This is a genomic window from Brumimicrobium aurantiacum (assembly GCF_003402975.1).
In the GTDB taxonomy this organism is placed as follows: Bacteria; Bacteroidota; Bacteroidia; order Flavobacteriales_D; family Crocinitomicaceae; genus Brumimicrobium; species Brumimicrobium aurantiacum.
In genome coordinates, this window is the sequence record NZ_QURB01000007.1 from 115,343 (window position 1) to 173,013 (window position 57,671).

57 protein-coding genes (1 of these 57 cut by a window edge) are annotated in these 57,671 nt (G+C 33.9%); 38 read left to right on the plus strand and 19 right to left on the minus strand.

The window, feature by feature from the left end; all coding sequences use genetic code 11:
* The first annotated feature begins 35 nt into the window (after positions 1 to 35).
* The 5 genes from DXU93_RS11485 (at position 36) to fabF (ending at position 4,844) form a co-directional block, all read left to right on the plus strand.
* Complete coding sequence (locus DXU93_RS11485) at positions 36 to 386, plus strand: heavy-metal-associated domain-containing protein (RefSeq protein WP_123776121.1); 351 nt, start codon at positions 36 to 38, stop codon at positions 384 to 386.
* 184 nt (positions 387 to 570) lie between these two features.
* The gene (locus tag DXU93_RS11490; protein WP_116881437.1) at positions 571 to 1,512 is read left to right on the plus strand and encodes an RDD family protein; all 942 of its coding nucleotides are present in this window, start codon (positions 571 to 573) and stop codon (positions 1,510 to 1,512) included.
* The gene (locus DXU93_RS11495) at positions 1,502 to 2,089 is read left to right on the plus strand and encodes a hypothetical protein (protein WP_116881438.1); all 588 of its coding nucleotides are present in this window, start codon (positions 1,502 to 1,504) and stop codon (positions 2,087 to 2,089) included. Before DXU93_RS11490 ends, DXU93_RS11495 begins: the two co-directional genes overlap by 11 nt.
* Before the next feature lie 312 nt (positions 2,090 to 2,401).
* Positions 2,402 to 3,466, plus strand: a complete 1,065-nt coding sequence (locus DXU93_RS11500; RefSeq protein WP_116881439.1) for an AMP-binding protein — start codon at positions 2,402 to 2,404, stop codon at positions 3,464 to 3,466.
* Between the two features lie 133 nt (positions 3,467 to 3,599).
* Positions 3,600 to 4,844 carry a beta-ketoacyl-ACP synthase II gene (gene fabF / locus DXU93_RS11505; protein ID WP_116881440.1) on the plus strand — a complete coding sequence of 415 codons (1,245 nt, stop codon included), beginning with the start codon at positions 3,600 to 3,602 and terminating at the stop codon, positions 4,842 to 4,844.
* Between the two features lie 365 nt (positions 4,845 to 5,209).
* Here the strand turns inward: fabF and DXU93_RS11510 are convergent, their stop codons facing one another.
* From DXU93_RS11510 to DXU93_RS11560, 11 genes are all read right to left on the minus strand, one after another.
* On the minus strand, positions 5,210 to 6,109 hold the full coding sequence (locus DXU93_RS11510; protein ID WP_116881441.1) for a DUF2279 domain-containing protein: 900 nt from the start codon (positions 6,107 to 6,109) through the stop codon (positions 5,210 to 5,212).
* Positions 6,110 to 6,211: 102 nt separating this feature from the next.
* The gene (locus DXU93_RS11515; protein ID WP_116881442.1) at positions 6,212 to 7,876 is read right to left on the minus strand and encodes a YceI family protein; all 1,665 of its coding nucleotides are present in this window, start codon (positions 7,874 to 7,876) and stop codon (positions 6,212 to 6,214) included.
* Positions 7,877 to 8,010: 134 nt separating this feature from the next.
* Entirely contained in the window at positions 8,011 to 9,786 is a 1,776-nt protein-coding gene (gene rpsA / locus DXU93_RS11520; protein WP_116881443.1) for a 30S ribosomal protein S1, read from the minus strand.
* A 233-nt stretch (positions 9,787 to 10,019) separates the two neighbouring features.
* Entirely contained in the window at positions 10,020 to 10,652 is a 633-nt protein-coding gene (locus tag DXU93_RS11525; RefSeq protein WP_116881444.1) for a hypothetical protein, read from the minus strand.
* Between the two features lie 62 nt (positions 10,653 to 10,714).
* The gene (gene miaA / locus DXU93_RS11530; protein WP_205679264.1) at positions 10,715 to 11,611 is read right to left on the minus strand and encodes a tRNA (adenosine(37)-N6)-dimethylallyltransferase MiaA; all 897 of its coding nucleotides are present in this window, start codon (positions 11,609 to 11,611) and stop codon (positions 10,715 to 10,717) included.
* Between the two features lie 33 nt (positions 11,612 to 11,644).
* A complete protein-coding gene (locus DXU93_RS11535; RefSeq protein ID WP_116881446.1) occupies positions 11,645 to 13,699 on the minus strand; it encodes a M13 family metallopeptidase in 2,055 nt (684 codons plus the stop codon).
* Between the two features lie 13 nt (positions 13,700 to 13,712).
* Positions 13,713 to 14,165 (minus strand): GNAT family N-acetyltransferase, encoded by a 453-nt coding sequence (locus DXU93_RS11540; protein ID WP_116881447.1) that lies wholly within the window; start codon positions 14,163 to 14,165, stop codon positions 13,713 to 13,715.
* 10 nt (positions 14,166 to 14,175) lie between these two features.
* Complete coding sequence (locus DXU93_RS11545; RefSeq protein ID WP_116881448.1) at positions 14,176 to 15,819, minus strand: acyl-CoA carboxylase subunit beta; 1,644 nt, start codon at positions 15,817 to 15,819, stop codon at positions 14,176 to 14,178.
* Positions 15,820 to 15,999: 180 nt separating this feature from the next.
* Complete coding sequence (locus DXU93_RS11550) at positions 16,000 to 16,464, minus strand: DUF4268 domain-containing protein (protein ID WP_116881449.1); 465 nt, start codon at positions 16,462 to 16,464, stop codon at positions 16,000 to 16,002.
* A 3-nt stretch (positions 16,465 to 16,467) separates the two neighbouring features.
* Positions 16,468 to 17,292, minus strand: a complete 825-nt coding sequence (locus DXU93_RS11555) for a hypothetical protein (protein WP_116881450.1) — start codon at positions 17,290 to 17,292, stop codon at positions 16,468 to 16,470.
* Between the two features lie 55 nt (positions 17,293 to 17,347).
* Positions 17,348 to 17,950, minus strand: a complete 603-nt coding sequence (locus DXU93_RS11560) for a hypothetical protein (RefSeq protein WP_123776122.1) — start codon at positions 17,948 to 17,950, stop codon at positions 17,348 to 17,350.
* A gap of 209 nt (positions 17,951 to 18,159) precedes the next feature.
* On the opposite strand from DXU93_RS11560, the gene DXU93_RS11565 reads away from it, so the two are divergent.
* The 17 genes from DXU93_RS11565 (at position 18,160) to DXU93_RS11645 (ending at position 39,344) form a co-directional block, all read left to right on the plus strand.
* Positions 18,160 to 20,916 carry a T9SS type A sorting domain-containing protein gene (locus DXU93_RS11565; protein WP_116881452.1) on the plus strand — a complete coding sequence of 919 codons (2,757 nt, stop codon included), beginning with the start codon at positions 18,160 to 18,162 and terminating at the stop codon, positions 20,914 to 20,916.
* On the plus strand, positions 20,916 to 22,766 hold the full coding sequence (locus DXU93_RS11570) for a T9SS type A sorting domain-containing protein (RefSeq protein WP_116881453.1): 1,851 nt from the start codon (positions 20,916 to 20,918) through the stop codon (positions 22,764 to 22,766). The genes DXU93_RS11565 and DXU93_RS11570 overlap by 1 nt, the downstream gene beginning before the upstream one ends.
* A 348-nt stretch (positions 22,767 to 23,114) precedes the next feature.
* Positions 23,115 to 26,939: a PKD domain-containing protein gene (locus DXU93_RS11575; RefSeq protein ID WP_116881454.1), complete on the plus strand. Its 3,825-nt coding sequence runs from the start codon at positions 23,115 to 23,117 to the stop codon at positions 26,937 to 26,939.
* A 138-nt stretch (positions 26,940 to 27,077) separates the two neighbouring features.
* Complete coding sequence (locus DXU93_RS11580) at positions 27,078 to 29,663, plus strand: PKD domain-containing protein (protein ID WP_116881455.1); 2,586 nt, start codon at positions 27,078 to 27,080, stop codon at positions 29,661 to 29,663.
* A 366-nt stretch (positions 29,664 to 30,029) separates the two neighbouring features.
* Positions 30,030 to 32,153 carry a M3 family metallopeptidase gene (locus tag DXU93_RS11585; RefSeq protein WP_116881456.1) on the plus strand — a complete coding sequence of 708 codons (2,124 nt, stop codon included), beginning with the start codon at positions 30,030 to 30,032 and terminating at the stop codon, positions 32,151 to 32,153.
* Positions 32,154 to 32,300: 147 nt separating this feature from the next.
* The gene (locus DXU93_RS11590; RefSeq protein WP_116881457.1) at positions 32,301 to 33,461 is read left to right on the plus strand and encodes a hypothetical protein; all 1,161 of its coding nucleotides are present in this window, start codon (positions 32,301 to 32,303) and stop codon (positions 33,459 to 33,461) included.
* Positions 33,451 to 34,044 carry an RNA polymerase sigma factor gene (locus tag DXU93_RS11595; RefSeq protein WP_116881458.1) on the plus strand — a complete coding sequence of 198 codons (594 nt, stop codon included), beginning with the start codon at positions 33,451 to 33,453 and terminating at the stop codon, positions 34,042 to 34,044. The genes DXU93_RS11590 and DXU93_RS11595 overlap by 11 nt, the downstream gene beginning before the upstream one ends.
* Before the next feature lie 5 nt (positions 34,045 to 34,049).
* Positions 34,050 to 34,721 (plus strand): hypothetical protein, encoded by a 672-nt coding sequence (locus tag DXU93_RS11600; RefSeq protein WP_116881459.1) that lies wholly within the window; start codon positions 34,050 to 34,052, stop codon positions 34,719 to 34,721.
* 63 nt (positions 34,722 to 34,784) lie between these two features.
* The gene (locus DXU93_RS11605) at positions 34,785 to 35,669 is read left to right on the plus strand and encodes a pirin family protein (protein WP_116881460.1); all 885 of its coding nucleotides are present in this window, start codon (positions 34,785 to 34,787) and stop codon (positions 35,667 to 35,669) included.
* A gap of 82 nt (positions 35,670 to 35,751) precedes the next feature.
* The gene (locus DXU93_RS11610; protein WP_116881461.1) at positions 35,752 to 36,204 is read left to right on the plus strand and encodes a DUF1569 domain-containing protein; all 453 of its coding nucleotides are present in this window, start codon (positions 35,752 to 35,754) and stop codon (positions 36,202 to 36,204) included.
* Between the two features lie 15 nt (positions 36,205 to 36,219).
* Positions 36,220 to 36,588: a DUF2200 domain-containing protein gene (locus DXU93_RS11615; RefSeq protein ID WP_116881462.1), complete on the plus strand. Its 369-nt coding sequence runs from the start codon at positions 36,220 to 36,222 to the stop codon at positions 36,586 to 36,588.
* A gap of 25 nt (positions 36,589 to 36,613) precedes the next feature.
* A complete protein-coding gene (locus DXU93_RS11620; RefSeq protein ID WP_116881463.1) occupies positions 36,614 to 37,072 on the plus strand; it encodes a YciI family protein in 459 nt (152 codons plus the stop codon).
* A gap of 21 nt (positions 37,073 to 37,093) precedes the next feature.
* Positions 37,094 to 37,516, plus strand: a complete 423-nt coding sequence (locus DXU93_RS11625) for a VOC family protein (protein ID WP_116881464.1) — start codon at positions 37,094 to 37,096, stop codon at positions 37,514 to 37,516.
* Between the two features lie 8 nt (positions 37,517 to 37,524).
* Positions 37,525 to 38,070 (plus strand): SRPBCC family protein, encoded by a 546-nt coding sequence (locus DXU93_RS11630; RefSeq protein ID WP_116881465.1) that lies wholly within the window; start codon positions 37,525 to 37,527, stop codon positions 38,068 to 38,070.
* 11 nt (positions 38,071 to 38,081) lie between these two features.
* On the plus strand, positions 38,082 to 38,453 hold the full coding sequence (locus DXU93_RS11635) for a VOC family protein (RefSeq protein WP_116881536.1): 372 nt from the start codon (positions 38,082 to 38,084) through the stop codon (positions 38,451 to 38,453).
* 2 nt (positions 38,454 to 38,455) lie between these two features.
* Positions 38,456 to 38,875 (plus strand): DUF1801 domain-containing protein, encoded by a 420-nt coding sequence (locus DXU93_RS11640; RefSeq protein ID WP_116881466.1) that lies wholly within the window; start codon positions 38,456 to 38,458, stop codon positions 38,873 to 38,875.
* Complete coding sequence (locus DXU93_RS11645; RefSeq protein ID WP_116881467.1) at positions 38,868 to 39,344, plus strand: DUF4199 domain-containing protein; 477 nt, start codon at positions 38,868 to 38,870, stop codon at positions 39,342 to 39,344. Before DXU93_RS11640 ends, DXU93_RS11645 begins: the two co-directional genes overlap by 8 nt.
* A gap of 543 nt (positions 39,345 to 39,887) precedes the next feature.
* On the opposite strand, the gene DXU93_RS11650 is transcribed toward DXU93_RS11645, so the two are convergent.
* From DXU93_RS11650 to DXU93_RS11660, 3 genes are all read right to left on the minus strand, one after another.
* On the minus strand, positions 39,888 to 41,207 hold the full coding sequence (locus DXU93_RS11650) for a DEAD/DEAH box helicase (protein ID WP_116881468.1): 1,320 nt from the start codon (positions 41,205 to 41,207) through the stop codon (positions 39,888 to 39,890).
* Positions 41,208 to 41,209: 2 nt separating this feature from the next.
* Positions 41,210 to 41,773, minus strand: a complete 564-nt coding sequence (locus tag DXU93_RS11655) for an L-threonylcarbamoyladenylate synthase (RefSeq protein ID WP_116881469.1) — start codon at positions 41,771 to 41,773, stop codon at positions 41,210 to 41,212.
* Between the two features lie 105 nt (positions 41,774 to 41,878).
* The gene (locus DXU93_RS11660) at positions 41,879 to 42,364 is read right to left on the minus strand and encodes a hypothetical protein (RefSeq protein ID WP_116881470.1); all 486 of its coding nucleotides are present in this window, start codon (positions 42,362 to 42,364) and stop codon (positions 41,879 to 41,881) included.
* Positions 42,365 to 42,468: 104 nt separating this feature from the next.
* On the opposite strand from DXU93_RS11660, the gene DXU93_RS11665 reads away from it, so the two are divergent.
* Positions 42,469 to 42,912 (plus strand): PaaI family thioesterase, encoded by a 444-nt coding sequence (locus DXU93_RS11665; protein ID WP_116881471.1) that lies wholly within the window; start codon positions 42,469 to 42,471, stop codon positions 42,910 to 42,912.
* Between the two features lie 81 nt (positions 42,913 to 42,993).
* Here DXU93_RS11665 and DXU93_RS11670 read toward each other — a convergent pair whose 3' ends face one another.
* The gene (locus DXU93_RS11670; RefSeq protein ID WP_116881472.1) at positions 42,994 to 43,596 is read right to left on the minus strand and encodes an acyltransferase; all 603 of its coding nucleotides are present in this window, start codon (positions 43,594 to 43,596) and stop codon (positions 42,994 to 42,996) included.
* A 51-nt stretch (positions 43,597 to 43,647) separates the two neighbouring features.
* Between DXU93_RS11670 and DXU93_RS11675 the strand changes: the two genes are divergently transcribed.
* The 4 genes from DXU93_RS11675 (at position 43,648) to DXU93_RS11690 (ending at position 46,203) form a co-directional block, all read left to right on the plus strand.
* On the plus strand, positions 43,648 to 44,190 hold the full coding sequence (locus tag DXU93_RS11675; RefSeq protein WP_116881473.1) for a DNA-3-methyladenine glycosylase I: 543 nt from the start codon (positions 43,648 to 43,650) through the stop codon (positions 44,188 to 44,190).
* Positions 44,175 to 44,858, plus strand: a complete 684-nt coding sequence (locus tag DXU93_RS11680; RefSeq protein ID WP_116881474.1) for a hypothetical protein — start codon at positions 44,175 to 44,177, stop codon at positions 44,856 to 44,858. The genes DXU93_RS11675 and DXU93_RS11680 overlap by 16 nt, the downstream gene beginning before the upstream one ends.
* Entirely contained in the window at positions 44,776 to 45,690 is a 915-nt protein-coding gene (locus tag DXU93_RS11685; protein WP_123776123.1) for a hypothetical protein, read from the plus strand. The genes DXU93_RS11680 and DXU93_RS11685 overlap by 83 nt, the downstream gene beginning before the upstream one ends.
* A 111-nt stretch (positions 45,691 to 45,801) precedes the next feature.
* Complete coding sequence (locus DXU93_RS11690; protein WP_116881476.1) at positions 45,802 to 46,203, plus strand: DUF1987 domain-containing protein; 402 nt, start codon at positions 45,802 to 45,804, stop codon at positions 46,201 to 46,203.
* Between the two features lies 1 nt (position 46,204).
* Here the strand turns inward: DXU93_RS11690 and DXU93_RS11695 are convergent, their stop codons facing one another.
* Positions 46,205 to 47,050, minus strand: coding sequence for a DUF1853 family protein (locus tag DXU93_RS11695; RefSeq protein WP_116881477.1), 846 nt, complete (start codon positions 47,048 to 47,050; stop codon positions 46,205 to 46,207).
* 147 nt (positions 47,051 to 47,197) lie between these two features.
* Between DXU93_RS11695 and DXU93_RS11700 the strand changes: the two genes are divergently transcribed.
* From DXU93_RS11700 to DXU93_RS11710, 3 genes are read left to right on the plus strand one after another with little or no spacing between them, the layout of a single operon-like run.
* Entirely contained in the window at positions 47,198 to 47,458 is a 261-nt protein-coding gene (locus DXU93_RS11700) for a hypothetical protein (RefSeq protein WP_116881478.1), read from the plus strand.
* Positions 47,459 to 47,461: 3 nt separating this feature from the next.
* Positions 47,462 to 48,124, plus strand: a complete 663-nt coding sequence (locus DXU93_RS11705) for an OmpH family outer membrane protein (RefSeq protein ID WP_116881479.1) — start codon at positions 47,462 to 47,464, stop codon at positions 48,122 to 48,124.
* Positions 48,125 to 48,153: 29 nt separating this feature from the next.
* Positions 48,154 to 48,711, plus strand: a complete 558-nt coding sequence (locus DXU93_RS11710; protein ID WP_116881480.1) for a DUF4924 family protein — start codon at positions 48,154 to 48,156, stop codon at positions 48,709 to 48,711.
* 49 nt (positions 48,712 to 48,760) lie between these two features.
* Here DXU93_RS11710 and DXU93_RS11715 read toward each other — a convergent pair whose 3' ends face one another.
* The gene (locus DXU93_RS11715) at positions 48,761 to 49,684 is read right to left on the minus strand and encodes a lysophospholipid acyltransferase family protein (protein ID WP_116881481.1); all 924 of its coding nucleotides are present in this window, start codon (positions 49,682 to 49,684) and stop codon (positions 48,761 to 48,763) included.
* Positions 49,685 to 49,790: 106 nt separating this feature from the next.
* Here DXU93_RS11715 and DXU93_RS11720 point away from each other — a divergent pair, with 106 nt between their 5' ends.
* The 4 genes from DXU93_RS11720 to DXU93_RS11740 all read left to right on the plus strand — a co-directional run bounded on the left by DXU93_RS11720 (position 49,791) and on the right by DXU93_RS11740 (position 53,937).
* The gene (locus tag DXU93_RS11720; protein WP_116881482.1) at positions 49,791 to 50,855 is read left to right on the plus strand and encodes a VOC family protein; all 1,065 of its coding nucleotides are present in this window, start codon (positions 49,791 to 49,793) and stop codon (positions 50,853 to 50,855) included.
* Positions 50,856 to 50,945: 90 nt separating this feature from the next.
* Positions 50,946 to 52,025 carry a DUF4249 family protein gene (locus DXU93_RS11725; protein ID WP_116881483.1) on the plus strand — a complete coding sequence of 360 codons (1,080 nt, stop codon included), beginning with the start codon at positions 50,946 to 50,948 and terminating at the stop codon, positions 52,023 to 52,025.
* 208 nt (positions 52,026 to 52,233) lie between these two features.
* Positions 52,234 to 52,815 carry an RNA polymerase sigma factor gene (locus DXU93_RS11730; RefSeq protein ID WP_116881484.1) on the plus strand — a complete coding sequence of 194 codons (582 nt, stop codon included), beginning with the start codon at positions 52,234 to 52,236 and terminating at the stop codon, positions 52,813 to 52,815.
* Between the two features lie 312 nt (positions 52,816 to 53,127).
* Positions 53,128 to 53,937 carry a T9SS-dependent choice-of-anchor J family protein gene (locus tag DXU93_RS11740; protein ID WP_116881486.1) on the plus strand — a complete coding sequence of 270 codons (810 nt, stop codon included), beginning with the start codon at positions 53,128 to 53,130 and terminating at the stop codon, positions 53,935 to 53,937.
* Between the two features lie 11 nt (positions 53,938 to 53,948).
* On the opposite strand, the gene DXU93_RS11745 is transcribed toward DXU93_RS11740, so the two are convergent.
* On the minus strand, positions 53,949 to 54,206 hold the full coding sequence (locus DXU93_RS11745) for a hypothetical protein (RefSeq protein WP_116881487.1): 258 nt from the start codon (positions 54,204 to 54,206) through the stop codon (positions 53,949 to 53,951).
* Between the two features lie 63 nt (positions 54,207 to 54,269).
* Here DXU93_RS11745 and DXU93_RS11750 point away from each other — a divergent pair, with 63 nt between their 5' ends.
* From DXU93_RS11750 to DXU93_RS11760, 3 genes are read left to right on the plus strand one after another with little or no spacing between them, the layout of a single operon-like run.
* Positions 54,270 to 55,379: a hypothetical protein gene (locus DXU93_RS11750; protein WP_123776124.1), complete on the plus strand. Its 1,110-nt coding sequence runs from the start codon at positions 54,270 to 54,272 to the stop codon at positions 55,377 to 55,379.
* Positions 55,380 to 55,383: 4 nt separating this feature from the next.
* Positions 55,384 to 55,974 (plus strand): RNA polymerase sigma factor, encoded by a 591-nt coding sequence (locus tag DXU93_RS11755; RefSeq protein WP_116881489.1) that lies wholly within the window; start codon positions 55,384 to 55,386, stop codon positions 55,972 to 55,974.
* Position 55,975: 1 nt separating this feature from the next.
* Complete coding sequence (locus tag DXU93_RS11760) at positions 55,976 to 56,734, plus strand: hypothetical protein (protein WP_116881490.1); 759 nt, start codon at positions 55,976 to 55,978, stop codon at positions 56,732 to 56,734.
* A 12-nt stretch (positions 56,735 to 56,746) separates the two neighbouring features.
* Here the strand turns inward: DXU93_RS11760 and DXU93_RS11765 are convergent, their stop codons facing one another.
* Complete coding sequence (locus DXU93_RS11765) at positions 56,747 to 57,328, minus strand: YqgE/AlgH family protein (RefSeq protein ID WP_165851396.1); 582 nt, start codon at positions 57,326 to 57,328, stop codon at positions 56,747 to 56,749.
* Positions 57,329 to 57,630: 302 nt separating this feature from the next.
* Here DXU93_RS11765 and DXU93_RS11770 point away from each other — a divergent pair, with 302 nt between their 5' ends.
* Positions 57,631 to 57,671 carry the beginning of an XRE family transcriptional regulator gene (locus tag DXU93_RS11770; RefSeq protein WP_116881492.1) on the plus strand. Its footprint extends 772 nt past the window's final position, so 41 of the gene's 813 nt are visible here — the first part of the coding sequence; its start codon is at positions 57,631 to 57,633; its stop codon lies beyond the right edge, outside the window.

Genomic DNA, 57,671 nt, shown 5'->3' on the forward strand with positions numbered 1-57,671 from the left:
ACGGACTGTTGAACCATTAAATTTAAATGACATTTATGAAAAACGTATTATTCATTCTATTTTTTAGTCTCTCATTAAACTTTGCTTATAGCCAAGAAGGAAAAATAAGAACAGCTGAGATTAAAACAGATATTGCTTGTGATCATTGTGCCGTATGTTCATCTTGTGACCAGAATATTTACATCAAAGTTAAAGACAATACTAAAGGTGTCCGAAAAGTAGAAATAGACGCTGAGAAAAATATTATTAAGGTGAAATACAACTCAAAAAGAACAAACTTAGAGGAAATTGAAAAAGCAATAGTTCTTTCTGGTTTTAAAGCTAATCAAGTAGAGCCTACAGAAGAAGCATATAATAGCTTAGATCCTTGTTGTAAGAAGAAATAAAATTAGATTAATTCACTGATTATATAACGCAACAGATTTTCTGTTGCGTTTTTTATTGGCAAAAATTCACTATCTCAATTAAATAGAAAGTTAGAAAGCGATAAGTTGATTTAAATAAGATTCAAAAAGCGCCTAATCATTATTTGATTTCTTATTTTTACGACAATCATGTAACATTTAACTTATGAATGAAGAAAGCCTCTCTATTAGTAACAAAGCTACACGTCCTTCTCTTTTTAAACGGCTCTTAGCTTTAATCGTTGATACCATCATCATCAGTTTGATAGGTTTCGCTACTAGTTTTTTATTTGAGGATTTCTATGTTTCCTTAGGTAATTTGGGGCCTCTTGTTGGTCTTATTTTCATGGTTTTATATTTTTCAATATTTCAAAGTGAAATAGGTAAAGGTCAATCAATAGGTAAAAGAGCCATTGAAGCAAAAGTAACGGATATTAATGGAAATTTACTCACGTTCAAACAAGCTTTCTTAAGGGCTACAATTTTGTTCATTCCGTTCTATCTTGATAGTGTTTTCTTAATTTCTGAAGTTGGATTTTATTTTTCACTTCTCTTAAATTTGGCTGGTCTAGCCATTATTTATTTTATGTTGATCAATATTTCTCGAAGAGGCTTACATGATATTTTGATGAAAACGACTGTTGTGAATGCCGATATTTCTGAAATTACAATAGATGAAGAAAATGATAAATCCAAAAAGAAAACCATAGGAATTACTGTGTTAACAGGTGTCTTGGTTGTTACTTCTGTATTCTTTAATAGTTTTTATAATGGTTTTACTGATTTGAGAGAAGCAAGAACGGAAATAGAAAAAATTGAAGAGGTGAGTTATGTGAATGGACTTTCGATTACAAATTCAACTAGGATTATCAATGATGAAAGTCCATTTAATTTATCGTTGATCTTAGTTAGCGTAAAAGTAAATGACGAATCTTATTTAGACTTTGAGGAATATAGCAATGATCTGTCAGATCAAATTTATTCTGTTGTTCAGCAGGAAGTGCCGGAAGCAAATGATGTAGATGAAGTTAATGTGACTTTAACTTATGGTTATGATATCGGAATTTGGAATCATAAAAGAACCACAACGAAAACCTATGAAAGATAATTCAAAGTTCTTCATCGACACAAAAAGTCAGAAAATTTCAATTCGTGAGTTTATTAATAAGTTAAAATCTCAATCATTTGATTCATCCTCCGATCATATAGTTCAAACGAAAGATTTATCTTCAGAAAGGACGCATAAAATTGAACTCAATAAAGACTTAATAAAGTATGATAACCACAGTTTTTATAAGGATTTGGCCCATCATATTTCGAGTCTAAATCCTAATTATGATTGTAGTTGGTTGATTTCAGCTCAAGAAGTTCATGATTTATATTTTGAATATGAGCAAGAAAATGATTTAGATGATTATGTCTTTGATTTCTACAATAATGTGCGTCAAACCTTAAAAGAAAATCTTATTTCAATTCTAATTAAGCATCCAAAACAACCTGCGAAAAAACATGAGGAACTTTGGCAAGAATCTCATTTTGAAGCCTATTCTGAAAGTGGGTTTTCCGAACTTTCAGAAGACGACGTTATTGAATTAATTCAAGTGATTGGACTTAAAAAACTACTCACCAATTATCCTTGGACTATGATTGTTAAATCCGCAAAGATTTGGTTACAAAAGTCGTAAAACAGTATTCAGGTTTAACTCCAAATTAAAAATGTTTCTAAGATTGATTTCTCCTTCAATTCGGTTTTGAATTGATATTTTATTTTTTAATTTTAAGTATCGGAAAAGGAAGTCAGACTACTACAAGAGTCAACTGTCACAAATTAATCACATCGTTAGAAGTTGATTAGTTATCCCCCCCCCCCCCCTCCCAAATTTGTAACTATTTGTCACTCATAAGGTTGTTTTTAGACGTTCACTACATTTGATACGATATTTTGTGTCATTTCTTCCTTACGTAAAAGTGAATATTAATAAAAATAAAATAATTTTATGTCTAGTAAATCGTACGCAAATGGAACATGCAATACACCGTTGTTAGGAGAAACGATCTCCGATAACTTATTTAAAGCAGTTCAAAAATATCCTAATAAAGAAGCTTTAGTTGTTCCACATCAAAATTATCGTGTTGATTATGCTACCTTTTGGAAGGATATAGAAGAGGTTGCAAAAGGACTAATGGCAATAGGTGTCGAAAAAGGAGACCGCGTTGGAATATGGTCTCCAAATCGTTTCGAATGGGTTTTAATTCAATTTGCAACGGCAAGAATAGGCGCTATTTTGGTGAATGTTAATCCCGCTTATAAAGCACAAGAGCTTTCTTTTGCCATGAAACAATCCGAAATTAGTGTATTGGTAATGTCTAAAGGATTTCGCAAAACAAGTTACATTGAAATTTTAAATAAAGTAAAGAGTGAGTTTGACTTTTTAAGAGAAGTGATTGTCCTTGAAGAAGACTGGGAACAACTGATTAATGATGGTAACTCAATCAGTGATGACGAACTCAATTCACGTGAAAGTAGATTAGAGTTTGATGATCCAATCAATATTCAATATACAAGTGGAACTACGGGATTCCCAAAAGGAGCTACTTTGTCACATCATAATATATTAAACAATGGATTTTTTGTAGGTGAACGTCTCGGCTATACAGGACGAGAAAAAGTATGTATTCCGGTTCCTCTTTATCATTGTTTTGGAATGGTATTAGGAAACATTGCGTGCACTACACACGGAGCTTGTATGATTTTAACAGGTGAAGCTTTTGAAGCAACACGTGTTTTGGAAATCGTTGAAGCAGAAAAAGCAACTTCTTTATACGGTGTTCCTGATGAAAAATATGGAGAACAAGTAATGGCATGGATCGTCTTAAAAGAAAATGCTCAAGTTTCTACTGATGCATTGAAAGCGTATTGTCAAGGTCAGATTGCAACTTACAAAATTCCGTACTATTGGAAGTTTGTCAATGATTTCCCAACTACAGTCACTGGTAAGATTAGAAAAGTTGAAATGAGAGAAATGGCAACGAAGGAATTGGGGCTAAGCGAACTTGTTTAATTAAATACAAAAGAATTAGTGCTATTGCCAGAATTTAATTGGTAATAGCACTTTAAACCACGAAAATTTCTGGTTAAAAATCCCCCTATGTTTATTTTGTTATATTTACCGCGCAATTAATAACAAATAAATTATGCGTAGAGTTGTAATTACTGGAATGGGAGCCTTAACTCCAATAGGAAATTCAGTCGAAACTTTTTGGGAAAATGCAATCGCAGGTAAAAGTGGTGCAGGTCCAATTAAAACTTTTGATGCTTCAAAGTTTAAGACACAATTTGCTTGTGAATTAAAAGACTTTAAAGCCGAGGATCACCTCGATAGAAAAGAAAGAAAGAAATATGATATGTTCACGCAATACGCTTTAGTAGCGGTTGATGAAGCAGTGAAACAAGCAACAATAGATTTTGAATCTTTAGATTTAGATAGAGTAGGAGTCATTTGGGGTTCTGGAAATGGAGGAATCCAAACCTTCGAACAGCAGCTGAAAGAATACAATGAAGGAGACGGAACACCGCGTTTTAATCCTTTCTTTATCCCAAGAATGTTAGTTGATATCGCCGCAGGTGTGATATCAATGAAATATGGATTGAAAGGAGTCAATTTTGCACCCGTTTCTGCTTGTGCAACATCCACAACAGCGATTATTGAAGCATTCAACTATATCCGTTGGAATAAAGCAGATATGATTGTTACTGGAGGTTCAGAATCTCCTATTGGACCAGCTACAATTGGTGGATTCGGATCGTTAAAAGCGTTATCAACTAAAAATGATACACCTGAAACAGCTTCACGTCCTTTTGATGTGAATCGTGATGGATTTGTGATGGGAGAAGGTGCAGGAGCACTTGTTGTTGAAGAATTAGAACATGCTAAGCAACGTGGAGCAAACATTATCGCTGAAATCGTTGGTGGTGGAATGGCTGCTGATGCTTATCACTTAACTGGAACACATCCTGAAGGAGAAGGTGCAATCAAAGGAATGAAATTAGCCCTTGAAGAAGCAGAGATTACGCCAGATCAAGTAGATTATGTAAACATGCACGCAACTTCAACACCAAATGGAGATGTGAGTGAAATTAAAGCTTTAGACGCTGTTTTTGAAAAACGTAGTTCTATGTTGGTAAGTGGAACAAAGTCTATGACGGGACATTTACTAGGTGCTGCTGGAGCAGTGGAAACTATTCTTTCTGCACAAGCAATTAAACACCAAATGGTGCCACCAACAATTAATGTTGAAGATTTTGAAGAAGCTTGTAAAGACAGTTATAACTTCCCTGTAGGAAAAGGAGTTCCAGCCAAAGTTGATTATGCTTTAAGTAATACATTCGGTTTTGGTGGACATATTGCGGCGGTATTACTGAAACGCTACGAGGAATAAGGAAAAATTACGCGGAGTCACGCAGAGTTACACCCATAGATTCGCGGCGGAAGGAAAGAAAGATTACGCTGAGTTCCGCAAAGGTACTCGCATAGATTCGTAAAGAAAAAAGAGGATAAAAAGAGAGGTCAAACCTCCTGCTTATCCTCTTTTTTCTATTGTAGGTGATTGATTCTATTGGGTAAAACCCCTCGCTTTTCGAAACCTTTTTTCTTCTCTGTGCGCCTTCTTTGCGAAAACATAGCGAATCTCAGCGTCATTTTCTGTTCTAGAAGTAAATCTGCTATTCCCTATTTTTTAGGCATTCATTTTTTCTCTGCGGCTTCTTTGCGAAAACTCCGCGAAACTTTGCGTTAGTTTTATTCTTAGAAATAAAGCGGACTCACCTCAAATCTTTCCCCATTAAAAATAACCGCAGGAAACGGAACTTTTACATGATTGATGACCTTAAATAGTGTTTTTACCCATTTTCTTTTCGGGTTAAATTGCTCGAAGTCGATATCTAAAGAAAATAAATATTGACTTTTAGCATTCAATGGTTTTTGATTTGGGGCAAAGAAAAACTGGTTAAAATTTCCATAAATTTTCTCATCTATACTATATCCAAAACTAAAACTCAACCATTTCGGGAAATTCGAACTATTTGATAAAAACTGACTAGGAGTTATAGATAACCAGTAGCTTTGACCATTGTAATCCTTTAATAACCGTTCAGCAACAGTTCCTCCAAGCACATTCGGTCTGTATTTCGCATAAGGAGAAAGATGTGCGCTAAACTTAATTTTCATTCGTTGTTCTTGCCAAAGTAAATCCTGCCAGACATACCAAAATATACCTGCTGTATTGGCACTAATATCGCTCCAAGAAAATCCCCAGTCTTTCGAATAACCATCCAACACTTCTAAACTAGTCAAATAACCGAAGGCAACAGAAGAACCAATTAATAAACTTTGATTGCGGTTTAAACCCGACCACTTATATGTTGAAGTTATGTTTTTTGTAATGAGGTTCCCAGTGTAAAAATGACCTATTTTATCCATTCCTAACCATTGCTTACTATCATCGAAGGTGTGAAATTCATTGGTCCAACTGTCTTTGTACCATACATTCTTCAAAGCTAGGATACTTCCAGTCCATCCACCAGCGATAGCTCCACTTGTCCATGCAGTTCTTGACGCGTTAAAGCTTGTGTCCTTTTCAAAAAATGACTGAGCATGACAATTTAATTTCAATAATAAGATGAAAATTAGGAACAGTTTTTTCACGTGTTAAAAGTAAGGAATTTTGAATATCAAATGAAAATTTTGTTGTTGGGTTGTGTAGGGGCGTAATGCAATACGCACCTACACCAATTCTCCTCAAAAAATCTATTTATTCAATTGAACCTCAAAATGAAAATCAACAATATCACCAACCTTAGCAGAAGAAGGCATTCCATATTGTGTTTTGTCCACTGAAGATTTCCCCCAAAGTACCATGACTTCTTTTCCGTTGTTTGTACCAATACCTACTAATTTCAAAGTTACTTCCAAAGGATTTGAATATCCTAACATATTGAAAGTTCCTTCTAGTAGATATGCGTCATCCTTTTTCGTAAATTGATCCGATTCGAAAGTGATTTCAGGAAATTTCTCTTCATGGAAATACTCTTTGTCCATTAATGATTCATCTCGCATTGAATTATAAGTAGAAATATGTTTAACCGGTATTGTTACTTTGATATTCGCATTTTCATGTGTTTCATTAATTGCAAGCTCTCCTTTAATGTTTGTAAATTCACCTTTTGTTCTTCCATCTTCAGGCCCTAATTCAAAAAATACTTTTGAGCTTTTTTCATCTATTTTCCAGGTACTTTTTTCTTTTGGAAAGACTTTTCCATTGGGCTCGTCTAATTTTTCATGATAGCTTAAGTTTTGTTGCTCACTTTGATTATTTTCTTCTCCAGAAGCTTCAATTCCTAAGGCATTTAAATCAATTCCAGAACTTTGCTGAACCGGTTTTAGATAAGGTGAAAATAGGAGGATGGCACCCAATGATATTAAATGTAAGCCCACTAAATTATCATTGTTTTTCAATGCACTAAAAATCATTGTAATTAATCCTAATCCTATCATATAGCTCGTAAGTGTTAACATTCCGCCTAATCTTTCTAACTGTGTATATGCAAATCCGATAAGGAATAAGATAATAATAGGCGCGAGAATACTTTTGAGCACCGGAAGGAATTGCCAATTCCCTTTTGACTTTTGTCCTAGATTAATGAATAGTGAATAGATTACCGCTAAAAATCCAGCCATGAATAAACCTTCGAGGACTTCACCATTTTTAAGGTCTAAGCTTTGAAACCCATATTTTTCAAGTAAAATATAAGCACTTGAAATCAAGAATAAAGTTGATCCTGAAGTGAGTAATGTACTGCTTTTTAGATTGAATTTATTACGTGTTACGAAAGCGGAAGATAGCATAAATGTTGCTGCAACGAGTAAACTTATCTTTCCAACCAAGAAATTTCCAATAACGGCGATTATACCAATAAAAACTAAAGTGAGTGCATTGTGAAAACTGTGTTTGTTTTCATCGTTCCATTCAAGTGTGGTAATTTTTGTGATTCCAAGGGTAACTACTTTATCACATGTGAATATTATTACTGGAGCCAAGGCACTCACGAAGGCAATTCCTGAAAGAACCAAAACATCATCTATTTTTTGATTGAGAAATGAATGTTCTGCGATTTGAGGGTAAATGTAAAAGACGCCACTTAATGCAATTGGAATAAGGGCAAAAAGTTTTTTTGAACTTTGTTTTGCAAATATGCCCACAGCAAAACTAATTGTGAGTACTGAAATTAAAAGGTAGGCAAGTAAATGATTCGCATTGGATCCATCGAGCATAAAATCTCTCGAAAGGATTAAAGAAAGTAGTCCAAGTATAAAAGCACTGACCATTAGGATTGCTGTACTCTTATTTTTGATTAAACCGATAACGGTAAAACTTCCTGTGATAAGGGCAATCGTTGCTGAAATTGTTTCCATTTTTATATCTTTTGTATAAAATTACATGAAAATTTGTAATTCTATCTTAACATAGGATAAGAACTGAATTTTCTCTAAAAAAAAATCCCGTTTCTAAAAAGAAACGGGATTTAAGATTTATCATGTTTGGAAAATTATTTTCCGTCCATTTTGTCTTTAAGTGCAGCAAGTGCGTCTAAATCACCTAATGTTGATTTTTCAGCTCCTTTGTTTACATCCTTAATTGCTTTAGAATTACCGCCAGACTTACCAGACTTCTTAGTTGTTGGTTTGTCTTCTCCTTCTTCAAAAGTTCTCAAGTGAGAAACAACGATTTTCTTAGCATCTTTGTTGAACTCAATAACTTTAAAGTCAAGTTGCTCTTCTACTTTCGCATTAGAACCATCTTCTTTACGCATGTGCTTAGCAGGACAAATTCCTTCTACACCGTAAGGTAAAGAAACGATACCAGACTTATCTTTTTGTTCAACGATTGTTCCTTGGTGTACTGAACCTTCTCCGAAGATAGTTTCAAATACATCCCATGGATTCTCTTCAAGTTGTTTGTGACCTAGAGAGATTCTTCTGTTTTCTTGGTCGATTTCAAGAACAACAACTTCCATTTCTTCTCCTACTTTGCAGAATTCAGATGGATGTTTGATTTTCTTTTGCCAAGAAAGGTCAGAGATATGAATTAATCCGTCAACACCTTCTTCTAATTCAACGAATACACCGAAGTTAGTGAAGTTACGAACTTTAGCTTTGTGCTTAGATTGTACTGGGTAACGGTTTTCAATTTGCTCCCATGGATCTGGCATCAATTGTTTGATACCTAGAGACATTTTACGCTCTTCGCGGTCTAAAGTTAAAACAACAGCTTCAACTTCATCTCCTACTTTAAGGAAATCTTGTGCAGTTCTCAAGTGTTGAGACCAGCTCATTTCAGATACGTGAATTAATCCTTCAACACCTGGTGCGATTTCAACGAATGCTCCGTAATCAGCAAGTACTACAACTTTACCTTTTACTTTATCACCTACGTTCATACCTTCATCCAATGCATCCCAAGGATGTGCTTGAAGTTGTTTCAATCCAAGTGCGATACGTTTCTTATCGTCATCGAAGTCAAGGATTACAACGTTTAATTTTTGATCAAGCTCTACAATCTCCTCTGGGTGGTTTACACGTCCCCAAGAAAGATCTGTAATGTGAACAAGACCGTCAACACCACCTAAGTCGATGAATACACCGTAAGAAGTAATGTTTTTAACTGTACCTTCAAGAACCTGTCCTTTTTCAAGACCAGAGATAATTTGTTTTTTCTGCTCTTCAAGCTCTGCTTCAATAAGCGCTTTGTGAGAAACAACAACGTTTCTAAATTCTTGGTTGATCTTAACAACACGGAACTCCATGTCTTTACCTACGTACATGTCGTAGTCACGGATAGGCTTAACATCAATTTGAGATCCTGGCAAGAATGCCTCGATTCCAAATACGTCAACGATAAGTCCACCTTTTGTTCTACATTTAACGTGACCAGTGATAACTTCACCAGTTTTCAACACTTCGTTAACTCTATCCCAAGCGTGGTGCATACGTGCAGTCTTGTGAGAAACAACAAGTTGACCATTACGGTCTTCTTGTGACTCAACAAAAACAACAACTTCATCACCTACTGCTAGGTCTGGGTTGTAACGAAATTCGTTAATTGCAATAACTCCTTCTGATTTGTAACCAATGTTTACAACAACCTCACGGTCTGTAATTGCTACAACTTTTCCAAGAATTACTTCTTTCTCAGTAATAGAAGTTAATGTTGCTTCATACGTATCTGCGTATTCAGCGTGTTGTGCTTGAGTATACCCTTCGTTTGCTAGTCCTTCCCAGTCAAAGTCAGCGTTACCCTGTTCAATAATTTTGTTTTCAGCCATTTTGGCGTTTTTAATTGTATTTCAAGCAATCTTATTAACTTGAAAGATGTTTATATTAAATCGTCGATATAAGATTAACGATATCCCAATTTGCTTTAAATTGGAGTGCAAAGATAAAGTATATTTAATTGAAAGACAAAATGAAAAGGGGAAAAGTGTGATTTAATTTAGATTTAATGGATTAAACCTTATCAATCACTTTTTTTATGGAATTAATTTCTAAATGTTAACGTTTAATAGTTAATCGTATAACTTGTAGTATCAAATGCTTCATTGTAAACACTGTCTTCAGCATGAAGGGTCGTATTTCCATACGACCACCAGTAAAACTTCATATAACTCCCGCCACTATTAGGAACGTAAAAAGATGTATCTACAACTCCATTAAAAAACTTATTTCCATTCGACCAACAGTTGTCACAATCATTTTTTCCTGATGCTTTTTGTAGTTTTAATTCATCTCCACCGTCAGAAGGTGAGTTGTTTTTAATGATGAATTTTGTCCATGACTTAGCGTCAATCGTTTTGTTGTACTCATTTGTATTCTCGGTTGATAAATCATCAAACGGAATATTTTGGGACACTTTAAAATAATTGTTCTTTTCAAATGTCATTACAACCTTTTCAAACTTATCTCTTTCTATCGAAGCTTCGTAATTTCCTGAAGCATCAGTTGTTGTAGATGCTGCCAATTTTTCAACACCATTTCCTAGGGAATAAGTGTATATTTTAACTTCAACATTGTCAAGATTTGAAGCATTTACAGAGGATTTAATATTCCCTGAAAATTCAAACCCAATTTCGTCTTTATTACATGATGTAAAGATGAGGAGGAGTAGGGAAATGATGTAAAATAGGTATTTCATGATTCAAATTTCTACCAAATATAGAGAATTAATAGAAATTGTCAAAAGTGAAGGGAGTTGGTTTACTGAATGGTTGAAATAATTGTTTGAACCATGTCTTCGGTATGATTAGGTGTTAACCAAATAGCATTTTTTGTTTTTCGAAACCATGTCAATTGACGCTTGGCGTATCTTCTCGTGTTTTGCTTCACCAATTCAATTGCACGCTCATAAGAAATGTTGTCATTCAAATAATCGAATATTTCTTTGTAACCAACAGTGTTTAAAGATTGAAGTCCTTCATGCGCTTTGTTGTTTTTTACTTCTTCCATTAAACCCGCTTCAATCATCAAATCAACACGGTGATTAATTCTATCGTATAAAACATCTCTTGGATGGTTGATTACAAAATAATGTGTTTTGAAACGTGGTTCTTTTACTTTTTGTTTACGAAGTTCAGAAAAAGGCTGTCCTGTGATTTCAAAAATCTCTAAAGCCCTGATTAATCTAACAGGATTTTTGATGTCTACTTCTTGAAAATAAACTGGGTCGACTTTCTTTACCTTATCCTGGAGGTATTCAATGCCATGTGTTTCTAATTTTTCATTCCAAAATTCACGCACTTTAGCATCGTGTGGTAATTGGTCAGTACCGTAAATTAAAGCATCGATAAACATTCCAGATCCTCCTACGACAATCAATTGTGAATGTTTTTCAAAAAGTGAATTCACTAAAGCAAGTGCTTCTTTTTCGTATTGTCCGGCTGAAAGGGGATTGTGTATACTATGTGAATCAACAAAATAATGAGGAACTCCATCCATTTCATCACGAGTTGGTTTGGCTGTTCCAATGGAAAGTTCTTTGTAAAATTGTCTGCTATCTGCTGAAATTACTGGACAATCTAACTTTTTTGCCAAAGCAACGGCAAGCGATGTTTTTCCGCTTGCCGTTGGTCCAGCTATAACAATTATTTCCTTCAAAATTCTGAATGTTATGCAAACAATAATTTGGGATTACCAAATTTTAGAGATTTCTTCCTCACTTTTGCGCATTGGATCTCCTTCTTCAACATCAAAAGCTTTGAAGAATTCAGGAGAATTCATTAAAGGTCCATTAACTCTGTATTTACCAGGACTATGTGGGTCTGTAGCCAAACGCTTTTTCAATTCAGCATCAGTATAATTGATTTTCCAGAGTTGAGCATAAGCAATGAAGAAACGTTGTGATGGTGTAAACCCTTCTTTCTTTTCTCCACTTTTATATTCATCCGTTAATTTATAAGCGTGATAAGCCATTGTGATTCCACCTAAGTCAGCAATGTTTTCTCCCATTGTTAGATCTGGGTTTACACAGTGACCGTCTATAGGACAAAATCCGCTAAAAGTTTTTCCAAGACGCTCTGTTCTTTCCTCAAAATTTTCTCTGTCTTTTTCTGACCACCAATTTGTAAACGAACCGTCGGCAGCAAATTTACTCCCCATATCATCAAATCCGTGCGTAAACTCATGTCCAATCACCATTCCAATACTTCCATAGTTTACAGCATCTTCGGCATTAATATCGAAAAATGGTGCTTGCATGATTCCAGCTGGAAATGCAATTTCATTTAACAATGGGTGGTAATACGCATTCACCATGTGAGCAGGCATTCCCCATTCTTTTTTGTCTACTGGCTCGCCTAATTTAGACATGTTTCTATAAAACGAGAATTTATTACAAGCATCGATATTTGCAATATAATTATCGTCTACAATTTTTAGTTCATCTAGCTTTTTCCACTCATCTGGGTAACCAAGTTTACGACCAATTGCTTGAAGTTTTTTCAAAGCTTCTTTTTTCGTTTCTTCAGTCATCCACTCTAAGTTGTTGATTCTTTCTTCGTAGACCGCAAGTAGGTTATCAACTAAATTATTGACCTTAATTTTAGCTTCTTCTGAAAAGTGACGTGCTACAAATTCCTTGGCTAAAGCAGTTTTAACAGGCATTCCAGTCATTTGATTGATAGCTCTCTCATTCATAGGTTTCATTTCATTGATTCCTGAAAGCGCTGTACCGTAAAATTCAAAGTTAATAGCAACCATTTTTTCATCCATATAAGGTGCGTAATGATTAATGTATTGCCATGTCAGATATTTTTTAATGATTTTAAAGTCAGTGTCTTCTATGATAGAATTGATGATTTTGATGTGTTCTGGTTGACCTACAATGATTTCTTTTACAGTTGTATTTCTTGCAAATCTAGCAAGGTATAGATCTAAATCAATAAATTTTGTAGATTCATTTACATCATTAATGTCTAATGGATTGTATGTGTTTTCAGGAACTCTTAATTCTGCAGGTCCCATCATACTTTTAGCAAGTTTTGTTTCAAACTTCATTACATCCTCAGCTGTCTTTGACGGATCTTCATAACCATAAACTTCAAAGGCCTTAATCATATAATTAAGATACATGTCTCTAATGAGTTCCTTAGACTCGTCAAAGTAGTAGTCTCTATTTGGTAAACCAATTCCACCTTGTGACAAATTAAGTACATTTTTATCAACGTCCTTCAAATCTTGACCTACATATAGACTAACGAATGGATGCATTCCTTTTTCATTCATGAGGAATGTTGCCTTCGGTAAGTGAGAGTGATCTTTATATCTTTCAAGTTCTTTCTTGATTAACTCTTTCTTTTTTTGTGCATGATCATTTCTGCGATTCATGTCCTTCATTGCAGCATAATAATCTCCAATAATTTGTAGGTCACTTCCTTCCTCTACAGAATCAGCTTGGGCTAAAGCGTCATTTAAAATGGCGGTAAGTTTTTCCTTGTTTCTTTTATCAAGTTCATTAAAACTACCCCAGCGAGATTCTGACGCAGGAACAGGATTGTTTGCTATCCACGTCCCATTTGCAAATTGGAAAAAATCATCTTTTGGAGAAGTTGATTTATCAATATAGCTTGTTTGAATGGTGTATTTTTCTCCAGGTTTAATATCTGTGGTATCTTTTTTTGAGGTACCACAAGCGGCTAGAACTGATGCTCCAGCTGCAATAATCAATGTTTTATTCAGTATTTTCATAATTTATTAAATTTTATTTTGGAATAAATCGCATTTCAACATGCGGAATTCCATCTTCTAAATATTCTTTTCCAGTAGAAACAAATTGGTGATGATTGTAATATTTTTCTAAATGCTTCTGAGCCGATAAAACAATAGGGGAAGGGCCGAACTTTATTTTACAGAACGAAAGTGCTTCCTTCATCATTTGATGACCGCAGCCATTTCCTCTTACCGTTTCATCTAAAACCACTCTTCCAATACTTACTTCATCGTAGGAAATGCCTTTTGGTAAAATTCTTAGTGTACCAACAATTTTTCCGCTAGAATCTCTACCAATAAGATGAAAAGAACATTTGTCTTTTCCATCCACTTCTTGATATGGACAGTTTTGCTCTACCACAAAAACTTTAATCCTTAAAGCCAGCAAGTCATGGAACTCATCTATGGTTAATTCGGAAAAAGGAAGACATTCCCAATTGATCATTTTAAGCTTTTTACGTTTGAATTACTCCAACATTATATGGTTTCTCTGCTGGTTTTAAATTTGCAGCTTCGATTCCTAAAGCAATAACATTTCTTGTTTCCGCAGGGTCAATAATAGCGTCAACCCAAATTCTTGAGGCAGCGTAGTATGGACTAATTTGCTCGTCGTAACGATTTTTAATTTTGTCATACATTTCTTTTTCCTTCTTTTCAGTGATTTTTTCACCTTTTGCTTTTAAAGAAGCTACTTCAATTTGCATTAATGTTTTCGCTGCTGATGCTCCACTCATTACAGCCAATTCTGCAGTTGGCCAAGCCAACATTAATCTTGGGTCATAAGCTTTCCCACACATCGCATAGTTTCCAGCTCCGTATGAATTCCCCAAAACAACGGTAAATTTAGGTACAACCGAATTGGCCATTGCGCTCACCATTTTAGCACCATCTTTTATGATTCCTCCGTGTTCACTTTTTGAACCAACCATAAACCCTGAAACGTCTTGTAAGAATACCAATGGAATGTTCTTCTGGTTACAATTCATAATGAAACGGGCTGCTTTATCTGCAGAGTCAGAATAAATAACTCCACCAAATTGCATTTCTCCTTTCCCGTTTTTAGAAATCAAACGTTGATTAGCCACAATACCTACGCTCCAACCATCAATTCGTGCATAGGCAGTAACGATTGTTTGACCATAGTCCTCTTTGTATTCAGTATATTTTGAATCATCAACGATGCACTCAATAATATTTCTTACATCGTAAGGTTTTGTTCTATCTTTTGGTAGAATACCGTAGATATCGTTAAGATTTTTCTTTGGAAGAGTAGCTTCTTTTCTGTCAAATCCAGCAGATTCAGGTGCACCAATTTGATCCATTAATTCACGAATCGTTTTTAAACACTCTTCGTCGTTTTCTGATTTGTAATCACAAACTCCTGAAATTTCAGTATGCGTTGTTGCTCCACCTAAAGTTTCATTGTCGATACTTTCTCCAATAGCAGCTTTTACAAGGTAAGACCCTGCTAAGAAAATTGTTCCTGTTTTGTTGACAATTAAACTTTCATCAGACATAATTGGAAGATAAGCTCCACCAGCAACACAACTTCCCATAACAGCAGCAATTTGGGTAATTCCCATTGAACTCATTACAGCGTTATTTCTGAAAATACGACCGAAATGTTCTTTGTCTGGGAAAATCTCATCTTGCATTGGTAAATAAACCCCAGCTGAATCCACAAGGTAAATAATAGGAAGGTTGTTTTCCATCGCTATTTCTTGTGCTCTTAAGTTTTTCTTTCCTGTAATTGGAAACCAAGCTCCAGCTTTTACGGTAGCGTCATTGGCTACAACGATACATTGTTTGCCCGAAACATAACCAATTTTAATGACTACACCTCCTGATGGGCATCCACCGTGTTCTTCATACATTCCTTTTCCAGCAAATGCTGCTACTTCAAAACTATAAGTGTCTTTGTCTAAAAGTAAGTCAATACGCTCACGTGCAGTTAACTTTCCTTTTTTATGATGTTTTTCTATTTTAGCTTTTCCTCCACCTTCGTAAATTTTATTCAATTCACGTTCAAGGTTTGAGATCTTAAGACGCATTGCATCTTCATTTTTATTAAAATCTAGTTCTTCTTTTGAAATTGCCATATATTGAAATTATTGTGGGTTAAAAATAGTTAGATTAGATGATTTAGATGAATTTTTGAAGGAAAAATTCAATTTTGAATCGGTTCTAAACAAAAAAAATGTAGCTACCGAGAAATTCTATCTAATGGTCTTACAATTTTTATAAAATTCGTAATTCTTAATTATTCCATTCGTAATTATCTATCTAACCAATCCAATTAAAATTTCATCATAAGTGCTGTAGAAGCGATCAAAACTACGTAATAATGGAATGAAGAAATTAAAAATCTTCTGTTGATCTTCTTTAACAAACATGTTGACGTCTTCTAAGGTCCAAGAAATTCTTGAAATCTCTTGACCAGCCATGTTCTCTGCAGATTCCTCCCATGTTCCAGGAGTAGACATTTCTTCTTCCATCACTTTTTTTAGTTCTGTCAGTTGTTCCCAAATTATGGCGCGAACATCTGCATCTTTGGTTTGGACATCTATAGAGAATCTCGCTATTTTTGTATCGGCATGTAAACGAACATAGAGTTGTTTAATTCTGGTAGGGTAATTCACCCAATTGATTCGTTTACCATTTACACCTTTATTAACTCCCGCTTGTTCTTTGAACCTTGTCCAGAACGCGGTTTTTATTGCTTTTTCTTCTTCTTTTGAAAACATGTATTAATGATTGAGCCAATAAATAAATTTCCCCCATAAAGTTGTTGGTTTCTTTGCTTGAATACGCTTTTTCTTTTGGGCTGTATTATTTGATTTTTTGCTCTTTTTTTGTTTTGATTTTTTAGATGCTTTAACAGCGGAGTTTTCTTTCATTTTCGCCTCGTAATTGGCCTTTTTCTTGGCTTTGGCAATACGCTTTTTCTCCTCGAGTTCAGCTTGACATTTCTTTTCTTCTATCGCACGTTTCTCTTCGTATGTTAAAGTATTCTTGTTCTTTCTTTGTTTCTTTTTATTCGGTTTTTTCTTCGCTGCAGGTCTTGTTTTTGAAACCATTGGTTCTTGTTCACTTGACTCAGTTTCTTCCGTTGTGGTTTCTACTTCTTTGTCGCTTTTAACTTCTGGTAAATCAATTTTACCAACGACTTTTATTCCTTTAACCTCTACTTTTGGCGCTTTAATTACACCGTCTTCAATATTTAACGCTTCAATTTCTTCCTCATTTTCATGTTTAGAAACATCTTCTTTTTCAACCTCAATTTCAACAGTTTCTTCTTCTAAAGCCTCTTCGGATTTTACCTCTTCCTTCTTTTCGGTCTCTGGTGCTTTAATTTCAGATGCTTTAGCGCTTTCTTTTTCCTCTTCCTTTGATTCTTCTATTACCACTGGAGCCTCTTTCTCAGAAAACTGCTCAATTATTTTACTTACAAATTCATCAGGAATTTTTGTATTTGGAGCATTTTCAATTTGCGTTTCAAATTGTTGTTCAATAAAAGCGACAACTTCAGAAGATTTAATCTTTAGTTTTCTAGAAATTTGAGCGAGTCTCATATTGTGTTATTTTGGACAAAGATACATTTTAGAATGAAAAGAGTGTAGGTTAATTTTATTTGGATTTACTTTTCGGACTGATATTTTTTTCAATATCTATTTCTCTGTCGTATTTACTTTTAAAATACCATCGGTAGAGCAAAATAAGTAAAGATTGTTTCACATAAGGTATACGTATTTCCTCATCGCTCAATTTCGTTTTGTAAAGATTGAGAATGTAATGGATAGAAATGTCTTTGTTCTTTTCAATTTTCGCATTGATTTGTTGACCTATTTTTGAGAAATTGAGTTGCGTAACTTTTGTAGAATCAATACCAAATACTTGCGTAGCACATTGAATGATAGAAGCTGGATTTTTGTAAAGTGCCACATTGTTAAAGTCTTCTTTTTTTAATGGCGTTTTAAAATAATCATTTTCAGCCAAAGTATCGATTAGCATTTTGTAAGCCGCCCCTGTAGTATCTGCAATATGTCCTTCATTCAGCAATAAAAGTTCAAATTCATTTAAAAGAGGTGTTATTTCTACATCGTAATTGAGGTAATAATCCTCGAAGCATACTTCCAAATAGGTGTACGTTTCACTTTCTTTCACCTCCTCTGAAGTTTGACAAGCGAAAAGCAATAGAAGCAGTAAGAAAAAGACCTTTTGTTTTAACATTGAAATTTTGTTGTTTTTTTTTGACGAAGATAAATTATTTGATTGTACTTGAATTGAATATCTTTTTGAATTCTTCTGTGTTCGTAAATATTTGTTTAATTTAGAGGTTGTTAAAATGAAAGATGACTTTGTTTTTTGTTTTTTCAATAGCTTTACAATTTGAACTTGAATGTTTTCTGTGAAAGGAGTAGCAGAAAAAAAATAAAAAGATGAAACAACGAATACTACTTTCCTTAATGTTTTTTATATCGATATTAAGTTTTGCTCAAAACGGTGAGAATGATTCTACTTTTAATCCAGGTGATATTGGGTTTGGGAGTGGTATAGGACTTTCTGGTGATATTCCAAGAGATATTGAAGTTCTTGAAGATGGGAAAATAATAGTTGTTGGAGAATTTTTTAGATACAATGATCAACAAGTTCGACATATTGTAAAATTAAACCCTGATGGGTATACAGATACTAGTTTTAATTCTGATGTCGGTTTTGATAATGCCGTTAATTCCATTGCTGTTCAAGATGATGGGAAAATAATAGCCGGTGGAGATTTCATAAGTCATAACTTAGACACTATAGTTTCAAAAGGCATTATGCGTTTAAACAGCGACGGTTCTGTAGACCACACATTTAATACCCAAGGGGGAATAGGAGGAGGTTTAGAGAAGGTGAGAATTGTAGCCATTCAAAGCGATGGAAAAATCCTTATTGGTGGTGATTTTAATAGCTATGGGATATATAGTTCGGTTTCTAGTTTGGCAAGAATTAATACTGATGGATCTTTAGATACTGCTTTTGCATCTAATCTAGGTATAGGCTTTAGATATCTTAATCTAGGTTCAGGTTCTGTGTCTACAGTCCATATTCAAGACGATGGTAAAATCCTTGTTGGGGGATGGTTTACTTCTTTCGATGGAGTTCCAAGAAACAGAATAGCTAGGTTAAATTCAGACGGTACCTTAGATTCTAGTTTTGACCCTGGTACGGGTTTTAATGAAACTGTTTTGACTCTTGATATACAGGTGGATGGAAAAATATTAGTTGGTGGGCATTTCACAACATTTAATGGAACCACAAACAATAGACTGGTGCGGCTTAATCCTGATGGAACTAAGGACGCCTCTTTTAATCTTGGATCCGCATTTAATTATTTGGTTAAAACTATTAAATTACAAAATGACAATAAGATTTTGGTCGGAGGTGAATTTACTTCATATAATGGAATAGCTTCAAAAAGGTTAATACGTTTAAATTCTGACGGATCAATAGACAATACTTTGGATACTGGAACAGGTGTGAATGTCACTGGTCCTGTTTATACTATTGAAATTCAAGATGACCACAAAATTCTACTGGGCGGTCCTTTTAATTCCTATAATGATACTGTTAAGGGGATGTTAGTTAGGGTTCATGAAAATGGTATGATTGATAATCAATTTAATATAGCAACAGGAATCAATGGAATCGTCAACTCGATTGTAGTTCAGCCTGATAAGAAGGTTGTTGTCGCAGGATGGTTTACAACAATAAAAAATGTTTCTTCAAGTCGCATTGCTCGCTTAAATCCTGATGGTGGTCTTGATACTACTTTTGACATAGGTACTGGATTTCAATCGGTAGTTAACACACTTGCTATTCAAAGTGATGGAAAGATAATTGTGGGAGGAAAACTGGTTTCATTTAACGGAGTTACGCAAAACCAAATTTCACGTTTAAATTATGATGGTTCAATTGATCCGACGTTTGATATAGGAATAGGTTTTGATAAATATGTAAAATCAATTGCAGTCCAAGAGGATGGGAAAATCCTTGTTGGAGGTTATTTTAGTTCATTTAATGGGTTCTCAAGCAACAAAATTATAAGATTAAATGCTGACGGTTCACATGATGCTTCTTTCAACATTGGGTCAGGTATTGAGGGGTATTCCGGCAATGTTTTTTCAATTGTTATACAAGATAATGGTAAAATAATACTAGGAGGTGTATTCACTTCGTTCGACGGAATACCATGCAACAATATCGTTAGGTTAAATACAGACGGTTCATTTGACAATTCCTTTAATAGTGGCTCAGGATTTGATGAAGGTGTTAATACAATTAGAGTGCAAAATGATGGGAAAATTTTAGTAGGAGGTTATTTTTCAAACTTTAATGGAAGTCCAGTAAATGGCATTATTCGCTTAAATAGTGATGGAACCCATGATACTTCTTTTGATTCAGGTACAGGTTTAAATAATGCTCATTCAATTGTCATTCAAAATAATGGAAAAATAATTGCTGGTGGTAATTTTGATACTTATGATGGTGAAAATAGAAATAACATTGTACGTTTACATGCGGATGGAAGCATTGATGAGTCCTATGAAATTGGATCTGGATTTGATCAGCCTGTTTACTCATTGGTCTTTCAAGAAGATGACGAGTTAATTGTTGGAGGGAAATTTATTTCTTATAACGGAATAGGTAGAAATAGAATTGCTAGAATATTAACAGGTTGTGTAGATGCATCTGTAGATACTGACTGGTCGGTATTAACTGCTACTAATTCAAACGCCACTTACCAATGGGTAGATTGTGATAACAATTATGCGCCTGTACCTAATGAAACTTCCCAGGTTTTCACTGTTACACAAGATGGGAACTATGCCGTGATTGTAACATCAAACGCAACGAACTGTGTTGATACTTCTAATTGTATAAACATTACCAACGCCTCTGTTAATGACTTTTTTGCAGCAAGTAATTTGAGCATTTATCCGAATCCGAATAATGGAAGTTTTACGATAGATACCGATAGCGCTATTTCTGTTGAAGTGGTTAATACTGTTGGACGATCAATTTTGAGAAAACAATTAAATATCGGACAAAATAAACTCACCCTCAATCAAATGGCCAATGGAATATATTATTTGAATTTTACAGATGAGCAAGGAAATAGTGGTTCGAAGAAAATAAGTGTAATACAATAATGTCCTTAAAAGAACACATATTTTATTTGTTTTGCTTCTTGTTTTGCAGCATTAATGGAAATGCTCAAATTGGATTTCAAAAGGTGTATGACCATCATGTAATAGATACGGTTTCAATAATCAGTGAAATTTACCTCCAAGATTCGGTTCCCTACCTCACTTTAGGGTCTGGTGGTGGAAATCCCTACCGCATCAACTTTCGTTTTGGTAAAGTGAATGCACAAGGCGATTATGAAAACATTTTGGAATATTATGATGTAGGGCATCTACAACGCAGTATGTACAGTTTTGTGGAACTAGATACCAACTTTCGTGGAAATTTAGTGAATTGCTATAATGATTTTTCCAATATAGCATACAGTTTTCGCCTCATAGAGTACGATCTTAATGGGCAAATCTATTTAGATACGGTGTATAGCGATTTCTGGACAGTAGATAGTGTGAAATTTTTTGATCATTCTAAGTTACTTCATTTACCCGATTCAAGTTATTTAATAAGTCTCAATTATGTAAGTAAAAAAGAGTCAGATCCAAGATATAGTTTACAAGGTGTAATATTGTTACGTGTTGATTTTGATGGAACGAATCGATGGACAAAAGAAATTTACAATGATATAAATCCAGAGAAGATAGTAAGTGGAGCAAGAAACCTTGTAGACATGAAGGACGGTACTTTTATGTTGCATTATATGGATGTTAGGCATTATGGAGGCTCATTAGGAGAGCTGGATTGGGCGGTACAAAAGTTTTTACGGATTGATGCAGATGGCAACACCCTCTCAGAAAAGGAGTTTCAAGACGGGCAATACTGCTATGCTATAAGGGGCTCTTACTTTGAAGAGGATACAATTTATTTACATTATTATGACTCCAAATTATTTGGCAATTCGCCCAATAGTGATCGCTTTAAGCACAAGCCTATGCTTGCACGAATAGACGAGAATATGGACACGGTGTGGCGTATGCCTTTGGCCAATTTTTGGTTTGAAGGGGTAGGCATATACCAAAGCATACATAAATTCAGAAAACTGAATGACAGCACTTTTGTTGCTGCATATAACCACCATGAAGAAATTGTATATTATGAGAAGTACTTAAGTACAGTTAGAGTCTTAAACTTTTCAACGGATGGAGAGGTGAATTGGCACAGAGATTATCACTATTATGAGCTAGATTCACTTAATGATCCAGAATACCGCATTGCAGATTTAGAAGTAATGCCTAATGGTGGTTTTAATTTGGGAGGTGAGGTGTTAAATTATCAACGTTTCAACGATAACGTTCCTTATCAGTTTGCATATTTACTGCGCACCAATTGTTTGGGTTATTTAAGTCCACCAAGTGCAGCCTTGAGTTATGAAAACGAAGGGCGGCAGGTGCATTTTACCAACGCAAGCATGTATGCAGGTCGTTATACCTATTATTTCGGAGATGGAGATTCACTGCACACCACAGAGCATGTAGATTCTGTTTTGCATACTTATGAAAATAATGGGAGTTATACCGTTACGCTTATAGCACATGGTTGCAATGGCGTGGCAGACACCCTAAGTTTTAATCTTGCCGTAAAACAAGAAAACACCTATGGAAACATTGGGGACAACTATTTTAATCTTTATCCCAATCCTGTATCGCAAGGTGATGTAATCACCATTGAGACAGGAAACATTGAAGACGGAGAATTAAGGTTTTATGACATGCTAGGTAAATTTCTAAAATCAGTTCCGCTACCACAGAAGAAGAGCGTTTATTTTATTGAACATAATTTTGCTTCGGGAGCTTATTCCGTTCAATTGTATAAGGATAACAAACTGATGCAAGGTAAGAAGATGGTGGTGGAAGGTAGTTGAGTTTTAAAAGGGGCCTGTCATTATTTTATTACACGTTCATCACAATACCTAATTTAGACTTGTCAGTCCTCACTTTTTGAATTTTAAAGAAATCCAGAATTAGTTTCAACCAACTGTTTTAGAGTGTTTTTCAGCTAAGGAAAATGCTTGTCATCAAGTAGTTGCTTTTCAACGTTTTATAAAGTCTTAACATAATTCTATTGAGAATACTATGTATGCCTAATTGGTTTTCCATATTTTTGTGAATTGTTAGGTGAACAATAGGATAAGATTAAACTTAAAAAAGATAATTCTAATCTTATTCTCTTGTTGATATACAGTTATTTAGATATTTAACATTAATTGACTATGAAAAGAATATTACTACTACTAATTTTTCTTTCAATAAGCTTCGTTTATTCAATCGCACAGGAAATTTGTGACAATGGGATTGATGATGACGGGAATGGACTTATTGATTTAAATGACCCTACTTGTGAATGTGATGGTTTTGGAGTGCCGCAAACGATACCTTCATTGGTTCCTAATCCTTCTTTTGAGGTTACAAATTGTTGTCCAAATAGTTTTTCACAATTAAATTGTGCAGATACATGGATTCAAGCAACGACTGCAACTTCTGATTATTTTAACTGTGGCTATAATTTTGGTGCAATGAACGCAGCTGGTATTTCTGCCTCTCAAGGTACAGGATATGTTGGCGCGATATATTCAGATAATTGGAAAGAATATATTGGTTCTTGCTTATTAAGTCCAATGTTAGCAGGGCAAACTTATACTTTGTCTTTCGATATTGCATCTGTCGCAATCACTGGTGGAGGAGGTCAATGTAATTTGAATTATGGTAATGTTGATATTTCAATTTACGGATCTACAACGTGTGCAAACATGCCTTTAAACACAACAGGATGTCCCTCAAATGCTTCTGCTTCTTGGGAATTAATAGGGACTCAAAACTATTCACCAAGTTCTAATTGGGGAGTCATTAATATTGATTTTACACCAACTTCAGATATAAATGCTATAATGATTGGACCTCCTTGTAATTTGCCTGCAAATTATAATGGTGGAGCTTGTTATCCTTATTTTGTATATGATAATTTGATACTGGCCTCCACGAATTTCTTTAATTCACTTGAAATCACTGAACAAGGTGGTTTTTGTACAGATGATTTACAATTAGAAGCCACTGCTGATAGTGTTGGTGGTTCATGGCAATGGTATTATGATGGGGCAGCTTTGGTTGGTGAAACCAGTTCAACGCTTGATGTTGTGACAAATGGACAAGGTCCAGGCGTGTACAATGTGCGTTATACCATCGGAAATAGGTGTGAGGTTACAGATTATACTGTTGAACCACCACAATATCCTACAGCTGACTTTGATTATTTAGATGTTTGTTTAGGAGAGAACATGAATTTTACAGACCAAACTACCATCGATACAACAGGGGGCGTCGTCATTGATTCTTGGTCATGGGATTTCGATAATGCAAATAGCTCCAACGCCCAGAATCCTTCACAAAATTACTCCAGTACAGGAAGCTACGATGTTCAATTATTTGTAACCGGGAATAACGGTTGTGCTGATTCTATTACACAGTCGGTTGTCGTTCATGAACTCCCGATTGCAGATTTTACATTTGATACTCTGTGTGTTGGAAATGCTACTAACTTCATTGATTTATCTTCAAATAATGGTGGAACAGCCATCGATACCTGGAGTTGGGATTTTGACGATGGAAATTTGGCAAATACACAGAACCCGACCAACACATACACTGCAGGAGGAACATATAATGTAAGTTTAAATGTGACATCTAGTTTTGGTTGTACAAGCGAAAGTATTCAAAGTGTATTGGTTTATGATGTTCCTACAGCCGATTTTACTTTTACAAATGCTTGCTTCTATGATAGCTTGTCCTTTGTGAATACGAGCTCAAGTTTTGCTGATAATTATTCATGGGACTTTGATGATGGAAATAGTTCAGCTATTGCTGATCCAAATCATGAATATGCAAGTGAAGGTGCTTATAATGTAACTTTAAATGTTTCGTATCAAGGGATGTGTAACAGTTCTGTAACGAAAACTGTTGCAGCCTATGCACAACCAATACCAGATTTCGATGATCCTTCAGCTTGTTTAGGAGATGCTTCTGTATTTACAAATAATACAAGCTTAACTAATGTTGATGGAGATTTCATTCAAACTTGGGACTGGGACTTCGGAGACGGAAATACATCGGCTCAACAGAGTCCTTCACATGCTTACGGATCAGACGGTATTTATACCATAAAATTAGTTGCAACATCAAATTATGGTTGTACTGATTCCATTGAAATGAATGCAGATATCTGGCCTTTACCAATTGCAGATTTTAACTTTGATACAGTGTGTATAGGTAACAATAGTAATTTTACAGATCTTTCTATTGCCAATGGCGGTACTGCATTGGATACCTGGACATGGGATTTTGACGATGGAAATTCCTCAAATGTTCAAAATCCTTCTCATTTATATACATCAGATGGAATTTATGCTGTTAATCTCACGGTAAATTCTGTTTTTGGATGTACAGATAACAAAACTCAGGATGTAATAGTCTATGATATCCCAACTGCTGATTTTTCTTTTACTAATGCATGTTTTTATGATTCTTTATCCTTTACAAATACAAGTTCTGCTATAGCGAATGGCTTTGAATGGAACTTTGATGATGGAGCAATGTCAAACAATCCAGACCCACTTCATTTGTATGCTTCTGAAGGTGCTTATGATGTTCAGTTAATCGTATCTTACGAAGGATATTGTCATGACACTGTGGTGAAAACTGTTTTTGCCTATGCTCAACCCAATCCAGCAATTCAAATAGATTCTGTTTGTTTTGAAGAGACGACAGTTTTTGCAAACAACACAACCATTTCAAATATAGATGGTGATTTTGTGCAAACCTGGAATTGGGATTTTGGTGACGGAAATACTTCAAATCAAGAGCATCCAAACCATAACTATGCAGGAGAAAACATATATACTGTTGATTTAATTGCAACTTCAAATTTTGGATGTAAGGATTCTATTCAAAGTAATGCGGTAGTTTGGCCACTCCCTCAAGTTGACTTTACTCCGACGAGTGTATGTTTACAAGACGATAGTGAGTTTACAGATCAATCAACAATATCAAATATTTATACATCAAATTCAATCACTAATTGGGATTGGGATTTTGGAGATGGAACTACGAGTAATCTACCTAATCCTTCAAATGGATATGCAACAGATGGAACTTTTTCGGCAACCTTAACGGTAACCTCTAATCATGGTTGCTCAAATGATACAACGAAATCAGTCATCGTTCATCCACTTCCAAATGTTACATTTATTGGAGTTAATCTAGAAGGATGTTCCCCAATTTGTCCGCAAGTATCTACAACATCCACGATCAATTCTCCTTCTATAATTTCAGATTATATTTGGACACTTTCTGATGGTACAACGTATACAGGGAATAGTTTTTCTGATTGTTTCGAGAATTTATCAGGAAGTTCTGATTACTATGATGTTACTTTGTCGGCTACTTCAAATGAGGGTTGTGTAGCAGAACATACCGAATTAGATTATATTGCAGTTCATCACAATCCAATTGCAGATTTTGAATATGAACCAGAAGAACCAAGCGTTATCCAGAATACGGTTGAATTTTTAAATACTTCGCTTTATGCAGATAACTATGAATGGTCATTTAGTTATTTAGGCAATTCAACTGATGTTAATCCAGAGTTTGAATTCCCTCCAGTTGCCGATCAACATAGTGTTACATTGATTGCTAAGACCATGGAAAATTGTACCGATACTATCGTAAAAGTGATTGATATTTTAGATAAAGTCGTGTTTTATATTCCGAATACATTTACCCCTGACAATGATAAATTCAATGAAACGTTTCAACCTGTTTTTACTTCAGGATTTGATCCACAGCAATTTAGAATGCTGATATTTAATCGATGGGGAGAAGTTATCTTTGAGTCTAATGATGCCGATCAAGGTTGGGATGGAACCTACGGTTTAAATTCAGGAGAACTAGTGAAAGACGGAACTTACATCTGGAAAATAGTGTTTAAAGAAACAATGTCGGATAAAAAACATACACATTCTGGTCATGTGAATTTGATAAGGTAAAGAAATTAAGATGGTGTAAAATTTGCATTCGTGTTTTTAACTGTTTGAAATTGAAGTGATTTTTTTGCTATTTGTTTTTGTGTTTAAAAATGTGTTAATTTTGTATATTAATATTTGAAAGGACTTTTTCAATTTATTATGCTTAAAAAGACATTACTATTTTTTATAAGTTTTACATTTTCATTTTTAAATGCGCAAGAAATTTGTGATAACGGAATAGATGATGATGGAAATGGTTTGATTGACCTTAACGATCAAGTATGTAATTGTAATGGGTTTAATTACCCGCAAACTGTTCCTTCGTTAATACCTAATCCTTCCTTTGAAGATTATAGCACCTGTCCAACGGGTATTTCACAAATGAATCGTGCAGATAACTGGGTGCAAGCAACAAATGCAACTAGTGATTATTTCAATTGCAGTTTTGTAGCACCACCATTAACAGGTGGAGTGGTAGTCGCTGCAGATGGAACAGGATTCGTAGGAACTATAGTTCGCGATACCTGGAAGGAATGTGTTGGAACTTGTCTTATAAGTCCATTACAAGCAGGTGAAACTTATCTATTATCACTATATATAGCCTTCGGATCTAGGGCGTTTTTTACTGGAGCATGTAATACCAGTTATGGAGATCTTGATATAACAATTTATGGTTCTGCAAACTGTGGTTCATTGCCGTTATCAACATATGATTGCCCAACTTCAGTTTCTACCAATTGGGTTGCACTAGGATCAGAAACTTATACAAACTCTATTAATTGGGAGGTCTTAACCATTGAATTTACACCAACTTTTGATGTTCATGAAATTATTATTGGACCTCCTTGTAATTTGCCTTCTGGATATACTGGTGGAGTTTGTGTACCCTATTTTTTTTATGATGATTTAACTCTAGCAACGATTAATGATTTTAATTCATTGGAGTTGAGTAGGAGTGGATCTTTTTGTACAGGTGATTTATCGTTAAGCGCTACTGCAGATAGTACTGGTGGAACATGGCAATGGTATTATGATGGTATTGCTTTACTTGGAGAAACATCTTCAACATTGGATGTGACTGCACTTGGGAATGGACCAGGAAAATATACAGCTAAATATACCAAAGGAACAGATTGTGAAACAGAGTATATTATTCTTGATCCACCGCAAATGCCAATTCCTGACTTTCATTTTTCAGATGTTTGTTTAGGTGAAACCATGGTATTTTCTGATTCTTCAGAGATCGACACATCTGGAGGAGTTTTTATTGATTCTTGGAGATGGAGCATTGATACATTAGATAATTCTATTTCGCAGGATACTTCTTATCACTTTACTGATCCTGGAACCTACGATATTCAACTTTTTGTTGAAGGAAATAATTCATGTAAAGATTCAATAACGCAATCAGTTGTTGTACATCCAAGTCCTATTGCGGATTTTGAGTTTGATACATTATGTAATCAAATCATAAGTGATTTTACGAATTTAAGTACTGTTTCTTCAGGAGTTATAGATTCATGGAATTGGAATTTTGATGATGGAAACACTTCAAGTATCGAGCATCCTATAAATACTTTTGTTTTGGACAGTATTTATAATGTTCAATTAATCGTCGAAACGACTCAAGGATGTCGCGATACTATTGTTAAAGAGGTAATCGTTTATCCTATTCCCAATGTAGATTTTGAAACATCTGATGTCTGTTTAGAGGAGCAAAGTGATTTTATTGATTTATCTACGATTTCTAATTTAAATACAATCAATTCAATTGTCGATTGGTCATGGGATTTTGGAGATGGTACAACAAGCTCTGTGCAAAATCCAAATCATGTATTTGATTCAGATGGTGTGTACAATGTGAACTTAATGGTAGTGTCAAATCATGGATGTGAAATTGATACAACTAAAACAGTAATCATTCATCCATTGCCTGAGGTCAGTTTTATTGGATTTGATATCGAAGGGTGTTCTCCTATTTGTCCAGACATTTCTTCAACGACAATTATTAATTCGTCGTCAAGTATAAACAGTTTAACATGGACTTTATCTAATGGTTCAATTTATACTGGAAATGAATTCACAACTTGTTTTGAAAGTTTAAATAATGGATCTAATTACTATGATGTTATATTAACTGCTATTTCAAATCAAGGATGTGTGGCAGAACATACAGAAAATGACTTTATCACGGTTCATCATAATCCAATTGCTGATTTTGAATATGAACCTGAGGCGCCTACAGTTATACAAAGTGAAATTGAGTTTTTTAATACTTCACAATATGCTGATACTTATGAATGGACTTTTGGTAGTCATGGTAATTCAACAGAAGTCCATCCAATGTTTGAATTTCCTCCTGTTACTGATCAACATTTTGTGATTTTAGTAGCTAAAACACATGAGGACTGTATGGATACAATTGTTAAACTCATTGATTTACTTGATGAAATTGTATTTTATATCCCGAATACTTTTACACCTGATAATGATTTAGTTAATCAAGTTTTTCAACCTGTTTTCACCTCTGGATTTGATCCGCAGTATTTTACTTTGACTATTTATAATCGCTGGGGAGAATTGATTTTTGAATCGAATGATGCTACTAAAGGTTGGGATGGAACTTATGGTGTTGGAAGTAATAGACAAGCCCAACCAGGAATTTATACATGGAAAATCACATTTAAGGAAACAATGTCTGAGGCCAAACATACACATACAGGGCATGTGAATTTGATGAGGTAAATTAGCCTTGAGTATAATTTTAAGATTCACCTTCAGTACTTAGAACTACCACAAACTGCTGAGTATTATTTGCTTCATTAGGATTCTTATTTCAAAAGTTTGTTCAATGTGAAAATCAATTCAATTGTTTGAGAAACGGACTGAAGTTCCAGGATAAATCAGCAGGATGCAAAGTTTTCTTCTGGTATTGAGCGTATTATTTCCCTAAAGGAACAGCTTAAGAACACCCTTTATCTTAACAACCTAAACCAAGAATATTCATTCATCTCATTTTTGACAACACGAAAAGAAATAGGCATTCAAATCAACACCAGAATTTCTATTATCTTTAAGGAAAAGTTACAATCTATTAAAAGATCTATACAAATGAAGAAAACGAGTTTATTACTATTTGCTTTTGCAGTAGGGCTTTCAAGTTGTGAAGAGCAAGCAAAAACAAATGATTCAAAAGAACAAGAAATGAAGTCGGAGTCGACAAATCCATTGTTGATGGAAAGTACATTGGATTATTATGCCCCAGATTTTTCAAAAATTAAGGACAGTCACTATCGTTCAGCACTCGAAGAAGGAATTCGATTAAAACGTGCTGAAATTGAGGAGATAGCCAATCAATCCGAAGAACCAACATTCGAAAACACCTTAGTTGCATTAGAACGAAGCGGTGGAGATTTAAAACGTGTAAGAAGTGTTTTTGGAGCATTAACGAGTGCACATACCAACGATACATTACAAGCTTTGAAGCAAGAGTTTGCTCCAATATTTTCTGAATTAAATGATGAGGTATATTTGAATTCGGCACTTTTTGACCGTATTAAAACATTGTATGATCAAAAAGAAGATTTGTCTTTAGATGCTGAATCAGCTAAATTACTAGATGAATATTACAATGATTTTGTGTTAGCTGGAGCAGAGCTTGAAGGAGAGGCAAAAGAGAAATTAAAAGCTGTAAATTCTGAGATGGCTTCTTTAGTGGCAGAATTTGGTGAAACACTTTTAGCAGCAACAAATGAAGGCGCGTTAATCGTTGAAAACGCTGAGGAATTAAAAGGTTTAAGCGAGTCTAAATTAAAATCAATTGAAACAGAAGACGGAAATTATAAAATTGCGATTCAAAATACAACACAGCAACCAACATTAGTTGCTTTGGAAAATCGTAAAATGCGCCAAAAAGAATTTGAAAATGCTTGGTACAGAACAGATGGTTCGGCACATGATACGAAAGATATAATTGTGAAAATTGCCCAAAAAAGAGCCGAAAAAGCAGCGTTATTAGGCTATGATTCTTATGCTGATTGGAGCTTGCAAAACACAATGATTCAAAGTAAATCTAACTTAAGAGAATTTTTTGATGGATTGATTCCAGCGGCAATCGAAAAGGCTTCTGCAGAATCTCAATTGATTGAAGAAATGATGCATAGAGAGGGTCAAGAAGGTCAGTTGGAACCATGGGATTGGAATTTTTATGCAGAGAAAGTAAGAAAAGAGAAATATGATCTGGATGAAAATGAAATCAAACCATATTTCGAAATGATGTCCGTTTTGGAAAACGGTGTTTTTTATGCAGCAGAAAAATTATATGGAATCACTTTTAAAGAAAGAACAGATATACCAGTTTATCATGAAGATGTTTTAGTGTATGAATTATTTGAAGAAGATGGTTCTAAATTAGGATTGTTTTATGCTGACTTTTACTCTCGAGAAAGTAAAAGAGGTGGTGCATGGATGGGGAATTTTGTTGATCAATCTCATTTGTTAGGTAAAAAGCCAGTAATTTACAATGTTTGTAATTATCCAAAACCAGCAGAAGGAGAGCCGACATTGTTGAGCTTTGACAATGCCATTACAATGTTCCATGAATTTGGTCATGCCTTACACGGTTTCTTTGCCAATCAAGAATATCCAAGTTTATCTGGTACAGCTGTAGCAAGAGATTTTGTAGAATTTCCTTCGCAGTTTAATGAGAATTGGGCAACGCACCCAGACGTATTGAATAATTATGCAAAACATTACGAAACAGGTGAGGTTATTCCAGCTGAATTATTGGCTAAAATTCAAGAGGCAGCAACATTTAACCAAGGATACAGTATTACGGAAAACTTAGCGGCTTCAAATTTGGATTATGCTTGGCATACAATTTCTGCTGATAAAACAATCGAAGATGCGAATCAATTTGAAAAAGATGCGCTTAGTAAATATGGCGTAGATAAGGTTCGTGCGGTAAAACCACGTTATAGATCTACTTATTTTGCACATATTTTTGCAGGAGGTTATGGAGCAGGTTATTATTCATACCTATGGACAGAAATGTTGCATCACGATGCTTACGTTTGGTTTGAAAACAATGGAGGTTTAACACGAGAAAACGGTCAACGATACAGAGATATGGTTCTTTCTGTAGGAAACACTTTGCAATACGATGAATTGTACAGAGATTGGAGTGGAAGAGATCCTAAAATTGAACCAATGATTAAAGCAAGAGGTTTAAAATAATCTTCAATAAAATTTTTTAGTTGAAGGCTGGGAATTCTGTTTCCAGCCTTTTTTTTGTTTCAGTATTTTTCATAAAAATTTGCATTGACATAAAAATAATTCGAACCTTTTTTTAAAAACTGTGTATTACGGAAAAAACCAAATGATATGAAGATGATAAAAACAGTTTTAGTACTCTTACTTGCCTTCCAAGGAGTCGCGCAAGTAAAACCACAAAAAGTAGAATCCGTAGTGAAAGTTATGCATGATTTTGATTGGTATACAACCCAATATGAACTCTGGGAAAAAGAATTAGAGAATAATCCTAAAGATGATGATGCTTGGATCAATTTATTCACAGCAGCCAGAATGGCGAAAATTATGGCCAAAGATTTAGAAACAAAAAATGCTTGGCTGGAAAAAGAAAAAGCTACAGTAGCAGATGTGAAATCTAAAAACAAAAATTCATTTTCTTATTACAGAATTCACTCATGGCATAATGATATTTGGAGTTCAAAAAGTAAAGCAGAACAAGATAAAATCATTAGTTATGCTGAAAAAGCCCATCAATTAAAACCTGAAAATCCAGGGATTTATCCTGATTTGATGAATATTTATGAGATCTATCAAAATGATGCTGATAAAAAACAAGAAATCGCTGAATTATGGAAAGCTTCAGGTTATCATACGCCTGCTTTGATGGCTGTGACCTATAATGCATTGATGAATACAAGTGAAAATTCAATATTGATTACCGGAGGAGATAATGATACTTACCCTTTGTGGATAGCCCAATTAGCAGATGATTTCCGTGCTGATGTTAATGTGTGGAATATCTATTTGCTTGGTATTCCTGAATACCGCAATCGTTTATTTAAAGAAGCAGGAATACCTTCATTAGAATTTCAAGGTTATGACAAAAATATTGTGCTAGACCACATTATTAAACACAAAGGGAATAAGGATTTGTTTTTCTATAGTAAAGGAATTGTAGCCAGTGATACAGCAACTTTCGAAAAACTATACAATGTTGGCTTAATCTATAAATACGCAGAAGAATCATTTAATAATTCTGCCTTGATTGTAAACTTTTTTGAAAATAAATTTATTCTTGATTACCTAAAATATGATTACTTTCAAAGTGAATATCCTGAAATGGATAAAAGAAGAGCCTATTCTTATTTACCTGGACTGGTTTCGCTTTTTCAACATTATGAGTTGATTGGAAACAAACAGAAAGCCGAGGAAACAAAGGCTTTAACGCTAAAACTTAGTGAAGGCCTTCCAAATAGAGCTCAAATTAAATCAGGATTGGGACTTGACGAATAAAAAGATAAATACAAATAGTTCTGATGAACAGCTGATGTCGTTCCTTCAAAAGGGGAGCGATTCGGCGTTTTCAATACTCTATGAACGCTATAGTAATCGGATTTTATTCTTCATGTTTAAAATGTTGCGCAATGATGAAGCGAAAGCACAGGATTTCACCCAAGACATCTTCATTAAGGTGATTGAATCTGCTCATCAATTCAAAACGAATAAATCATTTAAGACTTGGATTTTTACCATCGCAGCAAATCATTGTAAAAATCATTTTCGGAGTGTCAAACATTTTGCGGATATAGACCGTGAGGCAGGTGCTTTAACTTATGCTGTTGACCATGGAAAATCGATGGATCAAAAGTTATTTCAAAAGAGGTTAAGCATTGAAGTAGATAAACTGGCATTGCATTACCGACAAACTTTTGTGTTGCGTTATCATGAAGAATTAAAAATTAAAGAAATCGCTGAAATTATGGATTGTCCAATAGGAACAGTAAAGTCACGTTTAAATCATACCATAAATCACCTGGGTGAAAAATTGCAAGTCTTTAAGTCGTTGAGTGATAATTTTAAATTGAAAGAAAACTAGAAATTATGGAAGATCAATTAAGAAAGCTTCTAGAAACAAAGGAGTTTGAACAACTTTCTAAAACAGAAAAGGACTTTGTGTTACAGCAAATATCTGAAGCGGAATATAGAACCCAATTTGAAAGCTTACAAATGATGAAGGAGGAAATGAAATCAGAAGCTTCAACTATAAAAGTGGATTCAGCTATTCCTCCTAATTTAATGGCTGCTTTAAAGAATCAAAAAGAGAAACAACAAGAGGAAAAACAATCAAAAATATTCTTTCTCGTTCAATCAAAAATACCTTTATGGTCAGCCGTTGCGGCCGTTTTTCTGGTGTTTATATTGTCAACTCCTGTATTTATCGATAAGGATATTAAACCAAGTAAAACTGGAGTAATTGCTTCCATTGACACTGTATTTGTAGATAAGATTATTCGTGACACCCTTCAAATTTTCGTTCCAGCGGACACGGTTTATAAAACCATTTATGTGAAGGATCAAAACAATCATATTGCAGAAAATCGAATGACTAAACCACAGGGGAAAACAGAAACAAAGGATGACATCACCATTGATTTGAAAGAAGCAATGGTTTTAGGTGGGTACACCAATGTTTTAGATTTCGAAGTTCATCAAGAAGGACAAAGTTTATCAGAAGATTCCATTGGACAGAAAATTTTCGATTATACAAATTAAAGGATCATCTTTTAATTTTATCTTACAATTTATTCTATTTTCATAGTCAAAATAGATTGTATTATGTCAAATGTAAACTTAATTATAGAAGAACGTGCCGCCAAAATTGGCGATTTCTTAGTCGGAAGGTTATTGCCTTTTAGAAAAAAAAGAATGGTTGGTCCTTTTATTTTTATTGATCATATGGGACCGGTAATGTTAAACGAGCGACAAAATTTCGATGTTCTTCCGCATCCACATATTGGAATTTCTACCTTAACTTTTTTATTTGAAGGTAACATTATGCACCGAGACTCCATAGGCAGTGAAGTAGAAATAAAACCAGGGGCTGTGAATTGGATGACTGCTGGAAAAGGAATTGTTCACTCTGAAAGAACACCCGAATATTTAAGAAATAAAGAGGTGTTAATGCATGGGTTGCAAATTTGGGTGGCCTTGCCCAAACATTTGGAACAGATGGAACCACAATTTTCTCATGTTGAAGCTAAGGATATTCCTTCATGGAAAGAAGAAAACCTTGAGTTTAAACTTATCGCTGGTGAAGTTTTAGGAAGAAAATCACCTGTGGATGTATTTAGTAATTTATACATGATTGAAATTAAAAGTACCGCTAAACAAGAAGTGAATCTTGGTGATCAGCTTTTTGGTGAATCTGGAATTTATATTTTAGAAGGAAGTCTCTCAACATCAGAAAATACATTTTCTCCAAAACAAATTTTGGTTTCAGATAATTGCAGTTTATGTTCCTTTACAATGGAGGAAGATACCACAATTTACATTTTTGGTGGAGAAGCATTTCCCGAAAAAAGATATATCGATTGGAATTTTGTTTCTTCAGAACGTGAAGTAATCGAACAAGCTAAGGCGGACTGGGAAGCTCAAAATTTTGATAAAATCAAAGGAGAGGAAGATGAGTTTGTGCCTTACCCAACAAGGAAAAGCAATTAAATTTCGAAAAGATTACTGTCTCGATTGGCGCTGTGTGTTTAATATATTTACATTTATCGAACAAAAAATACATCCATTAGAAATGAAAAATATTTTTGAAAAAGAAGTTACAGAAGAAGTTGTTGCTAGAATCAACGCTTTAGATGCTCAGTCAATTCCGCAATGGGGGAAGATGTCTGTAGACCAGATGCTAGCTCATTGTAGTGTAAGCTACGAATTAGTGTATGAAAATAAGCATCCAAAACCTAAAGGAATTAAAAAATGGATGCTTAAAACTTTAGTGAAAAAAGTGGTGGTCAATGAGAAGCCATATAAGAAAAATGGTATGACAGCTCCTGAATTTTTGATAGCAGATCAAAAAGTTTTTGATCAAGAAAAGAATCGTTTAATTGCTTATATCAAGAAAACGCAAGAATTAGGTGAAAACCATTTTGATGGAAAAGAAAGTCATTCTTTTGGAAAATTGACATCTCAAGAATGGAATAATATGTTTTACAAACACCTTAATCACCATTTAACGCAATTTGGTGTATAATTTAAAAACTGGTATATGAATACAACTCCCGAACATAATGAACGCATGGCAAAAATGACTTTTGCATCGGTTTATCCACACTATGTTACAAAAGTGGAAAAGAAAGGTAGAACAGTTGAAGAACTGCACGAAGTCATAGAGTGGCTCACAGGTTTCAATGAGAATGATATCGAACGATTTATGGAGAATAAAGCCACTTTTAAAGCTTTTTTTGATGCTGCAAAACTCAATCCAAATGCACCATTAATTACAGGGATGATTTGTGGATATAGAATTGAAGAGTTGAAAAACCCCTTGACTAAAAAAGTGAGGTATCTCGATAAATTAGTCGATGAGTTGGCTAAAGGGCGAAAAATGGAAAAAATCTTACGCAAGACAGTATAGGAGTTAAGTTGTAAAATAAAGAGTTATGAATAGACTATTTCTTTTAGTGCTTTTTGGATTTTTATCATTATGTGTTTTTGGACAAACGCCTAATTCGAATTATGATGAAGAGTTAGCTAAGGAACTTGGTGCCGATGATTATGGCATGAAAAAATATATTTTCGTTATTTTAAAAACGGGAACCAATAAAACGGAAGATAAAGCTTTTATTGATTCGTGTTTTGCTGGACATTTAAGTAATATTAAACGTTTGGTGGAAGAGCAAAAACTGATTGTTGCTGGACCATTTTTTGAAAATGAAAAAGATTATCGAGGACTTTTTATTCTCAATGTTGATACAAAAGAGAAAGCAATTGAAATCTTAAAATCTGATCCTGCAATAAAGGAAGATTTACTAAGCTCAGAGTTATTTGAATGGTATGGCTCTGCAGCTTTGCCGCTTTATTTAGAAGCGTCAGATAAAGTTTGGAAAATTGGATATTAAAAAGAATTAATGTAGATTCGTATGAGTGATAAACCAAGAGTGACAGGAGTTGGAGGGATTTTCTTGAAATCAACCAATCCTGATAAGATGAAAAATTGGTATAAGCAAAATTTAGGCTTAGAAACAGACCAATGGGGAACCAATTTTGAATGGTACCAAGGAAGTAAACCAACCGAAAAAGGATTTACGCAATGGAGCCTTTTCAAAGAAGATTCTAACTATATGGAACCTTCTAAGAAAGAATTTATGATAAATTATCGCGTGGTTCATATTGAAAAATTAGTCGAACAATTAAAAGCCAATAAGGTTACCATTTTAGATGAAATTGAAACTTTTGAATACGGTAAGTTTGTTCATATATTAGATGAAGAAGGTAATAAAATCGAACTTTGGGAGCCTGTTGATAAAGAATATGAAAAATTAGTAGAAGGAAGAACTAAATAAGTTTGAAGATGAAAGCATTAAAAAGAATTTTGATTGTATTGGCTATTATTTTAACCATTCCGTTGATTGTAGCTGCTTTTATAAAAGGCGAATACACAGTTGAAGAATCGATTATCATTAATCAACCAGAAGAGGTGGTGTTTGCTTACATTAAGCACTTAAAGAATCAAGATAATTTTACCAAATGGGCAAAAATGGATCCAGATATGGAGAAAACCTACACTGGTACAGATGGAACAGTTGGTTTTGTTTCTGCATGGAAAAGCGATATCGAAAATGTTGGGGTTGGTGAACAAGAAATCTTAAGTATTAAAGAAAATGAGAAGATTACTTTCGAACTTCGTTTTTTAGAACCTTTTGAATCAACACAAGAAGCGTATATGTCAACAGATGATCTTAATGAAAATCAGACAGAAGTAAAATGGGGATTTAGTGGTAAAATGTATTATCCAATGAATTTTATGTTATTATTCATGGATTTTGAAGAAATGATTGGAGAGGACTTTCAAGAAGGACTTAAAAATTTAAAGGTTATTTTAGAAAAAAAAAAGTAATGGATAAAGGAATGAAACTAGGCGCATTTTCTGTAAGTCTGACAGTAAAAGATATTCATAAGTCGAAAGCGTTTTATGAAAAATTAGGCTTCAAAGAGAAAGGAGGAAATATTGATCAAAATTGGATAGTACTCAAAAATGGAGATGCCGTTATCGGACTATTTCAAGGGATGTTTGAAGAAAACATATTGACCTTCAATCCTGGATGGGATGGTGATGCACAAAATATTGAGGATTTTGATGATGTGAGAAAAATTCAAGAACATTTGAAAAATCAAAATGTAGATTTAATCAAGGAGGCTGATGCATCAACAGAAGGACCAGAACATATTTCGTTGAAAGATCCAGATGGAAATGTAATTCTTATTGACCAACACAGATAATTATGGCTGAAAACAAAACAAAAGAGACGGCAGCAAGTGTTAATGACTTTATAGAATCATTTGCAAATACAGAACAGAAGAAAAAGGACAGTTATGAGTTGATCGAAGTTATGCGTGAGGTCACGGGATTTGAGCCTAAAATGTGGGGTCCGTCCATAATTGGTTTTGGTTCGTATCATTATAAATATGCAAGCGGACATGAAGGAGACGCGCCACTTGTAGGCTTTTCACCAAGAAAAACAGCAATATCTTTATATGTTTTTACAGGTTTAGACGAACATGAAGATATACTTGAGAATTTAGGGAAATTCCGAAAAGGAAAAGCATGTATTTATGTAAAGAATAATGCTGATATCGACTTGGAAGAATTGAAAAAAATTATGAATCACACGATTGAATTCTTAAAAAGAACTTATGAATAATTTTAAACTAGAAATTAAATGGGCAATTATTTTCACGATTTCATCCCTTGTGTGGATGTTCATTGAGAAAATTACAGGTCTGCACAGTACGCATATCGATAAGCATTATTTATGGACTAATTTATTTGCCTTTATTGCGATTGCTGTATACGTTTTAGCCTTGCTAGATAAAAGAAAATCTCTCAAAGGAAAAATGTCTTTTGTCCAAGGTTTTGTTTCTGGATTGAAAATAACTGTAATCGTAACTTTATTAGCTCCTTTGTCTCAATGGCTCACGCACGAAGTGATTTCACCAGAATATTTTACAAATGTAATCGCTTATTCTATTGAAGAAGGACATTACGCCAATGAAGCCGATGCGAAAGCCTATTTTAATTTCCAAAATTACGTGCAACAAAGTGTATTTGGTGCTTTTGGAATGGGCGTATTTACAAGTGCAATTGTGGCGTTAATAGTAAAGAAGAAGTAAAGAATTTGAAATAATATTTCACATTATTTTTCCTCAATATATTTTTGATCACTTTCCTATCGAAGTTAGCTTAGATAGGAAAGTGGTATAATAGTTTTAAGATACACTCCATGATGTTATGCTTTTTATCTTAACCAATAGATTATTCCTAAAATGCTTGAAGCAAAAATGAGGTAAAATCGAAATGTCAAATATATATATGTTTGATAGGAGAATTGACTAAGGTACAAATCATATTTTGATTGATCTAAGCGTTTGATTAACCTGTGCATGAATATTTGAATTAGCACTAGTCCTAAAATGATAGAAAATATTAATAGATTATTCCTTGTTAAGGCATTTGCTGATGCAAACGTTTTCTGAGTAATAAACAAAATGAATAAAATAAAAAGTATTCGAATTCCATTTCTCATTTTAGAAGAGGACTTCCACGTGAGAATTAAATCAAACTTTAAATTTATTCTTTTTAATATATTATTTAACATTCAACAACGAGCATGTTTTTAGATGAGTTCATCCTGCTCCTTTCGATATAAAAACAGTTTATTTCCTACGTTTATTTTTCCTTGCTTTCTTACGTTCAATCTTCTTTTCGATTGGACGAATATTTCTTTTTTCCGCTTTTGGAGAGGCTTGATTTCGTTCTCCTTCTCCAATTGAGTGCTTTGGGTTTAACATTGTTGGAGCATCGTGAATATCTGGCTCAAACTCCATTGGGATAGGCTCTGTAGAAACTTCAACATCCTCTGGAAGCGATTCAATTGAAATCTGTAAATTCATGAAAGATTGGATTTCATCAAACATTACTTTGTCCTCCTCTTTGATGAATGAAATTGTGTTTCCTTCCGCTTCTGCACGACCAGTTCTACCAATCCTGTGCATGTATTGCTCTTTGTCTTCAGGTAAATCAAAATTAATTACGTGACTCACATCTTCAATGTCAATACCACGAGAAACAAGATCTGTTGCTACAATTCCTTTAATGGCCTGCGTTTTAAATTCATCCACCATTCTTAAACGGAAGTTCTGAGATTTATTACTGTGTATTACACCAAACTGTTCTGGGTAATCAGCCTCTATTCTTTCGAAAAGTAAATCGGCATAGGCTCTGGATTTTGTAAATATGAATACCCTTTCAATGCGCTCATCTTTTTCCAATAAATACTTTAATAAATTGTACTTAGTATTAAAGTTATTTGTGGCAAAGGCAGACTGATTAATTTTCTGTAACGGTGTTCCAGATGGTGCCGCAATAATTTTCTCAGTCTTTCTAAAAAACGTAGAAACGATTTCATCAACGTCATTAGAAATGGTTGCAGAGAACAAAAGGTTTTGTCTTTTATTCGGCAATAAATCAAAAATTCTTTGAATTTGAGGTCTGAATCCTAAACTCAACATTTCATCACATTCGTCAATCACCACTTTCTTGATTTCTTTCAATCTTAAAAGTCCAGTCATTGCAATATCATAAAGTCTACCTGGAGTTCCGATAATCACATCACAACCTTCATAAACAGCTTTCTTTTGCGTATTGATGTTTGTTCCTCCATAAACTGCAATTGTTCTTGTAGACATGTATTCAGTTAATTTCTCAACCTCTGTAGCTACCTGAACTGCTAATTCACGTGTAGGAACAAGAATTAAAACCCTTGGATGTGTTGATTCTGTAAACTTTAAATCACGTAAAATTGGAAGTAAATATGCCAAGGTTTTACCTGTACCTGTTTGAGCGATCCCGATAACGTCGGTTCCTGCCAAAACCTTCGGTATGGCCTTCTCTTGAATTGGTGTCATTTCTGTAATGTTCTGATCATTCAGGGCATTCAAGAGTTGCTTGGTTAATTTTATTTCTTCAAATTTCATGCTTATCGTATTACTTTTACGTTGTGATTACTTCCAACCTTAATAATGGAAGAAGGCTTTCGCATCACTTCTTTTGTTCTTTCGTTTAAAATTAAATCTACTGATGAAATAATGGACTCATCAATTTCATCAAATTGCGTTGCTGTTGGTTTACCGGAAATATTTGCACTTGTAGAAACAAGTGGTTTTCTTATTTTTTGGATTAACTTTTTGCAATTCATGTCATTGGTAACACGAATTCCAATCGAACCATCCTTGGCTAATAGTGCTTTTGGTAAATTTCTAGGTTGATCGTAGATAATCGTTAATGGCTCCTCAGTAAAGTCAATTAAGTCATAACAAACATCTGGAAAATCAGTAACGTATCGTTCTAACATCGCCACACTGTCCACCAAAACGATAAATGATTTTTCACCATCACGGTTTTTTATCTCATTGACTTTTTGAATTGCTTCTTCATTACTCGCATCACAGCCAATTCCCCATACAGTATCTGTCGGGTAAAGGATCGTTTTTCCATTTTTTAAACCTTCTGCTGCTTCGTGAATGTTAACCTTTTTTTCCAATGCAATTTAATTTTTGACAAAAATACAACCTTCAATTGTATTATCCCGATTTAACATGAGCTTATGTTGTTATAACTCATTTTTTGTATTGTAAACGAATCTATATTAATCAGTTCCTCGCTTGTGAATATCGTTATGACCTTCCTCAATTTCATCCTTTACATCTTTGATGACTTTTGTCAACAGAAAATATTCTTGACTACTGTTCTTATTGATCCATTTAAATCCGTCCGGGTCACCATCAATCGCAATGGCCATGTTGTAAAAAAGTAAGAAGTTATTTTGCATTAACCATTTTTTAGCCTGAGCATTTCCTTCTGCGGCGTTAATCATCGCCATTACATGAGGATACCCGTTTTGCATCAACCATTCTCTGGCCTCATCTTTCAAACGAATAGCATGTGTAGCCATTACTAATTCATTGAACCCTTGTTCATGTAAATAGTCTAGAAGCTTGCTGTGTCCTTCAATTCCCTTCGCCCACGCCAAAATGATCTTTGGATGATATTCAAAAGGTCTCAACTTTACTTTAGATGCTTTCTTTTCGGCTGGTTTTGAATTTTCATTTTTATTGCGTTTAAATAAGCCCATATTTTAATTTGATTTGATGCTCTCTATTTCAAAGTTAAGGCTTTTATCTTTTTAATTTCCTTAAGCTTTGATAAATCCATTACTTTTGTGAAAAATTAAAGGCAATGATTGACGAAAAGATATTGAAAATGTATAAAGCTTCTAATAAGTTTGGTACTTATCTAGAAATGGATTTGGAAGTTTTAAAGGAAGGAGAAGCAAAGTACATTATCGAAATCAAGGAAAAACATTTAGCAACACCAATCGCAGCTCATGGAGGTGTTGTTGCTGCAGTAATTGACGGAACCTTAGGCGTAGCTGCACTTACAGTGGCCGGACAGAATGATAATGTTGTGAGTACTGTTGAATTGCATGTCAATTATTTAAAACCTGTTCGTTTGGGTGATGTACTAACTTCTGTAGGTAAAGTTGTTTCTGCAGGAAAAAGATTACTTTATGTTGAAGCTGCCGTAACTAATCAGGATAATGTTTTAGTGGCAAAAGCGAGTGGAACTTTTAACGCTTACCCAGCCGAGAAAGCATTTAAAATGCTGGAAGAAAATAATTAATTACATGTAAAATTTATTTAATTACTAGTCACTATCATCTCTTTACTCAAGACTCAAACTTCAAACTAATGAAATTCGAATTTATTCGGATTTTATTTTCTCCCAAGTACTAAACATTGATTCTTGACTTGGTCGATCTTCCTCTTCCTCTGTCAATGGCTCACAAGGTTTCAAGGTGTCGTAACATTCTTGCGGAAGTTGCTGATAAAGCGCTGTTCCTTTCGATTTCCAATCAATCATTTGCTGACTCACTTCTTTGATCACCTTCGCAGGGTTTCCGACAGCTAAACTTCTTCTTGGAATTTGAGCTTTAGCTGCAACAAAACTCAAAGCACCAATAATACATTCTTCTCCAATGATAGCATCGTCCATCACAACGGTGTTCATCCCGATTAAACAGTTAGCGCCAATCGTACCTCCGTGGATAATTGCGCCGTGTCCTATGTGCGCACCTTCGTTTAGGGTAACTGTTGTTCCAGGAAACATGTGAATAGTACAATTTTCTTGAACATTACAACCATCTTTAATAATGATTTTACCCCAATCACCGCGGATTGCAGCACCTGGACCAATATAAACATCCTTTCCTATAATCACATTTCCAGTAACAGTTGCATTTGGATGAATAAAACTTGAAGGGTGAATAACTGGTTTGAAACCATTAAATTCAAATATATTTGCCATTTTTTAACGTTTTTCTTAAACTATATTATACAATTATACGTTTTATAAAAGATGAGTTATTGCGAATTTACAAAAGATTTAGATGAAAAACATCTCGACAAGAAATATCATGATTTTAGGTATGGTTTTCGGGTTGATGATGACGATGAATTATTTGGGCGATTGATTCTAGAAATAAATCAAGCTGGTTTGAATTGGGCTATGATTCTCAAAAAAGAAGAGCACTTTTTTAAAGCTTTTGATGGTTTTAAAATTAATGTAGTCGCAAAGTATGATGAGGAGAAAATAGAAGAATTGATGAATAATTCAGGAATAATTCGGAACCGTAGAAAAATTGAAGCTGTAATTTATAATGCCAAACAAATTATGAATATTCAAAATAAAAATGGTAGTTTTAAATTGTGGTTAGATAAACATATAGGGTATTCATTAAAAGAGTGGACCAAGTTGTTTAGAAAAAACTTTAAATTTACGGGAGAAAAAATTGTTGAGGAGTTCCTAATGAGTACAAGTTATTTACAAGGTGCTCATGATCAAGAATGTGAAATTTATAATAAAGTAATAAAAAGTAAGCCGAAATGGGAAATAAAATAATCGTTGCAGCAACAAGTTTAATTTTTATGCTACTGACTAATGTCGGTTTAACGCAATATTCAATTGGTGGAGGTCTAAGTTCTTTTCATGGATTAAATACTGATGTTAACCGCTTCGGTTTGAATGCCTTTGCCGAGGTACCAAAATTTAGTGATGCAACACTATTAGTTCGTGCTTCATATATGTTTCCCGAAAGTGCGAGTCAAACAGCAGATATTGAAGCTATCGATTTTAATACGACGCCATCAAAATTAACTGCAGATGTAGTAACTTCAACATCTTATTTTGCAGTAGATGGAGGAACAAGGTATTATTTTATCAATGATTATGATGTTGGCTTTTCATTGTTTGCAGGACCACACATCAAAGGTATTTTATCTTCTGTAAGAGTTGATTATAAATTACCATCAGGTATTAATCCAGATGATTATCAAACATCATCAAATCCACAACAACCACTAACAGGATTAGAACCTCAATACTCACTATTGTTTGCTTTTGGAGGGACTGCTGGTGTAAAATACCAATTGCCATACAGAGGTGCTTTAATGTTTGATATGGGCGTAGAATTAATCACAGGACTATATGATCCATACACTATTTTGGGTCGTGAAATATCTCCTTTATCTTTTAGCTTTAACTTGGGATACCGTTTCGATTGGTATTAATTTTTACCGCTGTATGATTGTTATTGAAAGTGGTGGAACAAAATCCACTTGGGTTTTTAATCTACCTAATGATTTGAGGGGTAAAGATTCCTTTCGTACAATTGGATTACATCCGCAAGAACTTAATTCGACCAAAGCTGAAACAATCAAAGCTTTAGTTCAAGAACATCAGCTTCAAAATCAGGAAGTTCATTTTTTTGGTGCAGGCTGTGAAAGTGAAGAGGCTAAAGTTAAAATCAAGAAATTCCTAGAAGCTTTTGGTTTGGATGTACAACAAGTTCAAACTGATCTTCATGCTGCTTGTGTTGCTCATTTAGGACAAAAAAGAGGTATGGTAGGTATTATAGGTACTGGTGCTGTTGCGGCGCTTTTTAATGGAGAAAAAGTTATTCAGCAAAGCTCTGGTTTAGGATATATGCTAGGAGATGAAGGTAGTGGTTTTGATATAGGAAAACGTCTGATAGTTCAACATTTAAATCATCAATTACCCTCAGAAATTACAAAAGAAATCGATACCTATTTTGAATATAGATCGATTGTTCATCGTGTTCAAGAGTCTGATGGGAGAATGAAAATTGCAGGCCTCACAAAAATTGTCCGTAAATATTCTGATGATCCAGTTATTTTTAAAATTTTAAAAGAAGCTTTTTCTGACTTCTGTAAAACTGCTTTATTGCCTATTCAAGAGAATCATCCAATACATTTTATCGGTAGTGTAGCATATTATTTTCAAGAAGAATTGAAATCTACCTTGTCTTCAATGGGTTACGAAATGGGAGGTGTGGAAAAGGAAGCTGTTGAAGGTGTATTTGAATTTTTGAATAAAAGATGAACATTTCTAAAATCAATTAATGCTACCATAAAATAAATAGAATAAGCAGGTAAAATATTTTTTTTAATTAAAAAAATTAAGATATTGCGGCTTCCAATTTTTAATTAGCAAATGAAGGAATTTGAATTAGAAGCATCGGCAAAAACACCTAAAATCAATTTTAATGCCCAAACAGGGAAGATGTTGATAGAAGGAAGAGCAATTTCTGAACCTGAAGATGGTTTTTGGGAACCTGTACTCAAGTGGTTCTATGCCTATGCGACCACCCCTTATTCAATGACTCAAATTACCTTTAACCTCGACTATTTTAATATTTCCTCTTCAAAACAAATTTTATTTCTTCTCTATAAGTTAAATGAAATTCATGAATCTGGATTAGAAACTGAAGTAATTTGGAAGTTTTCTAATGATGATTTTGAAATGAAAGAAGCTGGACTCGATTTTTCATGTGTCGTGAATGTGCCTTTCCAATTTGAAATGATTGTAACTGAAAAACTGGAACAATATGCTTAAACTATTCTTTCCAATCATTGGGAACAATAAATCTCGATATTCCATCATCAAATAAAAATAGCTTAGGTTCCGATAATGGTTCTTTCAATTGAAGCGAATCAGAAGGATCACGTATTTCAGTAACTGTTGAAGATAACCAAAAAGGTTTTTGTAAAAGCTGAATAGGTGTTGTATTTATATTATGTAAATCTGATTGTCGAATATATGTATTGGGCGATCTTGCGATTTCTCCACCACCCAAACTTACATCTTCGATAAAAAATATTCCTTTCAAAAAAAGGTAAGAATCATCAATCTCTACATTGATTTTTTCGAAGACTTCCTTTCTCCGTCCTAGAGGAAGTTGCTGATGGATAATTTTGTTTAGTTTTAAGTCTAAATTGTCACGTAATCGCGGTCCGACCCAGTACTTAGCCGAGTTAATTTGTGTAGAATGCCGTAAAAGATAATATTTGACTGCACACTCTAAATGAATCACCTTACCTTTGTATCGAATGATAAAATCTAATTCTCCAACTGTTCTTTTATTTTCTATAATTTGATAATTCTGAAGGAGTAATTCTATTGGTTCAAAAGTCTGAAAAAAGTAGGAGAGGAGTGATTCAGCATAAAACCCCAATCGCTTATTTTTCTTTCGATTTGTAAAAAGAATTAAATCATTGGGTCGATCATCCAAATGATTAAAATAGTCGGCACATTGTTGTTTCCATTCTTTTAAAATAGATTTCGGAAACTGATCAAAGGGCTTTAAATCATATTCGTCTTTTAAGGGGGAATCAGAAAATACCAACCAGTATAAGTCTCTAACTGTGTTGTTCTTTATTGCTCTAAAAACCGAATCATTCATATTTTTAAAGATAGTATATTTTGGAATTAATAAACGTGTGTATGCAATAACATTTCTGGAAACACATTTAAAAAATTCAAATCCTTTGCCAATCCTATTTGAATTGATATTTTTGTGCTGAAATTATTCAAAAATAAATAGAATAATATGAGAGTAGTAGATACAATACCGCATGAACGTTTCAAGATTCAGATTTTCTCTTATAATGGGAAATATACGGTGAAAATTGAGTTAGGTCAATTTGAACAAAGTTATAAAATTGGAGAACTTGACGTCATGGGATTAGCAGATGTTAAGGCGATGATTACAAATGAGTTTTTGTCTAAATGTTTGAAGAGATTCATTGATATGCGTGCCGACTGGGAAGAGTCATTTAAAAATAAAAATACTAACATAACAAATTCATAAGCGATGAAAAAATATATTTCTAAAACAATTTTAGGATTAAGTGCAACATTATTAATGGCATCATGTGCAGAGACATCTTCAAATGATACCAACTCTGAAAACACCTCAAAACCAGTTGAGCAAACCGAAAGTAAAAAAGAGAATAATGGTTTAGCTATGGCGTTTTACTACCAAGATTCTATCGCTACACAATTTGGTTTCTATAAAGAAATTGATTCGATCTTAAAGGTGAAAGAAATGAATTTTCAACGTGAATTAGAAGCGAAATACCGTGCATATCAAGCGTATGAAGCAGACATCCAGAAGAAAATGGAGAATAACGAAATCACAGGTTATCAAATTGATGGAATTCAACAAACTGCAATGGAAAAACAGCAGTCTATCCAACAATTCGAGCAGCAACGTGGTGCAGCACTCCAAAGGGAGTCAATGGATTATCAAACAAATTTGATGAATAAAATTGCTCAGGCTGGAAAAGAATTCGCGAATAAAAACGATATCGATTTATTATTCTTTTATCAAAAAGGAGGTCAAATCACTTTTATCAATGATGCTTATGATGTGACTGATGATTTCATCAAGTATCTTAATAAAAGAGAAGAAGAATTGATGTCAGGATTTGAAGAAGAGGTTGAAGCAATGCAAAACGAAGAGTCTGACCAATAATAGACCTTATTTTAAAATAAATTGAAGTTATGTTTATATCACAAGAAAAATTACAAAGTAATATTGCGGAGTATGTAATATACATGTATCAAGTAGAGGACATGATACGTGCTTATAACTTTAATATTGAAAAAATAAGAGCCAATGTCATTCGACCACAAGTAAAAAGTGAATCACTTGAGCTTGAAGCTGTGAAATGGTATGAGGATATCATTCAAGAAATGAAGTCTCGTGGATTAGAAACGAAAGGACATTTACACCGATTAGGAGAGGTGATCACGGAGATGATTTACTTGCACAATACATTAAAAGATGTTGTAAAAGACCAAAAATATTTGGACTTGTTGACTGCAGCAGAAGAAAATGTAGAAGCTTTTCAAAAGAAAAGTGACTTAGGTGCACTTAATATCGTTGAGGTTTGTTTTCAAGCATTATACATGAAGTTACTATTGAAGCTTCAAGGTAAGGAGGTTAGTGCAGAAAGCGAAGCGGCATTTGATACAATGAGAATCGTTTTGGCCTATTTAACCAAAGCTTATCATCAAATGAAAGCAGGTGATATGAGTATGTTTGAGCCAGCTAAATAGCAAATAAAATTTTTTAAAATTGAGAAAGACTGCCTTTAGGTGGTCTTTTTTATTTGGACCTAAATCGGTCGTTGAATTTCTTGATTTGCTCTTCTTTTAAAGCGGATAAATCTTTAGGAACTTTTCTCTTCCATCTTTTGTGTGACCAAATCCAATACTCTGGTGCTTCTTTTATTGTTTCTTCTAATAATTTAGCAAATTCCTCCGTTATTTCACCATATGCTAATGCGCGTGGCGTTGAAGTAATTTCCTTTAAGCGCATTGTATAATGTCCACGCTTTTGTTTGTGTATGCTAAAGTAAACAACCGCTTGATCATATTGATTGGCTAACATTTCTGGTCCAAATAGAATACCTGAAGGCTGATTTAAAAATTCCATCCAATAACATTTCTTTGCATCGCCAGGAGATTGATCAGCCAAAACGAGAGTTGAGATTGTTTCTTTATTATTACTGAAAAATTCATGCACAATCTTTGAATGAATGACTTTCATTCCAAATCTAGATCGTCTTCCATTGAGTTTTTTATCCCAAAATCCATTACTGAGCGGCATACCTATTCCAACAGCTTTGTGCTTGAATAATAGGTTTTGGCCAGTAATTAACCATTCCCAATTGTTGTAGTGTCCAGAAACTAAAAGCACATTCTTGTTTTTACGGTAAAGTTCATCCATAACTTCAGGGTTCTCCACCTTAAAACGTTTCAGCAACTGTGTTTTAGAAATGCTGAGATTTTTTGTTGCTTCAGCCAATAAATCTGTAAAGTGATGATAAAACTTACGTTCAATTTTACGATGTTCTTGAGTTGATAACTCAGGAAAAGAACGTTCTATATTTCCGCGGACTACTTTTCTTCGGTAAGGAACAACAGTAATCAATAAAAGAAAAAAGAAATCCGTAAAAAGGTACAACACACGAAGTGGAAGTAATGAAAGCGGATAAACCAATACATAATATGCGAAAGCACTAAACATTTTGACTTTTTTGTAAAAGTATAAATTAAGATTAACTCTTGCCACACCTAGCAGGTAATTGTAAAAGAATTTTAAATTTGTGATATCAAATTAATACAGTTAAAAAATGGAAAAAATCATCAGTGGTATTCAACAAATTGGAATTGGAGTTCCAAATGTTCAGGAAATCTGGAAATGGTACCGTAAGTTCTTTGGAGTAGATGTTAGAATTTTTGAAGAAGCAGCAGAAGCACCTTTAATGACAAGGTATACTGGTGATAAAGTACATTCTAGAACAGCAACACTTGCACTTTCCATGGAAGGTGGAGGTGGATTTGAAATCTGGCAATTTACAAGTCGTGATACAGAAAAGCCTAAGTTTGATATACAGTTAGGTGATTTTGGATTATATATCTGTCGTATTAAATCAAGAGACGTTCAAGCTTCTTTCAACTATATGAAGTCAAACGGAGCCAAAGTTCTTGGTGAATTGAAGCAAACTCCACATGGCGAGCCACATTTTTTTGTGGAAGATCCTAATGGAAATATCTTTAATGTTGTCAAAGAAGAAACCGTTTTTCAAAAGACAAAGTTTGAAGGAAAAACTGGTGGAGCAGCCGGAGTTATGATTGGAGTGAGCGATATAGATAAGGCAATGAAACTTTATGCTGATATTTTAGGATACTCTAAAGTTGAATATGACGAAACTGAAGTATTTGATTGTTTTTCTGATTTACCAATGGGAGATAAAAAATTACGTCGTGTATTGTTAGCTCATCCTGAAACGAGACAAGGTCCTTTTGCTCCTTTGTTAGGTCCTACAAAAATTGAATTAGTTCAAGCTATTGAAAGAACAGACTGTAAAAGAATATTCCAAGATCGTTTTTGGGGAGATTGGGGCTTCATTCATTTATGTTTTGACGTAAGAAATATGGATCAATTACAGAAAGAATGTGAAGCAGCTGGTTTTCCTTTTACCGTTGATAGTGGAGCAACATTTGACATGGGAGAAGCAGGAGGAAGATTTTCATACATTGAAGATCCAGATGGAGCATGGATAGAATTTGTAGAAACACATAAAGTTCCAGTAATGAAAAAAATTGGCTGGTATATCAATTTGAAAAATAGAGCCCCGAAGAAATCTTTGCCGAAATGGATGCTTAAAGCGATGGGAATGAATCGTGTTAAGTAAATTGTAAATCCTGAATTGTATTGATTAATGATTAATCAGTACCTGAAGGGAATATATTTTTATTAATTTTATAAAATCAAAATTTAAAGTATGTTAAAAAAATATTTCTTCTTTGGTGTGATTGCTGCTCTTGCTGTTTCATGTAATACAAAATTCAGTGTGAATGGGGAATACGAGGAAACTCCTGTGGTTCATTTTCTTTTAGATCAAGGTAAAGATTACCAATTTATGAAACTGAATAAGACATTCTTAGAAGAAGGGAATGCAAATGAATTTGCCAAGGATGCAGAATACTCTTATTTTGATAACGTTGAGGCTACAGTGACAGAGTATGTTGATAATATAGAGACAAGAGAGTGGACGCTTCAAGATACTGTGATTCAAAATAAAAAGGATGGTGTCTTTTATGGTCCAGAACAAAAGTTGTATTTTTTCAAGGTTGACGCATCTAATTCTGCTGAAAAGTTAAATGAAGATGCCGTTTATCAATTGAATGTAAATATAGATAATGGTGTGCATACTGTTACTGGTGAAACATCATTGGTGAAAGGAGTTTCTATTAGCTACCCACAAACAAATCAATCTTTGAATTTTGCTGAGAACGATGTTGCAAACAATGGTTACCGTAGTACACCAATTACATTTTCAAAATCTAATTCAGCGCCGATTTATAAATTACAAATGCGTTTTGATTATAGAGAGTACACTTCTTCTTCCAACGAAGTAAAATCTATTTTATGGAATATCGGTGAATCAGATAATGCCTCTGCAACATCTACAAGTGCTACAATATCAGCTTCTGGTCAACAGTTTTATGAATTTGTTTCGGCCAATATTACTTCAAATGAAGATGTAGTAAAAAGAGAAGTTGATGGTTTTGAGCTTATATTAACAGCAGGGTCAGACGATTTATATACTTATATGTTAACCAACGAACCAACATCTTCTTTAGCACAGAATCAGCCAACATATTCTAATGTTGATGGTGCGCTAGGAATTTTTTCATCGAGGTTAACTTTTACACAATATAAGGCGTCTTATACACCGCCTTTCACAAGAGCTTTAAATCAAAATTCAACTAGAGAATTATGTAATGGACAATTCACAAATACATTAAAGTTTTGTAGTCCAATACCTGGTGATAATACTACATCATTTGCATGTAACTAGGTTTTAGTTCATAGTTAATCATATTGAAATGATGCTGCTCCTGAGAGTAGCATCATTTTTTTTGGACTTAAGTTTATAATATTTCTCAGAATTTTACGTTAATAAATGTGAAGTGAAGTTTGAAAAGTTTATTTTTCTGAATTTCATAGCAACTTAAATATTGTCTGCAAGCAATGTTTAATTCCCCAAAAACCCAAATATTAAAACTATGAGAACTGTAAACCCCATTTACCATCACTCAGACCAGATGCTCCTACAAGAGCGAAACTGGATTGAGATGGCCAAGAAAGACCCCAAGGAATTTGCCCCGTTGTACAAAAAATACCATGAGCAAATTTTTCGTTATATTTATCAACGTATGGATGATAAGCAAGCGGCTAGTGATGTCACATCACAAGTCTTTCTAAAGGCAATTAAAAACCTTAAAAGATTTGAATTTCGTGGACTGCCATTGTCTTCTTGGTTATACCGAATTGCGAAGAGTGAATTAAATCAGTCATTTCGAGATAACAAAGCGAAACGAACCATTAATATTGACAATACTCAAGTCGCTACATTTATGGAGGTTTTTGAAGAAGAAACCAATAACATCAATAAAAAACGTTTGTTTAATGCCTTGAAAGAGCTAAACTCAACAGATTTACAATTGATTGAATTGCGTTATTTTGAAGGAAGACCATATAGAGAGATTGGTGAAATTATCTCTGCTAAAGAAAATAATGCGAAAGTTAAAACCTTTAGGGCATTGGAGAAATTGAAAAAATCATTTAATAAAAATAACTGCTTATGAAACGAAAACTAGTCTATAATCGGTGGAAATTATCTTCCGATGATATTAAAAAACATCAAAACTTTGACGCAATTCTTAACGGTTTGAAAAAGGATCCGTATAAAAATTGGAAAAAAATAACTTTTTGGGGCACAGTGGGAACTACCGCTGTAGCCCTATTTTTTTTAATCTCTCATTTTTAAACTTTAATCTATAGAAAATACACATACTTTAACGCTTTCTTTATTTTTTCAATGTCAATTTTGTCTATGAATTTATTACATTTGTCTTGTGTTGTTTATAGCACATGACTTTAATGAAATTTATAAATAAATGAAGTATATCTTAACATCGTTTGCATTAGTTTTTGGTCTTTCTGTAATAGGACAAGTAACAATCTTAGAAGAAAACTTTGATGCGCCAACCTTACCATCTACGTTTACACTTATCGATAATGATGGAAATACTGTCGCAAATGATGTGCAGGAATATACTGAAGCATGGATCCCAAAAGAAGACCCAATGGATTCTTCAAACGGTACGGCTTCAAGTACTTCTTATTTTAGTCCTGTAGATAGAGCTGATCGTTGGTTGATTACTTCTCAAATGACCTTAGGTGCTTCAGGAAATTTTGTTTCTTGGAATACTATGTCTCACGACCCTTCCTTTCCTGATTCGTATAAAGTGATGGTTTCAACAACTGGAAATAGTCTTTCTGATTTTACCGATACATTAACTGTTGTGAGTAATGAAACTCCATATTGGTCGTCACATACTGAATCTTTGGAAGAATATGCAAACGAAACCATTTATTTGGCATTTGTAAATACTACCTACAACGGTTTTAAATTATATATGGATAGTCTATATGTTAGAGAACAAGATCCGTTGTCAGTTGCCGATGAGAAAATTGAGGTAGCTATTTACCCTAATCCAACAACTGATGTTTTAAATTTGTCTGCTGGTAATGCAAAAATTGAAAGCATTCAAATTTTCAATTCTTTTGGCCAAAAAGTGTTGGATAAAAATACTTCATCTTCTCAATTAAGTATTGATGTCAATCACCTTGACAAGGGAATTTACTTTACATTAGTTAAAACTGATCAAGGTGTTTCTCGCAGTAAGATTATCGTAGAAAACTAATTTGTTTATCTTTAATCTTTGAGGTCGTTTAACTTAACATTATCCGCATATTCATTGATGATGTTCTGATTTTCTTGGATTTCAATCCATCTGATTTCATTGATGCAAAATAGTATCCACATTTCCACATAAAAATTAGAAACGGCATAGAGGTACACCCTATGGTCTCCAATTTGTCTTGCAGCAATGTATTCCCCTTGTTCTTTTAAAATAAGATATCGTTGCTGTAGGCTTGATCGTGTAAATTCTTTTTTTGTGTATTTATGCATTAATTTCGTAAATTTTGAACGATTTTAGAACACAGATGTACAGTTATAAAAATAAGCATCCTTATGTATAAATTACTAATATTTTTTGTCTTTTTATCTTTGAGTTCAATGGCGCAAATCAATACGCCCATTCGAAATCAAAATTCAAATTCAATTGAATTGGAGAAAAAACAATCTAAAAAGGTATTGGAAAGAGAGCCAGTAGAAGCCACAAATGCTGTTGTTTCAAATTATGAAGCTTTTACCTTAAATGTGCGTTATTTGAAATCAGAATTGAATAATCTTGCTTTGTCATCTACACGTAAAACACCTACTCCAAAGCAGCAAAAGCAGTTTGAAGCGCAATTGAAATATATCAAATCCTTAGATCATAAATCATTCGATTATCATTTGCTAAATTATCAGGTTGGAAACTATGATTTTTCTAGGATCAAAAGTCTTAAAACAGCAGCTAAAATCAAACCGTTAGATTTTACAGTTTTAAAAGAGTTATCTGCCTATTATTATATAATTGACGATCAAAAAGATTTATCGAATCACCTAATTAAAATAGATCAACAGGGTTATTTTTCTTCAGATTTAATTGCTTTTGCAACAAATACATTGTTATCACTACCTAAAAAATCTGTTTTAGTAAGTCACGGAGAACAAGATACTTATCCCTTGTTGATTCAACAAAAAATAAAAAATATTCGATCAGATGTGGAAATCATCAGTTTAGAGCATCTACAAAGTGAAGACTATCGTAAAAAACTCAAAAAACAAGGAATGAAGATGCCCAACACAGAAATTATTGACACACATTTTTTTGATCAATTTTTAGCGTTAAATAAAAATCACAATATTGTTGTGGCTTCAACTCTGCCTAAACCTTACTTAATGAAAGTAGAAGGGATTGCTAATGCAGGATTAGGATTCGCTTATGAATCATCAGTTAAGGAAGAATACAATTTGAACATCTATCATCAATTAATGAAGCAGGCTATTCAGACACATATTGATACAGCTAAAGACCAGAAGATTTTGGTAAATTACTTGCCATATTTGTTTTCAGTTCGAAACCAAATGATGGAAATTGAAGACCAAAACTCAGTCCGTGAAATTGAATTATTAATTTATCAAATAGGTAGAGCTTCAAACACTTTGGGTAAAATCAAAAAGATTATGAAATAACAATATGGGATTATTTCGTGTAAATTATAATAAGCAAAGTGATGAGCAGTTAGTTCGACTCATGGCTAAAGGTGATGAGCGTGCTTTTGATATGATTTATCAAAGATACGGTGCTAAATTGGCTTATTTCTTTACGCGTAAATTGAAGCATGACAAAGAGAAAGGGGAGGATTTTATGCATGATTTGTTTGCAAAGTTAATCGATAGACCAGAGCTTTTTGATTCAAGTAGAAGCTTTAAAACATGGATTTATTCTGTGGCCAATAATATGTGTATTAATGAGTATAAGAAGATGGCAGTGCGTTCAAATACAATTAATGGATTATCTCCAGAAATACAAGTCTCTTCTGATAATCAACCTTTGGAGGATCAGCTCAATGAGAAAAACTTTAGTAGTGATTTGGAAAAAGCAATGTCAAAATTAGATGAAAAACACCGTGAAGTATTTGTAATGAGACATATTGATGGATTATCAGTAAAGGAAGTTGCTGAAGTCATGAACATTAATGAAGGAACGGTTAAATCAAGACTCTTTTATGCTACCAAAAAAATTGCAGGCGTTCTACAAATGTATAATCCCGTAAACAAAGATTAAAATGGAAGATTTAATAAAAAATATTATCATCAACAAACGCTATTTTGAATTGAATTCAGAAGAGAAGATGTTGGTGAAAAAATATGCAAAGAATGAGGAGGAGTTTGAAGCCTTAAAAATCACATTTGGTTCTGTTTATAATTTTAATGAAGAATTAAACGCTAAATTATCACCTGGGGTAAAGGAGAAGTTAAATGAGAGATTTAAAACAAAACATAGTGCTGAAAAAAATATTCAGTGGAATCAATTATTGTATTTCTTTTTTCCTCAAGATAGGCAATTTTACCAAAAGCCTGCATTTCAAATAGCTGCAATTGCCTTGATGGTATTCCTTACAATTCCTTTTTTATGGAAGGAAAAAACGCCTCAATATGCAATAAACACAACAGGAAATTCCATAGAAATTAATAAAGTTGAATTTGAAAATACAACTCCAGAGTCTGATAGAGTATCAACAGAAAATAATGTTCAACATTTAAAAGAAGTGCCTAAAAGTACTCAAGATGTTGTTTCTCCGCCACCGCCTGTTGCTGTAATAGAAGAGAACACTCTAGATTTAGGGGAAGAAGATGTAGTCATTGAGGAGGAATATGTCCTGGAGGATTATATGCTCTCACCACAAAATGAGACTACGATCTCAACTGAAAGGAGGGTCTCTAATTTGTCAGGAGATACACGTGTAGAACATGCAGAAATTCAAAAATCAAATAAAAAGGTTGAGACTTCTGAAACTTTAGATTTGTTAATCGCTTTATATTAAATTAAGCGACGATTAATTATTGTGAATATCTAATGGAGCACGTGATAAGATATCATATTTCTTTCCTTCCCTTTTCATAAAACGCTGCCAAATATCCGATATTGAAGTATCCATTATTTCTAAAGGATTGAGTACAGGTGCAACAATCCAGTTATTGCGATTTATTTCTTCTTCAAGTTGACCACCATCCCAGCCAGAGTATCCTAAAAAGAATCTAACTTTTGAATTGTCAATTAAACCGTCTTTTAATTGTTCAATTAATAAATCGTAGTCGCCGCCGATAAAAATTCCGTCATCTACTTCAACACTCCCTGGAAGTCTATTTCCTAAGGTATGAATAAAAAAGATGTTTTCTGTTTGAACTGGACCGCCGATACTAATGTTGGCGCCAATATCTGGAAAGTTTTTAGCCACATCTGCTAAGTTGATATCTAAATAATTTGTTAGCACGAATCCAAACGTTCCTTGACTATTGTAATCACATAAATAAACAACCGAACGACCGAAATAGTCATCTTTTGAAAAAGGATCAGAGATTAATACACGACCTTTTCGTGGTTTTCTATTGTTTTTAAATGATAAATCGATTGCCATATTCTGATAATTAGTTTTAAAGCATAAACTCTGATGAAAACAATCATCATGCACATAAAAGTAAAAATATAGATGGAATAAAAGTAATTTTTTCAGATTAATACTTACAGAATTTAATTTAGATCTATTGATGACATTTTTGCTAAACGTGAGTTGAGAAAGATATTTAATGACAAAAGGGACTACGTAAATACGATATGCGAAGTGAATCATTAATTTAAATTGATTTACGCCAGGATATTCTATTTGTTGATTAAATAATTTTCGTATATTTGATTAATATTTAAACAATTATAAGCACCATGGAGATCTATTTATCATCAAATTTAAAGTTGCTCAGAAA

Coding starts and splice junctions, on each gene's coding strand:
- DXU93_RS11485 (WP_123776121.1), top strand. CDS start 36: ATGAAAAACGTATTATTCATTCTATTTTTTAGTCTCTCATTAAACTTT.
- DXU93_RS11490 (WP_116881437.1), top strand. CDS start 571: ATGAATGAAGAAAGCCTCTCTATTAGTAACAAAGCTACACGTCCTTCT.
- DXU93_RS11495 (WP_116881438.1), top strand. CDS start 1,502: ATGAAAGATAATTCAAAGTTCTTCATCGACACAAAAAGTCAGAAAATT.
- DXU93_RS11500 (WP_116881439.1), top strand. CDS start 2,402: ATGTCTAGTAAATCGTACGCAAATGGAACATGCAATACACCGTTGTTA.
- fabF (WP_116881440.1), top strand. CDS start 3,600: ATGCGTAGAGTTGTAATTACTGGAATGGGAGCCTTAACTCCAATAGGA.
- DXU93_RS11515 (WP_116881442.1), bottom strand. CDS start 7,876: ATGGAAACAATTTCAGCAACGATTGCCCTTATCACAGGAAGTTTTACC.
- rpsA (WP_116881443.1), bottom strand. CDS start 9,786: ATGGCTGAAAACAAAATTATTGAACAGGGTAACGCTGACTTTGACTGG.
- DXU93_RS11525 (WP_116881444.1), bottom strand. CDS start 10,652: ATGAAATACCTATTTTACATCATTTCCCTACTCCTCCTCATCTTTACA.
- DXU93_RS11535 (WP_116881446.1), bottom strand. CDS start 13,699: ATGAAAATACTGAATAAAACATTGATTATTGCAGCTGGAGCATCAGTT.
- DXU93_RS11540 (WP_116881447.1), bottom strand. CDS start 14,165: ATGATCAATTGGGAATGTCTTCCTTTTTCCGAATTAACCATAGATGAG.
- DXU93_RS11545 (WP_116881448.1), bottom strand. CDS start 15,819: ATGGCAATTTCAAAAGAAGAACTAGATTTTAATAAAAATGAAGATGCA.
- DXU93_RS11550 (WP_116881449.1), bottom strand. CDS start 16,464: ATGTTTTCAAAAGAAGAAGAAAAAGCAATAAAAACCGCGTTCTGGACA.
- DXU93_RS11555 (WP_116881450.1), bottom strand. CDS start 17,292: ATGAGACTCGCTCAAATTTCTAGAAAACTAAAGATTAAATCTTCTGAA.
- DXU93_RS11560 (WP_123776122.1), bottom strand. CDS start 17,950: ATGTTAAAACAAAAGGTCTTTTTCTTACTGCTTCTATTGCTTTTCGCT.
- DXU93_RS11565 (WP_116881452.1), top strand. CDS start 18,160: ATGAAACAACGAATACTACTTTCCTTAATGTTTTTTATATCGATATTA.
- DXU93_RS11570 (WP_116881453.1), top strand. CDS start 20,916: ATGTCCTTAAAAGAACACATATTTTATTTGTTTTGCTTCTTGTTTTGC.
- DXU93_RS11575 (WP_116881454.1), top strand. CDS start 23,115: ATGAAAAGAATATTACTACTACTAATTTTTCTTTCAATAAGCTTCGTT.
- DXU93_RS11580 (WP_116881455.1), top strand. CDS start 27,078: ATGCTTAAAAAGACATTACTATTTTTTATAAGTTTTACATTTTCATTT.
- DXU93_RS11585 (WP_116881456.1), top strand. CDS start 30,030: ATGAAGAAAACGAGTTTATTACTATTTGCTTTTGCAGTAGGGCTTTCA.
- DXU93_RS11590 (WP_116881457.1), top strand. CDS start 32,301: ATGAAGATGATAAAAACAGTTTTAGTACTCTTACTTGCCTTCCAAGGA.
- DXU93_RS11600 (WP_116881459.1), top strand. CDS start 34,050: ATGGAAGATCAATTAAGAAAGCTTCTAGAAACAAAGGAGTTTGAACAA.
- DXU93_RS11605 (WP_116881460.1), top strand. CDS start 34,785: ATGTCAAATGTAAACTTAATTATAGAAGAACGTGCCGCCAAAATTGGC.
- DXU93_RS11610 (WP_116881461.1), top strand. CDS start 35,752: ATGAAAAATATTTTTGAAAAAGAAGTTACAGAAGAAGTTGTTGCTAGA.
- DXU93_RS11615 (WP_116881462.1), top strand. CDS start 36,220: ATGAATACAACTCCCGAACATAATGAACGCATGGCAAAAATGACTTTT.
- DXU93_RS11620 (WP_116881463.1), top strand. CDS start 36,614: ATGAATAGACTATTTCTTTTAGTGCTTTTTGGATTTTTATCATTATGT.
- DXU93_RS11625 (WP_116881464.1), top strand. CDS start 37,094: ATGAGTGATAAACCAAGAGTGACAGGAGTTGGAGGGATTTTCTTGAAA.
- DXU93_RS11630 (WP_116881465.1), top strand. CDS start 37,525: ATGAAAGCATTAAAAAGAATTTTGATTGTATTGGCTATTATTTTAACC.
- DXU93_RS11635 (WP_116881536.1), top strand. CDS start 38,082: ATGAAACTAGGCGCATTTTCTGTAAGTCTGACAGTAAAAGATATTCAT.
- DXU93_RS11640 (WP_116881466.1), top strand. CDS start 38,456: ATGGCTGAAAACAAAACAAAAGAGACGGCAGCAAGTGTTAATGACTTT.
- DXU93_RS11645 (WP_116881467.1), top strand. CDS start 38,868: ATGAATAATTTTAAACTAGAAATTAAATGGGCAATTATTTTCACGATT.
- DXU93_RS11650 (WP_116881468.1), bottom strand. CDS start 41,207: ATGAAATTTGAAGAAATAAAATTAACCAAGCAACTCTTGAATGCCCTG.
- DXU93_RS11660 (WP_116881470.1), bottom strand. CDS start 42,364: ATGGGCTTATTTAAACGCAATAAAAATGAAAATTCAAAACCAGCCGAA.
- DXU93_RS11665 (WP_116881471.1), top strand. CDS start 42,469: ATGATTGACGAAAAGATATTGAAAATGTATAAAGCTTCTAATAAGTTT.
- DXU93_RS11670 (WP_116881472.1), bottom strand. CDS start 43,596: ATGGCAAATATATTTGAATTTAATGGTTTCAAACCAGTTATTCACCCT.
- DXU93_RS11675 (WP_116881473.1), top strand. CDS start 43,648: ATGAGTTATTGCGAATTTACAAAAGATTTAGATGAAAAACATCTCGAC.
- DXU93_RS11680 (WP_116881474.1), top strand. CDS start 44,175: ATGGGAAATAAAATAATCGTTGCAGCAACAAGTTTAATTTTTATGCTA.
- DXU93_RS11685 (WP_123776123.1), top strand. CDS start 44,776: ATGATCCATACACTATTTTGGGTCGTGAAATATCTCCTTTATCTTTTA.
- DXU93_RS11690 (WP_116881476.1), top strand. CDS start 45,802: ATGAAGGAATTTGAATTAGAAGCATCGGCAAAAACACCTAAAATCAAT.
- DXU93_RS11695 (WP_116881477.1), bottom strand. CDS start 47,050: ATGAATGATTCGGTTTTTAGAGCAATAAAGAACAACACAGTTAGAGAC.
- DXU93_RS11700 (WP_116881478.1), top strand. CDS start 47,198: ATGAGAGTAGTAGATACAATACCGCATGAACGTTTCAAGATTCAGATT.
- DXU93_RS11705 (WP_116881479.1), top strand. CDS start 47,462: ATGAAAAAATATATTTCTAAAACAATTTTAGGATTAAGTGCAACATTA.
- DXU93_RS11710 (WP_116881480.1), top strand. CDS start 48,154: ATGTTTATATCACAAGAAAAATTACAAAGTAATATTGCGGAGTATGTA.
- DXU93_RS11715 (WP_116881481.1), bottom strand. CDS start 49,684: ATGTTTAGTGCTTTCGCATATTATGTATTGGTTTATCCGCTTTCATTA.
- DXU93_RS11720 (WP_116881482.1), top strand. CDS start 49,791: ATGGAAAAAATCATCAGTGGTATTCAACAAATTGGAATTGGAGTTCCA.
- DXU93_RS11725 (WP_116881483.1), top strand. CDS start 50,946: ATGTTAAAAAAATATTTCTTCTTTGGTGTGATTGCTGCTCTTGCTGTT.
- DXU93_RS11730 (WP_116881484.1), top strand. CDS start 52,234: ATGAGAACTGTAAACCCCATTTACCATCACTCAGACCAGATGCTCCTA.
- DXU93_RS11740 (WP_116881486.1), top strand. CDS start 53,128: ATGAAGTATATCTTAACATCGTTTGCATTAGTTTTTGGTCTTTCTGTA.
- DXU93_RS11745 (WP_116881487.1), bottom strand. CDS start 54,206: ATGCATAAATACACAAAAAAAGAATTTACACGATCAAGCCTACAGCAA.
- DXU93_RS11750 (WP_123776124.1), top strand. CDS start 54,270: ATGTATAAATTACTAATATTTTTTGTCTTTTTATCTTTGAGTTCAATG.
- DXU93_RS11755 (WP_116881489.1), top strand. CDS start 55,384: ATGGGATTATTTCGTGTAAATTATAATAAGCAAAGTGATGAGCAGTTA.
- DXU93_RS11760 (WP_116881490.1), top strand. CDS start 55,976: ATGGAAGATTTAATAAAAAATATTATCATCAACAAACGCTATTTTGAA.
- DXU93_RS11765 (WP_165851396.1), bottom strand. CDS start 57,328: ATGGCAATCGATTTATCATTTAAAAACAATAGAAAACCACGAAAAGGT.